Source organism: Acidiphilium iwatense (assembly GCF_021556475.1).
In the GTDB taxonomy this organism is placed as follows: domain Bacteria; phylum Pseudomonadota; class Alphaproteobacteria; order Acetobacterales; family Acetobacteraceae; genus Acidiphilium; species Acidiphilium iwatense.
On sequence record NZ_JAKGBZ010000011.1, the window covers coordinates 1 to 57671 of the forward strand.

The 57671-nt window shown below is 62.3% G+C and carries 54 protein-coding genes, 2 tRNA genes and 2 pseudogenes (1 of these 58 running past the window's edge); 32 read left to right on the forward strand and 26 right to left on the reverse strand.

Annotation, left to right across the window (positions count from 1 at the left end; genetic code table 11):
- Positions 1-249: 249 nt before the first annotated feature.
- Positions 250-373, forward strand: a pseudogene (locus tag L2A60_RS07395) (transposase); the annotation flags it as partial.
- A 302-nt stretch (positions 374-675) separates the two neighbouring features.
- Here the strand turns inward: L2A60_RS07395 and L2A60_RS07400 are convergent.
- Positions 676-1718 (reverse strand): annotated as a pseudogene (locus L2A60_RS07400) (IS110 family RNA-guided transposase).
- A 238-nt stretch (positions 1719-1956) separates the two neighbouring features.
- On the opposite strand from L2A60_RS07400, the gene L2A60_RS07405 reads away from it, so the two are divergent.
- From L2A60_RS07405 to kdpC, 6 genes are all read left to right on the forward strand, one after another.
- Entirely contained in the window at positions 1957-3381 is a 1425-nt protein-coding gene (locus L2A60_RS07405; protein WP_235703738.1) for an MFS transporter, read from the forward strand.
- Between the two features lie 93 nt (positions 3382-3474).
- Positions 3475-3639, forward strand: coding sequence for a hypothetical protein (locus tag L2A60_RS07410; RefSeq protein WP_235703739.1), 165 nt, complete (start codon positions 3475-3477; stop codon positions 3637-3639).
- Between the two features lie 4 nt (positions 3640-3643).
- Positions 3644-3730, forward strand: coding sequence for a K(+)-transporting ATPase subunit F (gene kdpF, locus L2A60_RS20865; RefSeq protein ID WP_407932529.1), 87 nt, complete (start codon positions 3644-3646; stop codon positions 3728-3730).
- 2 nt (positions 3731-3732) lie between these two features.
- Complete coding sequence (gene kdpA, locus L2A60_RS07415) at positions 3733-5430, forward strand: potassium-transporting ATPase subunit KdpA (RefSeq protein WP_235703740.1); 1698 nt, start codon at positions 3733-3735, stop codon at positions 5428-5430.
- Positions 5431-5441: 11 nt separating this feature from the next.
- Positions 5442-7478: a potassium-transporting ATPase subunit KdpB gene (gene kdpB / locus L2A60_RS07420; protein ID WP_235703741.1), complete on the forward strand. Its 2037-nt coding sequence runs from the start codon at positions 5442-5444 to the stop codon at positions 7476-7478.
- 12 nt (positions 7479-7490) lie between these two features.
- Positions 7491-8108, forward strand: a complete 618-nt coding sequence (gene kdpC, locus L2A60_RS07425) for a potassium-transporting ATPase subunit KdpC (protein WP_235703742.1) — start codon at positions 7491-7493, stop codon at positions 8106-8108.
- A 104-nt stretch (positions 8109-8212) separates the two neighbouring features.
- Here kdpC and L2A60_RS07430 read toward each other — a convergent pair whose 3' ends face one another.
- Positions 8213-8470, reverse strand: coding sequence for a hypothetical protein (locus L2A60_RS07430; protein WP_235703743.1), 258 nt, complete (start codon positions 8468-8470; stop codon positions 8213-8215).
- Between the two features lie 167 nt (positions 8471-8637).
- Here L2A60_RS07430 and L2A60_RS07435 point away from each other — a divergent pair, with 167 nt between their 5' ends.
- Together L2A60_RS07435 and L2A60_RS07440 are read left to right on the forward strand one after the other, a co-directional pair.
- The gene (locus tag L2A60_RS07435) at positions 8638-11241 is read left to right on the forward strand and encodes a sensor histidine kinase (protein ID WP_235703744.1); all 2604 of its coding nucleotides are present in this window, start codon (positions 8638-8640) and stop codon (positions 11239-11241) included.
- The gene (locus tag L2A60_RS07440; RefSeq protein WP_235703745.1) at positions 11238-11933 is read left to right on the forward strand and encodes a response regulator; all 696 of its coding nucleotides are present in this window, start codon (positions 11238-11240) and stop codon (positions 11931-11933) included. The genes L2A60_RS07435 and L2A60_RS07440 overlap by 4 nt, the downstream gene beginning before the upstream one ends.
- Here the strand turns inward: L2A60_RS07440 and metZ are convergent.
- Entirely contained in the window at positions 11930-13114 is a 1185-nt protein-coding gene (gene metZ / locus L2A60_RS07445) for an O-succinylhomoserine sulfhydrylase (RefSeq protein ID WP_235703746.1), read from the reverse strand. The genes L2A60_RS07440 and metZ overlap by 4 nt on opposite strands.
- A gap of 130 nt (positions 13115-13244) precedes the next feature.
- Between metZ and L2A60_RS07450 the strand changes: the two genes are divergently transcribed.
- Positions 13245-14255, forward strand: coding sequence for a glycosyltransferase family 4 protein (locus tag L2A60_RS07450; RefSeq protein WP_235703747.1), 1011 nt, complete (start codon positions 13245-13247; stop codon positions 14253-14255).
- 97 nt (positions 14256-14352) lie between these two features.
- Here the strand turns inward: L2A60_RS07450 and L2A60_RS07455 are convergent, their stop codons facing one another.
- Positions 14353-15009: an O-methyltransferase gene (locus tag L2A60_RS07455; RefSeq protein WP_235703748.1), complete on the reverse strand. Its 657-nt coding sequence runs from the start codon at positions 15007-15009 to the stop codon at positions 14353-14355.
- Positions 15010-15097: 88 nt separating this feature from the next.
- Positions 15098-16141 (reverse strand): class I SAM-dependent methyltransferase, encoded by a 1044-nt coding sequence (locus L2A60_RS07460; RefSeq protein WP_262312630.1) that lies wholly within the window; start codon positions 16139-16141, stop codon positions 15098-15100.
- 163 nt (positions 16142-16304) lie between these two features.
- Here L2A60_RS07460 and L2A60_RS07465 point away from each other — a divergent pair, with 163 nt between their 5' ends.
- The gene (locus L2A60_RS07465) at positions 16305-16613 is read left to right on the forward strand and encodes a carboxymuconolactone decarboxylase family protein (protein ID WP_235703749.1); all 309 of its coding nucleotides are present in this window, start codon (positions 16305-16307) and stop codon (positions 16611-16613) included.
- Between the two features lie 23 nt (positions 16614-16636).
- Here L2A60_RS07465 and L2A60_RS07470 read toward each other — a convergent pair whose 3' ends face one another.
- Positions 16637-17380: a flagellar hook assembly protein FlgD gene (locus L2A60_RS07470; protein WP_235703750.1), complete on the reverse strand. Its 744-nt coding sequence runs from the start codon at positions 17378-17380 to the stop codon at positions 16637-16639.
- 27 nt (positions 17381-17407) lie between these two features.
- On the reverse strand, positions 17408-18874 hold the full coding sequence (fliK, locus tag L2A60_RS07475) for a flagellar hook-length control protein FliK (protein ID WP_235703751.1): 1467 nt from the start codon (positions 18872-18874) through the stop codon (positions 17408-17410).
- 270 nt (positions 18875-19144) lie between these two features.
- On the opposite strand from fliK, the gene flgE reads away from it, so the two are divergent.
- From flgE to L2A60_RS07520, 9 genes are all read left to right on the forward strand, one after another.
- Positions 19145-20461 carry a flagellar hook protein FlgE gene (gene flgE, locus L2A60_RS07480; protein WP_235703752.1) on the forward strand — a complete coding sequence of 439 codons (1317 nt, stop codon included), beginning with the start codon at positions 19145-19147 and terminating at the stop codon, positions 20459-20461.
- A 24-nt stretch (positions 20462-20485) separates the two neighbouring features.
- A complete protein-coding gene (flgK, locus tag L2A60_RS07485) occupies positions 20486-21991 on the forward strand; it encodes a flagellar hook-associated protein FlgK (RefSeq protein WP_235703753.1) in 1506 nt (501 codons plus the stop codon).
- A gap of 245 nt (positions 21992-22236) precedes the next feature.
- A complete protein-coding gene (locus L2A60_RS07490; protein ID WP_235703754.1) occupies positions 22237-23073 on the forward strand; it encodes a hypothetical protein in 837 nt (278 codons plus the stop codon).
- A gap of 96 nt (positions 23074-23169) precedes the next feature.
- Entirely contained in the window at positions 23170-24033 is an 864-nt protein-coding gene (locus tag L2A60_RS07495) for a flagellin (RefSeq protein ID WP_235703755.1), read from the forward strand.
- A 67-nt stretch (positions 24034-24100) separates the two neighbouring features.
- The gene (locus tag L2A60_RS07500; RefSeq protein WP_235703756.1) at positions 24101-24499 is read left to right on the forward strand and encodes a flagellar biosynthesis repressor FlbT; all 399 of its coding nucleotides are present in this window, start codon (positions 24101-24103) and stop codon (positions 24497-24499) included.
- Positions 24468-24857, forward strand: a complete 390-nt coding sequence (locus L2A60_RS07505; RefSeq protein ID WP_235703757.1) for a flagellar biosynthesis regulator FlaF — start codon at positions 24468-24470, stop codon at positions 24855-24857. The genes L2A60_RS07500 and L2A60_RS07505 overlap by 32 nt, the downstream gene beginning before the upstream one ends.
- A 16-nt stretch (positions 24858-24873) precedes the next feature.
- Positions 24874-25776 (forward strand): DUF1217 domain-containing protein, encoded by a 903-nt coding sequence (locus L2A60_RS07510; protein ID WP_235703758.1) that lies wholly within the window; start codon positions 24874-24876, stop codon positions 25774-25776.
- Between the two features lie 28 nt (positions 25777-25804).
- Positions 25805-26557, forward strand: a complete 753-nt coding sequence (locus L2A60_RS07515; protein ID WP_235703759.1) for a tetratricopeptide repeat protein — start codon at positions 25805-25807, stop codon at positions 26555-26557.
- Positions 26538-28754, forward strand: coding sequence for a tetratricopeptide repeat protein (locus tag L2A60_RS07520; protein WP_235703760.1), 2217 nt, complete (start codon positions 26538-26540; stop codon positions 28752-28754). The genes L2A60_RS07515 and L2A60_RS07520 overlap by 20 nt, the downstream gene beginning before the upstream one ends.
- Before the next feature lie 13 nt (positions 28755-28767).
- Here the strand turns inward: L2A60_RS07520 and L2A60_RS07525 are convergent, their stop codons facing one another.
- Positions 28768-30351: a peptide chain release factor 3 gene (locus L2A60_RS07525; RefSeq protein WP_235703761.1), complete on the reverse strand. Its 1584-nt coding sequence runs from the start codon at positions 30349-30351 to the stop codon at positions 28768-28770.
- Positions 30352-30396: 45 nt separating this feature from the next.
- Here L2A60_RS07525 and L2A60_RS07530 point away from each other — a divergent pair, with 45 nt between their 5' ends.
- From L2A60_RS07530 to L2A60_RS07555, 6 genes are all read left to right on the forward strand, one after another.
- Positions 30397-31488, forward strand: coding sequence for an arginase family protein (locus tag L2A60_RS07530; RefSeq protein WP_235703762.1), 1092 nt, complete (start codon positions 30397-30399; stop codon positions 31486-31488).
- Positions 31489-31504: 16 nt separating this feature from the next.
- Entirely contained in the window at positions 31505-31990 is a 486-nt protein-coding gene (locus tag L2A60_RS07535; RefSeq protein ID WP_235703763.1) for a DUF192 domain-containing protein, read from the forward strand.
- 59 nt (positions 31991-32049) lie between these two features.
- A tRNA-Pro gene (locus L2A60_RS07540) sits at positions 32050-32123 on the forward strand.
- A 188-nt stretch (positions 32124-32311) separates the two neighbouring features.
- Entirely contained in the window at positions 32312-32623 is a 312-nt protein-coding gene (locus tag L2A60_RS07545) for an ETC complex I subunit (RefSeq protein WP_235703764.1), read from the forward strand.
- Positions 32624-32676: 53 nt separating this feature from the next.
- Positions 32677-32753: transfer RNA gene (locus tag L2A60_RS07550), tRNA-Arg, on the forward strand.
- 152 nt (positions 32754-32905) lie between these two features.
- Positions 32906-33436 (forward strand): DUF4142 domain-containing protein, encoded by a 531-nt coding sequence (locus tag L2A60_RS07555; protein WP_235703765.1) that lies wholly within the window; start codon positions 32906-32908, stop codon positions 33434-33436.
- A gap of 53 nt (positions 33437-33489) precedes the next feature.
- Here L2A60_RS07555 and L2A60_RS07560 read toward each other — a convergent pair whose 3' ends face one another.
- The 5 genes from L2A60_RS07560 to L2A60_RS07580 form a co-directional block, all read right to left on the reverse strand.
- Positions 33490-34455 carry a transporter gene (locus L2A60_RS07560; protein WP_235703766.1) on the reverse strand — a complete coding sequence of 322 codons (966 nt, stop codon included), beginning with the start codon at positions 34453-34455 and terminating at the stop codon, positions 33490-33492.
- Positions 34456-34623: 168 nt separating this feature from the next.
- Positions 34624-36096 carry an ATP-binding cassette domain-containing protein gene (locus tag L2A60_RS07565; protein ID WP_235703767.1) on the reverse strand — a complete coding sequence of 491 codons (1473 nt, stop codon included), beginning with the start codon at positions 36094-36096 and terminating at the stop codon, positions 34624-34626.
- Positions 36093-37010 (reverse strand): branched-chain amino acid ABC transporter permease, encoded by a 918-nt coding sequence (locus L2A60_RS07570; RefSeq protein WP_235703768.1) that lies wholly within the window; start codon positions 37008-37010, stop codon positions 36093-36095. Before L2A60_RS07570 ends, L2A60_RS07565 begins: the two co-directional genes overlap by 4 nt.
- Positions 37011-37886, reverse strand: a complete 876-nt coding sequence (locus tag L2A60_RS07575; RefSeq protein ID WP_235703769.1) for a branched-chain amino acid ABC transporter permease — start codon at positions 37884-37886, stop codon at positions 37011-37013.
- Between the two features lie 77 nt (positions 37887-37963).
- Positions 37964-39202 carry an ABC transporter substrate-binding protein gene (locus tag L2A60_RS07580; RefSeq protein WP_235703770.1) on the reverse strand — a complete coding sequence of 413 codons (1239 nt, stop codon included), beginning with the start codon at positions 39200-39202 and terminating at the stop codon, positions 37964-37966.
- 358 nt (positions 39203-39560) lie between these two features.
- Between L2A60_RS07580 and L2A60_RS07585 the strand changes: the two genes are divergently transcribed.
- From L2A60_RS07585 to paaK, 5 genes are all read left to right on the forward strand, one after another.
- Positions 39561-40991 carry a type II and III secretion system protein family protein gene (locus tag L2A60_RS07585; protein WP_235703771.1) on the forward strand — a complete coding sequence of 477 codons (1431 nt, stop codon included), beginning with the start codon at positions 39561-39563 and terminating at the stop codon, positions 40989-40991.
- A 125-nt stretch (positions 40992-41116) separates the two neighbouring features.
- Complete coding sequence (locus L2A60_RS07590) at positions 41117-41341, forward strand: hypothetical protein (protein WP_235703772.1); 225 nt, start codon at positions 41117-41119, stop codon at positions 41339-41341.
- 17 nt (positions 41342-41358) lie between these two features.
- Positions 41359-42132 carry a tetratricopeptide repeat protein gene (locus L2A60_RS07595; protein ID WP_235703773.1) on the forward strand — a complete coding sequence of 258 codons (774 nt, stop codon included), beginning with the start codon at positions 41359-41361 and terminating at the stop codon, positions 42130-42132.
- A 95-nt stretch (positions 42133-42227) separates the two neighbouring features.
- A complete protein-coding gene (paaI, locus tag L2A60_RS07600) occupies positions 42228-42692 on the forward strand; it encodes a hydroxyphenylacetyl-CoA thioesterase PaaI (protein ID WP_235703774.1) in 465 nt (154 codons plus the stop codon).
- Positions 42689-43984 (forward strand): phenylacetate--CoA ligase PaaK, encoded by a 1296-nt coding sequence (gene paaK / locus L2A60_RS07605; RefSeq protein ID WP_235703775.1) that lies wholly within the window; start codon positions 42689-42691, stop codon positions 43982-43984. Before paaI ends, paaK begins: the two co-directional genes overlap by 4 nt.
- Here paaK and L2A60_RS07610 read toward each other — a convergent pair.
- From L2A60_RS07610 to L2A60_RS07640, 7 genes are read right to left on the reverse strand one after another with little or no spacing between them, the layout of a single operon-like run.
- On the reverse strand, positions 43981-44940 hold the full coding sequence (locus L2A60_RS07610; protein ID WP_235703776.1) for a 2-hydroxyacid dehydrogenase: 960 nt from the start codon (positions 44938-44940) through the stop codon (positions 43981-43983). The two genes, paaK and L2A60_RS07610, sit on opposite strands and share 4 nt — an antisense overlap.
- On the reverse strand, positions 44937-46556 hold the full coding sequence (locus L2A60_RS07615; protein ID WP_235703777.1) for an NTP transferase domain-containing protein: 1620 nt from the start codon (positions 46554-46556) through the stop codon (positions 44937-44939). Before L2A60_RS07615 ends, L2A60_RS07610 begins: the two co-directional genes overlap by 4 nt.
- Positions 46553-47242 (reverse strand): XdhC family protein, encoded by a 690-nt coding sequence (locus L2A60_RS07620; protein ID WP_235703778.1) that lies wholly within the window; start codon positions 47240-47242, stop codon positions 46553-46555. Before L2A60_RS07620 ends, L2A60_RS07615 begins: the two co-directional genes overlap by 4 nt.
- Entirely contained in the window at positions 47239-47571 is a 333-nt protein-coding gene (locus L2A60_RS07625; RefSeq protein WP_235703779.1) for an XdhC family protein, read from the reverse strand. Before L2A60_RS07625 ends, L2A60_RS07620 begins: the two co-directional genes overlap by 4 nt.
- Positions 47568-48797, reverse strand: coding sequence for a vWA domain-containing protein (locus tag L2A60_RS07630; protein ID WP_235703780.1), 1230 nt, complete (start codon positions 48795-48797; stop codon positions 47568-47570). The genes L2A60_RS07625 and L2A60_RS07630 overlap by 4 nt, the downstream gene beginning before the upstream one ends.
- The gene (locus tag L2A60_RS07635; RefSeq protein WP_235703781.1) at positions 48794-49693 is read right to left on the reverse strand and encodes an AAA family ATPase; all 900 of its coding nucleotides are present in this window, start codon (positions 49691-49693) and stop codon (positions 48794-48796) included. The genes L2A60_RS07630 and L2A60_RS07635 overlap by 4 nt, the downstream gene beginning before the upstream one ends.
- The gene (locus tag L2A60_RS07640; RefSeq protein ID WP_235703782.1) at positions 49690-50322 is read right to left on the reverse strand and encodes an SRPBCC family protein; all 633 of its coding nucleotides are present in this window, start codon (positions 50320-50322) and stop codon (positions 49690-49692) included. Before L2A60_RS07640 ends, L2A60_RS07635 begins: the two co-directional genes overlap by 4 nt.
- Before the next feature lie 113 nt (positions 50323-50435).
- Between L2A60_RS07640 and L2A60_RS07645 the strand changes: the two genes are divergently transcribed.
- Positions 50436-51707: a sodium:proton antiporter gene (locus L2A60_RS07645; protein ID WP_235703783.1), complete on the forward strand. Its 1272-nt coding sequence runs from the start codon at positions 50436-50438 to the stop codon at positions 51705-51707.
- Between the two features lie 13 nt (positions 51708-51720).
- Here the strand turns inward: L2A60_RS07645 and L2A60_RS07650 are convergent, their stop codons facing one another.
- The 6 genes in view from L2A60_RS07650 to L2A60_RS07675 are tightly spaced (at most 59 nt apart) and all read right to left on the reverse strand, a layout consistent with a single transcriptional unit that may run on beyond the window.
- Positions 51721-52149 (reverse strand): DUF983 domain-containing protein, encoded by a 429-nt coding sequence (locus tag L2A60_RS07650; RefSeq protein ID WP_235703784.1) that lies wholly within the window; start codon positions 52147-52149, stop codon positions 51721-51723.
- A gap of 21 nt (positions 52150-52170) precedes the next feature.
- Positions 52171-53517 (reverse strand): sugar porter family MFS transporter, encoded by a 1347-nt coding sequence (locus L2A60_RS07655; protein WP_235703785.1) that lies wholly within the window; start codon positions 53515-53517, stop codon positions 52171-52173.
- 59 nt (positions 53518-53576) lie between these two features.
- Positions 53577-54227, reverse strand: a complete 651-nt coding sequence (gene eda, locus L2A60_RS07660) for a bifunctional 4-hydroxy-2-oxoglutarate aldolase/2-dehydro-3-deoxy-phosphogluconate aldolase (protein WP_235703786.1) — start codon at positions 54225-54227, stop codon at positions 53577-53579.
- A complete protein-coding gene (gene edd, locus L2A60_RS07665; protein WP_235703787.1) occupies positions 54224-56038 on the reverse strand; it encodes a phosphogluconate dehydratase in 1815 nt (604 codons plus the stop codon). Before edd ends, eda begins: the two co-directional genes overlap by 4 nt.
- Before the next feature lie 33 nt (positions 56039-56071).
- Positions 56072-57571: a glucose-6-phosphate dehydrogenase gene (gene zwf / locus L2A60_RS07670; RefSeq protein ID WP_235703788.1), complete on the reverse strand. Its 1500-nt coding sequence runs from the start codon at positions 57569-57571 to the stop codon at positions 56072-56074.
- A gap of 55 nt (positions 57572-57626) precedes the next feature.
- Positions 57627-57671 carry the 3' end of an L-iditol 2-dehydrogenase gene (locus tag L2A60_RS07675; protein WP_235703789.1) on the reverse strand. The gene runs 729 nt beyond the window's last position, so only the last 45 of its 774 coding nucleotides appear in the window; its start codon lies off the right edge, out of view; the stop codon is at positions 57627-57629.

Here is a 57671-nt window from a genome sequence, read left to right on the forward strand (position 1 = left end):
GAAGCATGATCCTTGCCATGCTCCAGCACCATCCGCACCGCGCGTTCGCGGACCTCAGGTGAATATCTGTTCGATGTCTTCCGCTTTTCCATTGCTCCATCCTACTCAAGAGTTGGAGCCTCCGGGATTCCCGGCGCGGTTCATAACGCCCCATCGATCAGCCTTTCGGAATGCTGATCTGCTATGAATCAGGAAAACGGTCGCGCCGGAATCCCCCCGGTCAAATGACGACACACCCTAGCTGATCAGGTCTGCCGGCGGTTGATGAGCACGCCAGGGGGTCGGCGCCCTCGTCGCGATCACCTACCGCTCCGCGGTTGACGAACCCGGTCGGTTCGCTAAATCGCGGACGGTCGGCGCGTATTTTGGGTTGACGTCGCCCGCGGGTCCGCTTCTCTATTCGGCTGGTTGAGGTCAAGCGCTTTCAGGCATCCACCGTTCCGATGTTTGACGTCGCCCGCGGGTCCGCTCTTCTCTTCGGGATCAGCCATTTGGCTCTCCCAGCATGGGATCAGTAGAATGGGGCGGAACAATCTGACTCGCGTCCTGATCACGCGTTGCGCGACCGGTACAAGAGCCACGGCGAACTCACCCCATCCGTCGTCCCGCGAGGGACATCTTCCACCAGGCGGTGGAACTCGATATTTCCGTGCCGTATGACAGTCGGAGAAGTGATTAAGCCGCCGAGGCGGCAACTGTCTCCTTTGTCCAGCGGAACTCCGTGCCATCGATCCACATGCGATGCATGATCACGGCCAGCCGGCGAGCGAGCGCGACGATGGCCTTTTGTTGACTCCGCCGTTTGGCGATGTTCATCGCCCAGGCTTTCAGCCACGACCATCTCTGTGCACGCGTCAGCATGACCTGGGCGGCTTCGTAGAGCAGGTGGCGCATCATGTCGTCCCCGCACAACGAGATCCGACCGACCCGGTGGTTCTCACCCGATTGATTGAGAACCACCGGGTCAGCCCCAAGGCTGGGCCGACAGCCTTTGAGTTCGTGAAGCGCGCCGGAATGTCGATCGTGCTCCTGAAGGCCAACGATACGACCGGGCCGACGCCAGGAATCGTCATCAGCCGTCGGCACACAGCGTCATCGCGAACGATCAACAGCAATTTGCGGTGCAGCGTCATGAACGCATGGCGCAGTTGTTCTCGGGATGCCAGGAGTGGCGCCATGATCTCGACGAGCTCGGGCATGCCGTCAACGAGCTCTCGGATCCGGTCGTCGAATTTGACCACGCCGACGGCGCCAACCTTGAGCCCGAAGTTGCGCAGCAAGCCGCGGATGTCGTTCTCGATGGCGATGGCTTTCTCCTGCAGCAGCTTGCGCGCCGTCAGCAGGGCGCGATGCTTCTGGCTCGTCAGCGTTTTTACATGCACGGGCCGGAACAAATTGACACGCATCATCTGTGCGATGCCACGAGCATCATTGCGATCGCTCTTGTTGACCTGCGCCTTGAGGAACGCCTTCGTATGACGGGTCTCGATGCAGATCACTGGCAATCCAGCCTCTGCCATCCCGCTGAACAGCCATTGTGACAATGGTCCAGCCTCAAGACCGACACGGGTAAGGGGCAAGCCAGGATCGTTGAGCAACCGCGCCAGGTCCTCAGGATGGCTCCCGACCTTCGCCTCGCGGCAGATCTTGCCCATTTCGTCGATGATGCACACCGACGTCTCTTTCACCGAGACGTCCAGACCGGCATAATACTTCATGCTGCGCTTCTCCATCTGATGCTTGTGGCCGTTTCAACCCGGACCACGTTTACCATCAGCCTGAAGCGCAGCACCTCACCCAAAAATCGAGGCTACGACGACCGGCCGAATACCCCATCTGATTCTGAAATTCCTAAAATCGCCGCCACAACCGAGTAGGAATTTCAGAATCGCCACGCTAGTCTCGCCCCGGCCGTCTTTCATCAGGCGGCGATAAAAATAATCGGGAGGGTTCAACGTGAACGATGACAAGGAGGCGGGCCGGCTGCTCGCGCGGCTCGACCGGATTCCGGTCTGGGCGCTGCCGAGCCTGTTCGCGGGCATAATCGGCATTGGCTTTCTGTTCACCTTTTACGATATTTTCGACATCAACGTCTCGTTCATCGAAACCTGCACGCAGCTTGTGCCGGGCTGCACGCCACCGAACTCGGCGCAGTACATCGGGCTGCCGGTGCTGCTGAACCTTGCCGGCTACGTGGCGGGAACCCTGATCCTGAGCCCGCTATCCGACCGGGCGGGGCGGCGCGACCTGCTACTGGTGACGATGGTGCTCACCGGGATCGGCTCGGCGCTGACCGCCGTGGTCAGCAGCTATACCTGGTTCGTGGTGGCGCGGGCGATCACCGGCATCGGCATCGGCGCCGATCTGGCGATCGTCAACACCTATATCGGCGAGATGGCACCGCGCGGCGGAAGGGCGCGCTATACCGCGATGATCTTCATATTTTCTGCTTTGGGTGCCGTGCTGGGCATCTGGCTCGGTCTCTGGCTCACCACGCCGCCGACGCCATTGCCGCTCGGCCTGCCCTTCGCGCTGGCCGGCAAGGGGTTCGGCTATGGCTGGCGCGTGATGTATCTGATCGGCGCGGCGCTCGCCCTGGTCGGCGTGTTGCTGCGGTTCCAGTTGCCGGAATCGCCGCGCTGGCTGGTGACGCGTGGCCGGCTGGATGAAGCGGCGAGCGTGATCGCGGATATGGAAGCGCGGGCCCATGTCATCTCACCGCTGCCGCCGGTGCCCGAACAGATCCCGCCGGCGCCGCCGGACACGCAGGCCCTGCCCTATTCGGCGATTTTCCGCAATGCGACCTATCGCAACCGCACCTTCCTGCTCGTCGCCATGTGGTTCTGCGCCTATATCACCGTCTATGCATTCGCGGCGGGGTTCACCACGCTGCTCGCGGCACTGCACTATCCGCCGCCGGAAGCCGGGCTGATCACCGCGATGGGCACCTTCGGCTTCGTGCTCTGCGCGGTCGTCGCCTATGCCTATGGCGAGCAGATGGAGCGCAAGACCTGGATGCCGATTGCCGCAGCGATCACCCTGGCCGGCGGCGTTCTGGTGGCACTCGGCGGCTCGGTGTTCTGGCTCGGCGTGCTGGGTTCGATGATCGTGTTTTTCGGCTTCAATGTCTGGGTGCCGATCGCCTATGCGTGGTCGGTCGAGAATTACCCGACGCGGGCGCGGACCACCGGCTTCGCGCTGGTCGATGGGATCGGCCATCTCGGCGGCGGGGTCGGCCTGATCGCGATCGCCCCGCTGATCCCGCATCTGGGCGTGCTGGCGGCGATGCTGATCATCATCGGGTTCCTGGTTCTTGCCGCGATCATCGCGCAGTTCGGCATCAGGACCCGCGATCTGACCCTGGAGGATATTTCGCCCTGACTGCGGCGTGATATAATTTTTATGCCGGTTTTATGCACGGCACGGAAAATCGCCATCTCGATTTTATGAGCGATCCGCGATGATGCGGGCTCGTTGACGCTTTCGCTCCGCTTCGGCCCTTTGGGCGGATCGGGTGAGCGCGCCATTCTGTCTGACACACATCGGAGGCCAATCGTGCCCGATATCGTCTCGCTGCTGATCGCCGCCGCGATCTTCACCCTGTTCTTCGTCTACGTTCCCGTCTGCGCAAAGGTCTGACCCGATGATCGATCTGGCATTGGGCGGCGCCGTTGCCCTGGGGCTGCTCGTCTATCTGGTCTGGGCGCTCGTGAGACCGGAGGATTTTTGAACATGACATTTCATGGGTTCGGCTACATCGCGCTCGTCCTCGTCCTGGTTCTGGGCGCGGCGTTCCCGCTCGGCGCCTATATGGCGCGGCTGTTCCGGGGCGAGGTGCATTGGCTGGCGCCGATCGAGCGCGGCATCTATCGGCTTTGCGGCATCGATCCGGCGCGGCAGATGGGCTGGGGCGCCTATGCGATCGCTCTGCTGATGTTCAGCGTTGCGCATTTCCTGCTGCTCTACGCGATCCTGCGGCTGCAATATTATCTGCCGTTCAATCCGCAGCACATCGCCGGCATGGCGCCGATGCTCGCCTTCAACACGGCGGCGAGTTTCACGACGAACACCAACTGGCAGGCCTATTCGCCGGAAAGTCAGATTTCCAACGGCGCGCAGATGTTCGGGCTCGCGGTTCATATGTTCCTCTCGGCCGCCGCCGGCATCGCGGTCGCCGCCGCGCTGATGCGCGCCTTCACCAGCGGCGGGCTGAAGACGCTGGGCAATGTCTATGCCGATATCACTCGGATCACGCTTTATCTGCTGCTGCCGATCGCGCTGATCGCCGCGGTTCTGCTGCTCGTCTCCGGCGTGCCAATGACCTTCGCGCCGTTCGCGCAGGTTCATACGCTGGCGGGCGGGGTGCAAACCATCGCGCGCGGACCGGTGGCGCTGCAGGAGGTCATTAAAAATCTCGGCACCAATGGCGGCGGATTTTTCAACGCGAATGCCGCGCATCCGTTCGAGAATCCGACGGGGCTCACCAATCTGCTGGAAATCTGGCTGCTGCTCGTGATCGGTTTCGCCTTGCCGATCGCGTTCGGCCACATGATCGGCCGCAAGCGCGAGGGGGTGGCCCTGTTCGCCGCGATGGCGATCATTCTCGGTTTCGCCATGGTCGGCACCTACGCGGCGGAGGCGGCAAACAACCCGATCCTGGTTCATGCCGGTATCGCCGCCCATCCGGGCAACATGGTGGGCAAGGAGATGCGGTTCGGCATCGCGCAGTCCACGACCTTCAACACCGCCGCGACCGGTACCTCGACCGGAGCCGTCAACTCCTTCACCGACAGCTATATGCCGCTCGGCGGGCTGGTCCCGATGTTTTTAATGCAGCTCGACGAAGTGGCACCCGGCGGCGTCGGTTCGGGTCTCTACGGCATGGTGCTGTTCGCGCTGCTCGCCGTGTTCGTCGCCGGGCTGATGGTGGGACGAACGCCGGAATATCTCGGCAAGAAGGTGCAGGCCAAGGAGATCAAGCTCGCGATGCTCGCGGTGCTGGTCCAGACCCTGTTCATTCTCGCGGGAGCGGGTTTCTCGCTGCTGACAAAGTCCGGCCTTGGCTCGCTCGCCAATGCCGGCCCGCACGGGCTGAGCGAGATGCTGTATGGCTGGACGTCGGCGACCGAGAATAACGGCAGCGCCTTCGCCGGGCTTTCGGCTAACACGCCGTTGCTGGATTACGGGCTTGGCGCCGCGATGCTGTTCGGCCGGTTCGCCGTGCTGATCCCGGTTCTGGCGATCGGCGGATCGCTCGCCGCCAAGCCGAAACTGCCGCATTCCGCCGGCACCTTCCCGACCGACGGGTCGCTGTTCGTCGGCCTGCTGATCGGCGTGATCATCATTCTGGGCGGGTTGCAGTTCATGCCGGCCGACACGCTGGGGCCGCTCGCCGAACATTATCTGCTGCTCGCCGGCAAGACCTTCTGAGGAATCCGATCATGTCCAATCAAGCCGATACGATCGGCCTGTTCGATCGCACCATCCTTGCCCGCGCGGCTGGCGATTCGGTGCTCAAGCTCAACCCGCGCACGCTGATGCGCAACCCGGTGATCTTCACCACCGAGATCATCGCCGCTCTAGTCACCGTAGTCGGCATCCGCGAATTGGTGACCGGCCAGCCCGCCGCCTTCTCGATCGTGATCGCGGTGTGGCTGTGGATCACCGTGCTGTTCGCGACCTTCGCCGAAGCCGTGGCCGAAGGGCGCGGCCGGGTGCGCGCCGACGCGCTGCGCCGGGCGCGTTCCGATACCATGGCGAAGCTCATCCTTGATCCGCGCGACCGGATGATATTCAAGCCGACGCCAGCACCTGAGCTGCACAAGGACGATCTGGTGCTGGTCGAGACGGGCGATCTCATCCCGTCCGACGGCGAGATCATCGAGGGTATCGCAAGCGTGAACGAAAGCGCGATCACCGGCGAATCCGCCCCGGTCATCCGCGAGGCGGGCGGCGATCGTTCGGCGGTGACCGGCGGAACCCAGGTGGTGTCCGATTGGCTGGTGGTGCGCATCACCGCCGAGCCGGGCTCGACCTTTCTCGACCGGATGATCGCGCTGGTCGAAGGGGCCGAGCGGCGCAAGACACCGAACGAGATCGCGCTCGACATCTTGTTGGCTGGTCTGACCATCGTGTTCGTCATCGCCGTGGCGACTCTACCGGGTTTTGCTTCGTATTCGCGGACACATCTGTCGATCGCGGTGCTCGCCGCCCTGTTCGTCTGCCTGATCCCCACCACGATCGGCGGGCTGCTCTCGGCCATCGGCATTGCGGGGATGGACCGGTTGATCCGCTTCAATGTCGTGGCGACCTCGGGCCGCGCGGTGGAGGCGGCCGGCGATGTCGATGCGCTGCTGCTCGACAAGACCGGCACGATCACCTTCGGCAACCGCATGGCTTCGGCGATCTATCCGGTTCCAGGCGTGGACGAGCGCGTTCTGGCCGAGGCAGTATGCTACGCCTCGCTCGGCGACGAGACGCCGGAAGGCCGCTCGATCGTCACGTTTATCCGAGAGCGGTTTCAGATTGCCGAACGCCTTCCCACCAACGCGACCCTGGTGCCGTTCAGCGCCAATACGAGAGTGTCGGGAATCGATAGCGGCGGTAAATCCTGGCGCAAGGGCGCGGTCGATTCCGTGCTGAGCCTGACGGGCAGCGCAACGCCGGCGGTCTTCACCGAGGCGGTGTCGCGCATCGCCCGCGCAGGATCGACGCCGCTTGCCGTTGCCGTGGACGGCAAACTGCTCGGCGCGATCGAATTGAAAGACATCGTCAAGCCGGACATCAAGGAGCGTTTCGCCGATCTGCGCCGGATGGGCATTCGCACCATCATGGTCACCGGCGACAACCGCGTCACCGCTGCTGCGATCGCCGCCGAGGCGGGAGTGGACGACGTGATCGCGGAAGCCACGCCGCAGGACAAGCTGGGCTACATCCGCAAAGCGCAGGAGGAGGGCCGACTGGTCGCGATGTGCGGCGACGGCACCAACGACGCGCCCGCACTGGCGCAGGCCGATGTCGGGGTGGCAATGCAGACCGGCACCCAGGCCGCGCGCGAGGCAGGCAACATGGTCGACCTCGACAGCGACCCCACCAAGCTGATCGAAATCGTCGAGATCGGTAAGCAGTTGCTGATTACCCGCGGTGCGTTGACCACGTTTTCGATCGCCAACGACATCTCGAAATATTTCGCGATCCTGCCGGCGATTTTCGTGGCGACCTACCCGCAATTGCAAGCGCTCAACGTCATGGGACTGAGTTCCCCGGAGAGTGCGATTCTCTCGGCGGTGATCTTCAACGCCCTGATCATCGTGGCGCTGGTGCCGCTGGCGTTGCGCGGGGTGAAATTCCGCGCGATCGGCGCCGCCGCGCTGCTGCGCCGCAACCTGCTGATCTACGGCCTCGGCGGGATTATCGCCCCGTTCATCGGCATCAAGGCGATCGACATGATCCTCACCGCTTTCCACATCTTCTCCTGATCGGACATTGTCATGATTCGCGAACTTCGCCCGGCTTTGTCGCTGGTTCTGCTGTTCACCTTGATCCTTGGCGTGGCCGCGCCGGTCGCGTTCACCGGCTTCGCCCAACTCGTCTTTCCATACCAGGCGAATGGCAGCCTGATCCGGGTGAAAAACCATGCCATCGGCTCGGCCCTGATCGGCCAGAATTTTCCGGGCAGGCAATGGTTTCAGCCGCGCCCCTCGGCGCTGACCGGAACCGACGCGAAGGGGCAGACCGTCGCCACGCCGTATGATGCCTCGGAATCGGGGGCGTCCAATCTCGGGCCGACCAGCAAGACGCTGATCGCCAATGTCACCGCCCGGATTGCCGCTTACCGCAAGGCCTATGGTCCCGGCCCGGTGCCGGACGATGCGGTTACGTCGTCGGGCTCCGGCCTCGATCCGGATATCTCGCTCGCCAATGCGCTGCGCCAGGCGCCCACCGTCGCCGTGGCCCGGCATCTGCCGGCAGGCCGGATGACGGCGCTGGTAAAGCGGTTTGCCATGCATCGGCTGCTCGGCGTCATCGGTACCGATCGGGTTAATGTCCTGAAGCTGAACCTGGCCCTGTCTCGGATGCAAGCCGCGACCACGATGGTGCAAAAATAAATCATTTGATGACTCGCCATGGACAACATAACCCTGAAATCCCATAGATACTGGAGCATCATATGGATAATGATCTTTATCCTGCTGATTTATTATGAGAAAAATTACTCGAAATCCGTCATTGCAGAAAATATTCTTGAATCATCCATTGTTTCATGGATTGCGGTATCCTTTTCGACTCTTCTACGACTTGCCAAAAGCAATAATGCCATGAATGGAAAATTTATATTGATACTGGTCAGGAAAATATCCCGCCCATTTTCGATTTTGCTGTTCATTGAACTGATGTTGTTTTTTCTAATGAAAGAACGCAAGGAATTCATGATCGTATTCATATGTTCGGTGGCGGCGACAACGACCATCTATCTTGCGCTTGCCAGTCTCTGGGAATTTTCCATCTGGCTCAATCGGCCAAGAAACAGAAGGTGATATATCAGACTTGAAACATCGGCAGATTGGCTTCATCGGCGCAAAGGTCGCAAAACCGAACCTTGCGCCGAGGCTGGCTGGTGCGCGATGATGGACGTTGATGGCCGCATCGGATTCCGAGCACAGACCTGACCCGGACGCTTTGCTTGCGCAGGCGGCGGGCGAGCATCGCGGCAAGCTGAAGATTTTTCTCGGCGCAGCACCAGGCGTCGGCAAGACCTGGGAAATGCTCGCCGCCGCCCGGCAGAAACACGCCGAAGGCGTCGATGTCCTGGCCGGGCTGATCGAAACCCATGGCCGAGCCGAAACCGCTTCCCAGCTCGACAACCTGCCGGTTCTACCGCGCCTGAAAGTGCCGTATCGTGGACGGGTGCTGGAGGAATTCGATCTCGACCAGGCGATTCTCCGCCGGCCCGGCCTGTTGCTGGTCGACGAACTTGCCCACACCAACGCACCGGGACTGCGCCATGCCAAGCGCTGGCAGGATGTGGCGGCGGTGCTGGAGGCCGGGATCGATGTCTGGACCACGCTCAATGTCCAACATCTCGAGAGCCTGAACGATCAGGTCGCGCGGATCACCGGGGTCAGGGTCGCCGAGACGCTGCCGGACACGGTGCTCGGCCTCGCCACCGAGATCGAACTGATCGATCTGCCGCCCGCCGAATTGCGCACGCGGCTGGAACAGGGGCGCATCTATCGGCCCGATGTCGCGCGCCAGGCGCTTGGGGGGTTTTTCCGCGAAGGCAATCTGGCCGCGTTGCGGGAGATGGCGCTCCGGCGGGTTGCCCAGCATGTCGACCGGAACATCGCGACCTATATGCGCAGCCGGGCGATCGCCGGGCCCTGGCCGGCGGCGGAGCGGGTCATGGCGGTGATCGAACCCGGCCAGGCGGCCGAACAGGTGGTGCGCCACGCCGCACGGCTGGCCGATGCACTGCAGGCGCCGCTGCTCGCCTTCCACGCCGAGGCCGAATCCGGCGGGAGCGCGGTGCAATCGGCGCTCGATCTGACGATTCAGCTCGGCGGCGCGATCGAAACCAGCACCAACGCCGATGCTCTCGCCGCGTTGCTCGACGTCGCGGCACGGCAGAATGTGGCCCATATCGTCATCGCGCGCGGGCCGGAGAAATTCTGGGCGCGCCGACCGCTCGCGGCAAAATTGGCGCGCCGCGCCCGTGCCTATTCGCTGCATGTCGTGCCCGATCCGGCAGCCAGGGCTGCCGCACCGAAATTGCCTCGACCGAAACGGAACCTCACTCCTTTCGCCATCGGCGTCGCCGTCATGGTGCTCGCGACCGTGCTGGGCTACGCCGTGCGCGGCATGGTGCCGCACGATGCGATGGGGTTCGTGTTCACCGCGATCGTGGTCGGCCTGGCGAGCCGCTATGGCCGCGCGGTCGGGGTGTTCGCAGCGGTGGCGAGTTTCCTGCTATGGAATTTCTTCTTCCTGCCGCCGATCTTCACCCTGTCGGTGGGCGATCCGCGCGACGTGGTGGCGCTGATCGTGTTCCTCGGCGTGGGCCTGCTCACCGGCACGCTGGCCGGACGGGTACGGATCGAGGCCGAAGCGGCGCGCGGGCGCATCGAGGCGCTGCGCCGCGTCGCTCTGTTCGGCCGTACCCTGGCCCAGGCGACCGACGAGGTTTCGCTGCGCGCCGCGATCGAAGCCGAAGCGGCGGCGCTGGGCGGCGAAGCGATCGCGCTGATCACAACCGGAGCCGACCTGCCCGCTTCCGCGGCTCTCGACGAGGCCGCGCAGGCCGCCGCCGAATTTGCTTACCGGAACCGGCTGGCGACCGGCGCCGGAACCATCACCCTGCCTTCGGTGCCGTGGCGCTTCATGCCGCTCGCGACCGAAGCCGGCGCGGTCGGCGTGCTCGGCGTGAAGCCGGCCGGGCCGATGACCGAGCCGCTGGTTCAGGCGCTCGGTGCTCTAGCCGATCAGGCGGCGATGGCGACCGAGCGGTTGCGCCTTGCCGCCCGTGCCGCCGACAGCCGCGCCCAGGCGAGGACGCAGCGGTTGCGCACGGCGCTGCTGTCGTCGCTGTCGCACGATCTGCGCACGCCGCTCACCGCGATCAGGGGTGCGGCGGAGACGCTCGCCGCCTCCGAGGCCACGCTGACCGAGGCGACGCGCGCCGATCTGCTCGCCAGCATCGTGCAGGATGTCGGGCGGATGACGCGTTTTCTGGCCAATATCACCGGCATGGCGCGGATCGAGACCGGCGAAATCGTCGCGCGCCGCGAGCGCGTCTCGCTCGGACCGCTCATCGAGGCGGCAATAGCGCGGGTGCCCGAGGCATTTCATGCAGCGGTCAATCTCGGCGAAAGTGCGGATGCCGTGGAGGCCGATCCCGCGCTGCTCGAACAGGTGATCGTCAATCTGCTGGAAAACGCGGTCAAATACGCACCCGACGGCTCCGCCATCGCGATCGCCACGCGAAACGAGGGCACGATGATCGTCATTTCGGTCGCCGATGAAGGCATCGGCATCGCCGCCGAAGACCTGCCGCATGTGTTCGACAGTTTCTTCCGCGCCGCACGCGGCGACCGGGTCGCCCCCGGCACCGGACTTGGACTCGCCATCGCGCGCGCCTTCGTCGAGGCGATGGGCGGAACGATCGAGGCGGCGAGCCCGCGTCCCGATTTGCCGCGCGACGGGCTGCCGGGAACAATCGTCGCCATCCGGTTACCAGCGGCGTGAATACCGGGGCCATTCTTGTGGTGGATGACGAGACGCAGATCCACCGGTTCCTCAAGCCCGCGCTCGAAGCCGCGGGCTACGCGACGCTGCGGGCGGAGACCGGTGCCGAGGCGCTCCGACTGGCGGCATCGGCGTCACCCGATCTCGTGCTGCTCGACCTCGGTCTGCCGGACATGGACGGGCATGAGGTGCTCACGAAACTGCGAGAATTTTCCGCGATACCCGTGATCGTGCTTTCAGCGCGGGACCGCGAAGCCGAAAAAATCGCCGCCCTCGACGCGGGCGCGCATGACTATGTGGAAAAACCCTTCGCGCTCGGCGAATTGCTCGCCCGTATGCGCTCGGCATTGCGAATGCACGCGCAACAGGCCGATGCCGCGCCGCACCTCGGTATCGGGCCGCTCGCGCTCGACCCCGAGCGGCGCGCCGCAAGTCTTCATCAGAAAGATGGGACTCATGCCGATCTTGGGCTGACCCGCATCCAGTACACGCTTCTGGCCTTGCTCGTGCGCAACCAGGGGCGGGTGCTGACCCATCGCCAGATCCTCACCGCCGTCTGGGGCCCGGCGCACACCGAGGACATCGCCTATCTGCGCATCTATGTCAGCCAGTTGCGCCGCAAGCTCGCGGGGTCGGGCATCAGCCTCGCGACCGAGCCAGGTGTAGGCTATCGGCTGATCGAGACGGATTAGCCAAGTACGGCCAGCGCGTTGTCGAGATCGTCGATCAGATCGGCGACATCCTCAAGCCCGACCGAGAACCGGATCGTGCCGTCGGTGATGCCGAGGCGTGCGCGTTCCTCGGCACCGATGCGCATGTGCGTGGTTGTCGCCGGGTGGGTGACCATCGACTTGGAATCGCCGAGATTGTTGGAAATCACGATGAGGTCGAGCGCATTCATGAAGCGGAACGCAGAGTCCTTGCCTCCCTCCAGCTCGAACGTCACCAGCGTTCCGCCTGCCAACATCTGGGCGCGCGCGAGGGCGGATTGCGGATGGTCGGCACGGAACGGATAGAGCGCACGGGCGATGTGGCGCTTCCCAGCCAGATGGTCGGCGATCGTGGCTGCCGACCGGCACGCATGATCGACCCGCAGCGCCATCGTTTCCAGCCCCTTCAGGACGATCCAGGCGTTGAACGGCGAAATCGACGGGCCGGTATTGCGAATGAAGGGTTGCAGGGTGTTGTCGATCCAGTCCTTGCGGCCGAGCACGGCACCACCGAGCACCCTGCCCTGCCCGTCCATGTGCTTGGTCGCGGAATAGACCACCACATCCGCGCCGAACTCGATCGGGCGCTGGAGCAGCGGGGTGGCGAATACATTATCGACCACCGCGATCGCGCCGGCTTGGTGGGCGAGATCGGCGACGGCGCGCAGGTCGATGATGTCGAGCATCGGGTTGGACGGCGTTTCGATCAGCACGAGATCGGTCCTGCGCGACAGAGCCGCGCGCCAGGCATCAAGATCGCCGCCATCGACGAACACGGTCTCGATCCCGAAGCGCGGCAGCAGGGTCGAGACGATCCAGTGGCAGGAGCCGAACAGCGCGCGTGAGGCGACGACGCGGTCGCCGGTTTTGAGATGCGACAGCATCGCGGCGTGGACGGCGGCCATGCCGGTCGCGGTGGCGCGGCAGGCTTCCGCGCCCTCGATCGCGGCGAGCCGCCCTTCGAGCATCGAGACAGTCGGATTGCCGAAGCGCGAATACTGGTAATGTGCGATTTCGCCCTTGAAGGTCGCCTCAGCCTGTTCGGCATCGTCATAGACGAAGCCGGAGGTGAGAAACAGCGCCTCGGCGTTTTCGGCGAAGTCGGAACGGATCTGGCCGGCATGGACGAGTTGCGTGGCCGGACGATGGGTGCGCTTGCTCATACGGTTCGGTATATCGCGGTTCGGCGCGGAGGCAAGCTTTCGTCTCGCACATCACATTCGGGCAGGCGGGATGCCTTGGCGACAGCCCCGGATTAACCCGATCTTCGCACATCGCTGGTAGCGTGGCGCGATGGAACGTGCACCCCGCCTTGCCATTATGCTGCTTCCCGGCCTCGATCACTTCACCGCCGATCTGCTGGTGCGATTGCCGGCCGCTTTCGGGTGGGAGGTCCGGCCGTTCATGGTGACCGGCGCGCCGGCGCTGGCGGCGGCCCTGGCCTGGACCGACGGCGCGGCCGGCGACGCGATCTGGTTCGAATTCTGCTGGCCGCCCTTTCCGGCAGTGATCGGCGCCACCGATTTCGGCGGACGGCGGGTGATCGTGCGGGTTCATCGCATCGAGGCGGCCGAAACCGGCCATGTCGCCGATATGTCCTGGGCGAAGGTCGACGACGTGATCGTGGTCAGTCCAGACATGGCCGAGCGCGTGCGCGCGGCCGCGCCGGAAATCGCCGTCACCAGCCGGCTGCATCTGGTGTGCAACGGCGTGGATACCGAGCGGTTCGCGCCCCCCGCCGATTGGAACCCGTTTCGCATCGGCTGGTGCGGACTGATGACGTTGCGCAAGAACCCTTCCCTCGCCCTGCAGATACTGGCGCAGTTGCGGGCCGAGGATTCCCGCTATCATCTGAGCCTGTGCGGCATGGGCGGCGAGACTTTGGCGCACGAGACATTCCTTCACCTCGCGCGCCGGCTCGACCTCCTTGCCGCGATACGCTGGGAGGGGCGAATCGCTCAGGCGGACATGCCGTCATGGCACGCGGCGAACGGCGTGCTTCTGCATACCAGCCTGCATGAAGGATTGAGCTATGCAGTTCTGGAAGCAGCTTCCGCTGGGTGCGATCTCGCAGTGTTCGACCATCCGGGTGCTGCCGCGTGCTGGCCGGCCCCGATCCTGTTCGGCACGGTCGACGAGGCGGCGGCGCTGATCCGCGCGGCGCGACCGCATCGCTGGCGCGATCATGTCTGCGCAAATTTCTCGCTGGAGCGGCAGATCGATGCGATCGGCGCGATGCTGAACGGCCATGCGGCCGCGAGGACGGAATGTGCGACAGGCCAGCATTCCGTCGTCACGGCCTGATATGCAACCATCAAGACAAACCCAATAAAAATATAAATCGATTTATGCTGTATGCTTGAAAGCGGCGAAAGAAAAACTTCAAGCAATAATCGATTATTTACGTCACGGTTGCGGGGTCGTGGCGCGCTGCCAGCGCGGAATCCTTGACCCTGACATAGGTAAGCCACGTATAGCCGCTGCGGGGCTGCGCCGTCGTATCGAGGCAAGCGAGTTCGGGATCGCGCGGGATATTCAATCCGGGGACAAAGATTTCGTTGCTCCTGCCCGCCTGGGTATCCCATAGTGGCGGGAATATCTCGAAACGATCGACGACCTGTTCCATCCATTCCTTGATCGCGGGATCGCGAAGATAGCGGAAAAACGTCAGATGAGTCGCCTCGCCCGGCAGATTATCGTCGAAAACGATGTGCTGAAAGCCTTTTTGGATTGCCTGCTGCAGGCGATGGATCTTGTGCTGATGATCGTCGAACAGCACGAGAGAAGGTTCCGGCTTGACCATGAATTCGAACCCGCAGCAGGAAAAATCCATCCCCGCGCGTTCCAGATCGGCCGGCCAGTAGCCAGGGCCGATTTTCGCGGAATCGAGGCAGTGGCCCAGGGCAAAAATCGGATCGAGACTGACGATTTTTGCCTCCGGCGCCGCCTGACGCATCACCCAGGTGCTGAAACCACGCCAGGTACCCGACTCGACAATGAATTTCGGCGATAATTCACGCACCCAGTAATAGAGGCAGAACGCCGTATCGGGTGCCATACCATTCGTGTTGACAAAGGGTTTGTCACGAAACTTTCCAACCCATTCATGAGCACATGCAGCAATGTTGTCCGCTTCGTTTGTCCAATCACGGGTTTGCACGTTCGGCTCCGTTGCTTGCGGCTGCAGGTTTGGTGAACACGGCGACAGTGGTGTGCCCGATGGCGGGGCAATCGGTGCGCCGGGTCAAGCCGGCGAGAAGCGTGCACGCGAGCGGCGCCGCCAGGGCGTCGACCCGCTCCCGCAAAGGCGATTCATCGACCACCGGATCGAGTTCGAATCCGAGTTGTCGCGCGATCCCCTCGCTCGCGACCAGTTGCGCCCAGGCGCCGAGCATCTCGTCGATCGGGGTATGATGAAGGTGAAGATCGACAAGGCCGAACGTTCCGGCAATCCAACGCCAGGTTCGATCTTCCCACCAGGTAAGGTGATGCGGCGGAACGTTCAGCAAATCCCGCGAACGGCTGACATAGGATTCGGCGTTGGGTGTCGCGAGAATGATCAGGCCGCCGGGCCTCGTCAGCGCAATCATTGCTTCGATCATCGCACGCGGGGCCGAGACGTGTTCGAGGACTTGAAAAGCGCAGGTGACATCGAAGCTTTCGGGCCGCTCGCGCATGATATCGCAAACGTCCCGCTGAATGACACGAATGTTCAGCACGGCTGCCGCCGCCACAGCATCCGCATTGAATTCCAAACCAAGATAGTCAACATCGCGGAGATGCCCGACGAAATGCCCAATGCCGGCACCGACCTCAAGCACCCGTGCGCCGGATGGGATATAGTCGGCGGCAATTCTAAATTCTGCTTTATCGGGTCTGTGATAGCCGTGACGTCGTGCGATCGCAGCATAGAAAGCGGCATCGCCGGCGACCGGCGGATCAAAAAAGGACAAGCCGGTTACCTCGTCACGCATGAGGTGTACCCGATGAATGGCGGCGAACAGTGCAGAAACGTCGATGCCATGACGCCGCCGATATCCATCGATCAGGTGCGGAACGTCGATGGAACGGACGGCCACGACTCCATCGCTTGTCCCGGTAAGCGGGCTGGCCGGCATGATTATCGTTGATCCAGGTGAACCGATGTTCATGAAGATCCCTTGTCCGGCGTGTCGTTGCCCCGATGGCATCGCGACGCGATCAGGACACTATCGCAATGATCTTAAGAAACAGTGAATATCCGCTTCGTGGATCGGGGTTGACGACGCTTTGTCCCGGAAAGGCCGTAGCTTGACGGCTTCCAGCATCATCGCTTCATTATGCACGTCAACCATCAAAAACAGGAGAGACGCCATGTATGATCGGAAAAATCTCAAGCACCTCAAGACAATCGGCAAACACGCCCCGAAAGCGATGGAGGCTTTTGCCGCGTTCGATGCCGCCGCCATGGCTGACGGCGCCGTTCCAGTGAAATACAAGGAGTTGATCGCTCTCGGCGTCGCTCACACAACCCAATGTCCCTATTGCATCGATATCCATGCCGGCAAAGCGCGCGCTGCCGGCGCGACCGACGCCGAGATCGCCGAAGCCATCATGGTCGCCGCGGCGCTGCGCGCGGGGGCGGCGGCGACTCATGGCACCCATTGTTTTCTGAACGAGTAGCCTTGCCGCACCGCCATTGGCGGTCAATTCGCCTTGCTGACGCTCACCACCGAGCTGAAAGGTACCGACAAGGCGCCAAGATTGAGTGAGACGCTATTGGTGCCGCTGGATACCCCAGTCGCGGTTCCTGTCACGGTGAAGGGCAGCGCGCTGGTCGAGCCATTGCCGTTCGCGCCGATCACCGCGACCTTATAGGCGCCGTCCGGCATGACGGTTCCGGCATTGTTGGTACCGTCCCAGTTCCAGGTATTGCTGCCTTGCGTCGCGGTGAGCGCTGCGTCGCGGATCTGCTGGCCTGCGCTGTTGTAGATCGCGATTGCCACCGGCCCGGCGACGGGCGATGTGAAGCTCAGGCTTGCCTTGCCGTTCTGCAGCGGAATTTCGTTCGATTGGGCGGTGATTTTGCTGCCGAGCATCGCGCTCGCCTGCGTGAGATCGCCTGCCTGGGTAAGCTGGATCAACTGACCGAGGCTTGAATTTGTGTTGATCTGCTGTTCGACCTGCGAAAACTGCACAAGCTCGGAGGTGAACTGATTGGCATCCATCGGACTGGACGGATCTTGATTCCGCAACTGGGTCATCAGCAGGTTGAGAAAACTGGAAAAATTCGATGACAGCACGCCGAGCCCGCCACCTCCGGCGGCGGAAGTGCCGCCACTCGCCGAGGGCACGGCCGAGCCGCCGCCGGTAATGCCAGAGGCCCTGGCATTTGCTGCGGCGATCAACTGACTCTGCTGATAGGCGACGGAAGCGATGCTTGCGGTCATATCGGGCAATCCTTTGCTCGTGTCGTATCAGGCCATCACGTTCAAGCCGAAGCGTCGCATCCGTATCGGGCGTTGCGGCAAGGCGTTATCGGCGGCGGCGGGACGCTCGCCGGAAGCGTCGCCCGACGGACAGGCAAACGCCGTGCCATGCGACGGCTCGCTACGCGACCTTCGGCCATCCTGGCCGCTGCTCATGCCGAGCTGGCCAGCGTTGCCTTGACCACCATTGTTTTGGCCGGTGGTGTCTTGACCTGATGAAGGGTTGGTGTCGGCTCGGGCAGCGTCGAGATGAAATGCGATGCTGCGATGTTCCATCGGGATGCCCGCCTGGGTCAGCGCTCGTTCGAGTGCCATATGATCGTTCTGCAAGGCGATGAGTGTCGCTGGATGCGTTGCCGTCACCGCGATGACGGCTTTTCCATCGGCATGACGGTCGATCTGAACCGTGACCATGCCGATCGCGGGCGGCGCCATCGCGATGGTGAGACGGATTCCAGAAGCGCTCAGCGCCTGGTTTGCGGCGATCGGGATTGCGTCGGCACCGACCATCACGGCGGCGATTTGCACGGCAGCACCCTGGCCGGCTGGCGCGGCAACAGGAGTCGGTAGCGTGGTGACTGGCAGAGGTACCGCCTCGGACAATGCGACTGGCCCGGCCGTTGCGGCACCCGCCAAGGCCGATGAGTCGGGACTCGGCATCGGCGACTCCAGGGAGCGTTTCTGTCCATCTGCCACACTTTGCCCGGTCATGTGCGGCAGAAATGAAGTTGTCGCCGAACTGGCATCCCCCGTGGACGCGCCTTGCGCTGTAGCGGAATTCCCCTGTGCCGCGATTACGGTTTGATATCCAGTCTCCAGGTCATGCTGCTTCATCATGCCCGATCGTCTCAACACCGCTTGACCGTCGCTCGGCGGCACACCAACGATTGTCCTCTGCCCCACTGGCATGAATTGCTGCGTTACAGGAAGCGGGATCGGAAATGGCAAATCGATCCGGGCTGCCGGTGCTGGTGCCACATCAGGCGTTATCTTGGTGCGATCATTCGCAGCCGTCCCATCGCCCTTACTTACTTTTATCGTTATGGTTTTTGCCACGTTGTCTGAGATGGCTGAAGGCGACGATAGATTCGGCACGGCCACTGCTAGAGATGGGTCAATGCCGCCCGGCTCGGTCGGAAGAGACCAATCCTTCGCCATGCTGTGACTTATCCGGTCGGGTGCTTCCTTCGACGGAAGTTGCGCCGCCGGCATGGCATCCGACAGCGTGTGCTTAAAGGAAATCAGTATTTTGGGTGGGAGATCGGCTGGTTTTGCAATTGGCAGTGTTATCGAAGCCGTAGAGGTTAATGTCGCGTTAGTAAATGTCGTTTTGAGTGCGGCTCCGCCGATCGGGATTGCGGTGGCCGACGATTTCGCCTCAGAATTGCCCTGCATGGTTGATATCGAAGCGGAATTGATGGATGGAGTGAAACTGAACGGCATATAAAACAGCAATGCAAATCTCCTGCCAGGCAAACCCGGCGTATTGGCAAGAAAAGCAGGCCAACCATGGGACAAGCGGCAGAAATTGCCGGGCCAAATCTGTCTGGTCGGCGCATTTTGCCGAGGGTAGCGGCACCATTTTCACCAATTCTTGCTGATTCCTCGTCAACCTGCATTGGCACGGTTCATGCTTAGCTCTTCATTGCATGGCTCTTCGTCGCATGGCCGATGCCGCCGCGCGATCGATTCCAGCGAGTGGTTCTTTTGGGAAATGAGGACAAGATGTCGATTTTCGGTGCCTTGGATACGGCAGTGAGCGGGTTGCAGTCGCAATCCAGCGCCTTCACCAATATCAGCGACAATATCGCGAATAGCCAGTCGGTCGGCTATAAAGGCGTCGATACCAATTTCATCAACTATCTGACCCAAAGCACCGCAACGGCCAATGGCTCGGACTCGGTCGCGGCTCACCCGGATTATACCAATACGGTACAAGGTGCGGTCACCCAGAGTAGCGATCCGCTGGCGCTCGCGATCAGCGGCCAGGGGTTCTTCGCGGTCAGCGAACCCGCCGCGACTACTGCAACCGGCGGTACGATGGCGCAGAGCTTTCAGGAACAGCAATATTACACGCGGGCGGGAGACTTCACGCTCAACAAGGATGGCTACTTGGTGAATGGGGCCGGCGCCTATCTCGATGGCTGGTCGGTCAATCCCTCCACCGGCATCATCAATACCGCAGTGCTCGCACCGATCCGGATTGCCCAGGGCACAACCCCGCCGGTACCAACCAGCAGCGTGACGTTATCGGCTGCTTTGCCCGCGACGCCGACGCCCGGTCAGCCGGTGAGCACGCAGGTCGATGTCTATGACAGTCTCGGCACGCTGCATCAGCTTAACCTGAGCTGGGTTCAAAATGCGAGCAACGATTGGACGGTGACATTGTCCTCACCCGATGCCACCCCCTCGACGATCGGAACCGCCGAAATGAAATTCGGCGCGACTAGTGGCAATGCGGTTCCTGCCGGCACGCTTGGCAGCCTATCCAATCCGACCGGCAGCGTTACCGCGACAAGCTATGCAGCGAACGGCCCGGCGACGCTCGATTTTTCGGCCAATTTCGGTAATGGTGCGCAACCGATTTCGCTCGATTTGGGCAATTTCGGCGACACCTCTGGGCTCACTCAATATTCGGGCACCAGTTTCAACCTGCAAGGCGCCTCGCAGAACGGGATGCCCCAAGGCAATTTCAGTAATGTAGCCATCGACAATCGAGGCAATGTCACGGTCAATTACAGCAACGGCTTTTCGGCAACCATGGCCCAGGTTCCGCTCGCGACCTTCCGCGCGCCGGACGCGCTGCAAAACCAAAGTGGTCAGTTGTTCACCGCAAGCCAGGGTTCCGGCACGGCAACGGTCAATGCGGCCGGAACCAATGGCGGCGGGTCTCTGGTGACCGGGTCGACGGAAAGTTCCAATGTCGATATCGCGACCGAATTTACCAAGCTGATCGCCGCTCAGGCCGCGTATTCGGCCAATGCCAAGGTCATTACCACGGCCAATCAGTTGACCCAGACCACAATCAACATGCTGCCATGATAATATCGACCTGGAATTAGGATCATGAGTATCGGAGCGGGCCTTGCCATTGCCAGCAGCGGGCTAACCGCGATCGAACGGCAGCTCGCCGTGGTGTCGCAGAACGTCGCCAACGCCAATACACCGGGATATTCGGCTGAAACCGAAACCCTCTCGAGCACCACGGCAGGAGGCATCGGCACCGGCGTGATAAGCGGTGTGGCAACGCGCCAATTGAACACCGACATGCAATCGCAACTCAACGCATCGATCAGCAACCAGTCGTATCAGAGTGCAATGGCGGCGGCATTATCCGGCATCGACCAGGTGATGGGTGCGCCAGGCGAGGGCAATGACTTGCCGAGCCTGGTTGGTGCCGTTCAATCCTCCTTCGCGACCTTGCTGTCAGATCCATCCAATCCCGCGCAACAATCCGCCCTCGTCACGGCAGCGCAGACGTTGACCAGCCAAATCAACAGCATTGCCGGCGCCATTGGCACCGCACGCCAAGCGGCGCAAACCACAATGGTTGCCGACATCAAGAACCTGAACCGGTCGCTGACGCAAGTGGGCACGCTCAACACCCAAATCGTCGCCCTCAAGCAGCAGGGCCTGAGTACCGCCGATCTCGAGAATCAGCGCAACGTATTGGTGCAGACGATCGCCTCGCTCACCGGCGCCAAGTCGGTTCCGCAGCCGAATGGCACGATTGCGCTTTACACCACAACAGGTCTGCAACTGCCAACCGACGCAAATCATCCCTTATCCACACCGTCCGCGACACTTGGGGCCAATGCCTATTACCCCGGCGGTGGCGTCCCGGCCATTACGCTGAATGGCCAGGACGTAACACCACTCCTCACCGACGGCACCATTGGCGCATCGCTGCAATTGCGCGATGCCACATTGCCCAAACTGCAGGCCGGCCTCGATTCATTTTCGCAAGGGATTGCAAGCCGATTTTCCGCGCAGGGGTTAACGCTGTTTTCAGACTCTTCGGGCAACGTTCCAAACGCAACCGGCAGTGTTGGCTTCTCTAACGCGGTAACCGTCAATCCGGCAGTCGTCAAAAATCCGGCTTTGGTGCGTGACGGAACCCAGGCAATCGCGGGAAACGCTACAGGTGCGTCATCCTTCACGCCAAACCCGCCGGGCGGTCCGGCTGGTTTCTCGACCATGATCCAACGCGTGCTGAAATTCGCGTTTGGAAAAGACGTTCAGGCCGGCGTCAGTCAGCCGGTAACCGCGTCCAGTGGACTTGGCCCTTCCGGCACGATTGCGCTCAACTACACCGGTGCCGGCACGATCTCAACCGTCGCCACAAATTTCGCAAGTGATGAAGCCGCAATCAGCAGCGATGCGCAAGCAGCGAAAGCCTCATCTAGCTCGCTCACTAACGCCTTGACCACCCAGTTTTCCGCAACAAATGGCGTCAGTGTCGATCAACAGATGGGTGTGCTCGTCGCGCTCCAGAATGCCTACGCCGCGAACGCCAAAATTGTCGGAATCGCACAACAAATGTGGCAAACGATGGAGGCCATGATTTCATGAGCGGATCAATTTCTGGATTCACGGGCGGCAATTTCGGATTAATACAGGAATTGGTTGCCGGAGCCACCGCAACCAAGGCGCGGCTCGATCAACTTATCATACAATCCTCGACCGGCTACGTAGCATCGACCTATGCCAGGCTCGATACCGCGACTCCTGGCACGGCGGCAACCACCCTCACCCTTGCTCCGCAAATCGCCGGCATCACCACCACGATTGCCAATCTCGATGTCGCTACCGGACGAATGGGCGTGCAACAGACCGCGCTTTCCTCGATCAGCAAGATCGGTTCGAACTTCATGGGGCAACTGCTATCCATCGGTGCGCTGACGCCGCAGGCGATGGATACGCTCGCCGCTTCCGCGAAGCAGGCGTTGGTACAAGTCGCCAACCTGCTCAACACCAAAGACGGTTCGATTTACATATTCGGTGGTCAGAATAGCGATTCGCCTCCGGTTCCAAATCCGAATGGCATCGCAAGTTCCAGATTTTTCACCAGTATTCAAAACGCGGTCGCAAGTCTCGCAAGCAACGGTGCTACCGCGACCGAAGCCGCAACGCTTGTGGTTGCCAGTTCGAATTCACCAGGGATAACGCCGTTTGCTGTCGGGCTCGGCGCCAATCCTGCATTATCACAAGTCGCTGCCGGCGACGACGCCATGGTTGCGGTCGGAATCGCAGCCAATGCCAACGGATTCGTCACCTCTGCGGGAGCGGATACGACCGGCTCCTATATGCGCGATATCATGCGCGGTCTTGCGACCATCGGGAGTTTGACGTCCGGTCAAGTGGGCAATGCGAATTTCCAGGGTTTCGCCCAGGCGACCGCAACCTCGATGGGAAACGCCGTCACCGCGCTTTCGGAGGATGCCGGCGTTCTCGGCAACACGCAAGCGGCATTGGCGACTCAGGCGGTCAATTTGCAACAAACGGCGACGGCACTCACAAACCAGCTTGCCGGTGCCGATCAGGTCAATATGACCAGCACCCTTGCCGATTTGTCGTCCACGCAAACCCAGTTGCAGGCGTCGTATCAGCTTATCGCCGCTATGAAGACAATGTCCCTCGCGCAATACATTTAATGGGTCTGCTTCATCCGGCATTAACTAATTCGGTGCAAAATACGCCGATTTCGCAAAACGCGAAGCTTTCGATGCTATGTTTCAAAGGATAACCCAATGTCTGGTGCTATCAACTCCATCATCACCAACTCGGCCGCGATGGTCGCGGTCAACTCTCTTGACACAATCAATTCTCAACTCCAGTCGGTGCAGTCCGCCGTCTCGACGGGATATTCAGTCAACAGCGCGGTCGATAACGGTGCCGCTTTTGCCGTTGCTCAGTCCGTACGAACCGATGTCACCGGTCTCACCGCAGCCAATCAGCAGCTCGGCGATACTCAGGGACTGCTCTCGACCACCAACACGGCGCTGACCAACATCTCGAACATGATGCAGAACATGAAAGGGACGCTGGTTGATCTGGCCAACTCCAGCGTCACCGGCAATCAGCGCGCGCAGTATATTCAGCAATATCAGTCTCAGCTCACCAACATCAAAACCTATATTCAGGACGCAAACTACAACGGCCGCTCTCTACTTGGTAATATCGCGGGCTCGAACGGCACGTTCACGACTACTGCCTTGTCGGTCGTCAGTAACGGCTCCGGCGGAACTTTTTCGATCGCTTCGAGCGGCATGTCCGCAATCTATCACTCCCTGGCGTTCACCAGCACGCAGCTGAATTCGGCAACGACGGTCGCAAGCTTCATTACCGCAACCGGCACGTTCAGCAGCAAGGTGGGTTCGGTCGGGTCGACAATGAACACCTATGGCAACCTGACCAATCAGATCAACAATCAGATCACGTTCAACCAGGATAAAATCAACTCACTGAATACCGGTCTCGGCGCCCTGGTGGATGCCAACATGGCGCAGGAATCGGCCAAGCTTCAGTCTTTGCAGATTCAGCAGCAATTAGCGACGTCGGCGCTCTCCATTGCCGATCAATCGCCTGGTCTGCTGACAAAATTGTTTCCGTAAATTTGTCCCGCGATCCGGCTTGCCAATGGCAGGCCGGATTCGACTGATTTTGTCCGAGGATTGCCTGATGTCGATTCTGGTTCTCGAACTCCGCCAAGGTGACGTCATGGTTTTGAACGGCGCCCCGATTCGATTTCGGACCAAGTCGCGGATCGAGTTGACTGCCAAGGCCCGCTTCATGTTCGGCAAACAGATCTTGCGTGCAGAAGATGCCGATACGCCGGCACGGCGAATCTATTTTGCGTTCCAGACGGCCTATATCGGTACTGATGAAGAACGCAATACCGCGCTGACCCGGGTTCGCGGGTTGATCGAGGAGTTCAAAACAGCGACGACATCAGCATTGGCGCGGGAGATTCTCGACAAAGCGCTCGCCTTTGCCGAAACGGATAATTGTTACGAGGCCTTGAAACTTACGCGTAGAATCATGCGGCATGAAACCGCCGTCATGCACGCCAGTCTATGATCAAAAAGGACCGCTTATGTCTAACCATTTTCAGGTTTTGAAAGCTTACGGCTCAGCCGCAACTCTGCGCAATCAGCGCGATCAGGATGCGGAAATCATTCGCAGGGTAAGTAGCGCTTTGTGCCGCGCATCGGATGAGATTTCCCGCACCCGCGCACTCGCCGACGTCAAAATGCTCTGGCAAACCATTCTTGCGGCAAACCATGATCCACGCAATCCGCTACCGATTCCACTGCGCGCGCAAATCGTTTCCGTCGCGCAATCCGTATTGCGTGCGGCAATCCAGGAGACACCTGACTTCGATTTCCTGGCCGAGATCAACGATCATTTTGCTAACGGCCTGAACGGTCGCGTGTAATTCCAGGATATTTGTTATGTCAGTCAGCCTGTCGGGAGTATTTAGCACCTATGCCTCGCTTTTCACGGCATTATCGTTGTCAGGAAACTTCAATATCTCGGAAAACATCACCTCCATTCTGAGCGCAGCTTATGCGGGCGCGACTGCCGGAAATGTTGGGACAAGTTCGGAAAATCCAATTACGGCGCTTCAGATTGCCCAACGTAATCAAGCGCAGGACGTTGCAGCCGAGGCAAAACAGCCTCAGGTGCTTCGGGATGTGGCTGCCTTCACCAAGGCCGTCCAGACCGCGACCTCGGCGAAGCAACTTCTGGCGAACCCGGCGGTCATGAAGGTTCTGCTGACCGCCAACGGGCTTGGGCCACAGATCGGCTATCCGGCACTGGCTCAACAGGCGCTGCTGTCCGATCCAAACGACCCGACATCGCTCGCCAATCAATTGGCCACAACCAATACGCAATGGCTTGCAACCGCACAAACCTATGATTTTGCGAACAAAGGGCTCAGCATTATCCAGAATCCAAAAATCGTCAGCACTCTGGCCAACGGCTATGCCGAGGTTCTCTGGCGGCAATCGCTCGATCAGCAGACGGCCGGTCTATCGAACGCCTTAGATTTCGTTCAAAATGCCAAGAATTTTACCTCGACCGTGCAAATTCTCGGAGATCCGGTGATCCGTGACGTAGTCACCACCGCTTTGGGTATCCCACAGCAGATTGCCTATCAGCCTTTGGCAGCACAAGAGCAGGCCATCACAAGCCAGTTCAACGTTGCCAGTTTGCAAGACCCCAAATTCGTGCAGTCCTTTGCCGATCGCTATCTGACCGTCCTGCAAGCAGCAGCCCAGAGCAACGCCAGCACCAGTACAATAGCAAATATGACCTCCCTTGCCGTTCAAGCGCAAGGCCTGGTCGCGTGAGATCCAATGCAAGAATGGGACATAAAACATGACCAGCCTGAATTCGATCGAACCAACTCAAGGCGATGCCGACTTTGGAGCAACGCTTGCCTCACGCATGCGTGCTTTGATCGCCCGTGGTCAGATCGGCGCCGCGGAGCTTCTTCTGCCGACTCTCGAAAAACTGGTCGATATGCAGGAAAGCGCTATCGCGATTAAGGCGGAGATTGCGCTTGCTGGTGGTTTTTCAAAGCAAGCGACGGAAATGCTCGACCGCGGTCTGGAACGCTTCCCGGCTAATTTCGCCATGCTCATCCTGCGTGCCGAAATCGGTCTCTCTGAACGCGACTTCGCCACGGCTACCACTGCTGCAGCCGAAGCGGTGATTGCAAGACCTGACAACGCTGGCGCAAAGTCATTGCTCGGTCGGGCCCTGTTGGAACTCGGGCGAGTCGAACAAGCCACGATCTGTCTGCGTGAAGCTTGCGCCGCAATACCCGCCCATGCACCCACTCGCCTCGCCTTGGCGCGGGCCGTGCCCGAAGAAGCCGATTCAATCCTGCGTACCGGGATCGCATTGGCCCCAACGGAGATCGCTTTCCGCAACGCATTGATCCGCGCACTTCTTGCCCAGGATCAGCTTGAATCAGCACAAATCGAGATAAAGTCCACGGTCGATTCCGGGACCTGCGATATCGAAACGCGATTGCTCGCGATCGAAGCCGCCACCCACTCCGCCGATTGGGCGGAAGCCGCGCGGCTATGTGACGACCCCCAGTTCGTTGAAATCGCTCATGCATGACGGTTGCGTCGCACCTTGGCAGGACAATCGAGCCGACACCGATCCGGTTGCCCTTCTCAACAAGGCGATCCGGCTCGACGGCGAGGGCGTGCACGACATTGCTCAGGCGGCAATGCGTCAGGTTGTAACGCTGATACCGGGTTGGGATGAACCCTGGCTGCGCCTCGGTCAAAGCCTGCGCGCTAGGAATTGTCACGATGCGGCCATGGCTGCCTATGACGCGGCTCTGGAGTGCAATCCAAGGCGAGTCGAGGCGCTGCTCGCACGGGGCGTTCTCGCCTTGCAGCATGAACCGCCCCAGACAGGCTTGCATTTTCTGACCCGCGCAACCGATCTTGCGCAGGACAATCATCAGGCTTGGCATGCCCTGGGTCATGCATATGCCGCGGCAAAACTCGATATTCGCGCTGCCGGCGCATTCCGGCACGCCGCTACACTGGCGCCGGATCGGCTTATTTATGCGTTTGATGCGGTCGATTCCGAAACATGGCTCGATGGTCCGATTTCCGATCCTGCGCCCCCTTGGAGCGATGGAATCAGGCTCGCTCTCGCCGGTCGTTCGGCACTGCAACGCGGCGCGCTCGACGAGGCTGAAGCCGCCCTGGAAGCCGCCTATGCCTTGATGCCTGACGAGCCGTGGATTCCAACGGCTCTCGGATCGGTGCATATGATGGCAATGCGGCCCTATCGTGCCGAACCGGCACTCCGTGCGGCGCACAGGCTCGCGCCGAACGACCCGGTGATCGCCCATGATCTTGCCGTCGCGTTGGCACGACTCTATCGCTATGCTGAGGCGGAAACGATTCTCGGCATGGTCGCGACACAAGGATCGGCGCATCCAAGGATTTTTTGCACCAGGGCCAATCAACGCGCATCGATGGGTGACATCCAGGGGGCAATGGACGATCTCGCCACCGCACGAATGAACGGCGCGGATGAGATTGAGGCGCTGCGCGCCGAGTGTAGCCTGATGCCATATCGCCGCGACGCATCGGCAATCATGGTGCGGCACGCGATGGAGACATTAGGTGCCATGTTGCCGCGCGCAGGCACGCCGATGATGCGCCCGCGGTCAGCGATATCGGACGATCCTGAACGGCCTTTGCGCATCGGCCTACTTTCCAATACTTTACGCACCCATCCGGTCGGCTGGCTGACGCTTGCCGGATTCGAGGCACTCGATCGTGACAGCTTTCCGATCCATTGTTTCGGCCGGTTCGCGCCGGAGGACAGATTGGCTCGACGTTTCGCCGCCCGCGCCGATGCCTGGCATGCGATCGACGCGCTCGACGATTACGCAGTCGCCGCGTTGATTGCCGAACAGAATATCGACATTCTCATCGATCTTGGTGGCTATGGCGACGCCGGCCGCATGTCGGTGACTGCCTATCGGGCTGCGCCGGTGCAGATCAAATGGGTCGGCATGCAATGCACGACCAGCGGCATCCGCGAAATCGACTGGTTCCTTACCGATCGCTGGGAAACACCAGACGGTTTCGAGCGGTTCTATACCGAACGCTTGCTTAGATTGACTGATGGTTACGTCTGTTATTTACCGCCGGACAATCCACCGGGCTTCACGCCCCCGCCCGCCCTCGCGCGTAGTCATGTCACCTTCGGTTGCTTCAACAATGTTACCAAAATTACCGACGAAACCTTAACCGCCTGGGCTGATCTGCTATTCCATGTGCCGGATGCGCGACTCGCGCTTCGGTGCCCGCAATTTTCGGAATCCGTCACGGTCATGCGCCTGCAGGAGCGGGCGCGGAATGCGGGGATCAACGTTGCACGGCTCGATTTTCTGGGGCGGGCCTCGCATCGGGAATTTCTGGCCGGTTATAACAAGATCGACATTGCTCTCGACCCTTTTCCTTATTCCGGCGGCCTGACAACCTGCGAATCTTTGTTCATGGGTGTGCCGGTTGTCACTCTTGCCGGCGAACATTTCGCCGCACGCCATTCGGTCAGCCATCTCTCCAATGTCGGGCTCTTAGATTGCGTCACCACATCGACGGATGCCTATATCGATCGCGCAATGGAACTGGCCAAGGATCTGCACACACTCACGGAATTGCGCGCGGGATTACGCCGGCAGGTTGTGGCAAGCCCGTTATGCGATACCGCGCGCTTCGGCAAAAGCCTTGGCGCTGGTTTGCGCCACGCGTGGCACGACTATTGTGCCGCCGCACGGGCCTAACCGATCGCAGCGACTATGTCACAGCCTGTTCGTGGGTGGCGGAAAAGCGAATCTCGGGCCAGCGCTCGGTGGCGAAGCGGAGCGACCAGGAATCGCGTGCGAGAAACACCGGCGAATCGTCCCGATCGAGTCCCATCGACGCCTGATTGGCATCGACGAATTCTTTCAGCCGCCGCGCATCGTCACAATTGACCCAGCGCGCCGTGGCATAGGGTGCGGTTTCGAAGCGAATCGGGATCTTGTATTCAGCGTCGATCCTTGCCGCCAGAACGTCGAGCTGAAGCGCGCCGACCACACCGACGATCCAGTCCGCCCCGAGCATCGGACGAAAAATCTGCGCAACCCCTTCTTCGGCGAGATCCTCCAGCGCCCGGCGCAACTGTTTGGCTCGCATCGGATCGGCCAAGACGATCCGCCGCAGAATTTCAGGAGCGAAGCTGGGAATCCCGGTGAAGCGCAACATTTCGCCTTCGGTGAGCGTGTCGCCAACGCGCAACGAACCGTGATTCGGGATGCCGATGATGTCGCCGGGATAGGCTTCCTCCGCGAGAGAACGATCGCGCGCGAAAAAGAAAATCGGCGCCTGAACCGCCATGGTCTTGCCGGCGCGGACGTGGAACAATTTCATCCCGCGCTGAAACCGGCCCGAGCAGATTCGGGTAAAGGCGATGCGGTCCCGGTGATTCGGGTCCATATTGGCCTGCACCTTGAACACGAAACCGGTCACCGCCGGATCATCGGCTGCGACCGGATGTGGCTCGGCGCGCTGCACGCTCGGCGCCGGCGCGCAATCGGCGAGCATGGCGAGCAACTCCGCCACGCCGTAATCCTTGAGGGCGCTGCCAAACAGGACCGGCGTGAGATGGCCGGCGCGGAACGCGGTTTCGTCGAATGAGGGATAACCGGCCCCTGCCAGTTCGATCGCCTCGCGCAATTCCGTCAGTTGCTCGGGCGGGATGTCCACCGGTTGCGCCGGGCCGCCATCCGGTGCCTGCTGGCCGATCGGCCGATTCCCTGCAATATCCCAGCAACCGCGAAACAGGCCGCCCATCCCCACCGGCCAGAGCAGCGGGGTGACATCCAGGGCCAGGGTGCCGGCGATCTCGTCGAGCAAAGCGAACGGATCGAGACCTTCGCGATCGATCTTGTTGATGAAAGTGACGATCGGGATGTCGCGCAGGCGGCAGACCTCGAACAGCTTGAGCGTCTGCGCCTCGATGCCGCGCGCGGCGTCGATCACCATCACCGCCGCATCCACCGCTGTCAGGGTGCGATAGGTATCCTCGCTGAAATCCTGGTGCCCCGGCGTATCGAGCAGGTTGAACACCACGTCCCGCCAGGTGAAGGTCATCACCGAAGACGTCACCGAAATACCGCGCTGGCGCTCGATCGCCATCCAGTCCGAGCGGGTATTGCGGCGCTCGCGTCGCGCCTTGACCATGCCGGCTTCGTGGATCGCGCCGCCGAACAGCAGCAGTTTTTCGGTCAGCGTCGTCTTGCCGGCGTCGGGGTGGGAAATGATCGCAAAGGTCCGGCGCGGCAGCGGCGAAACGACTGTCTCCGCCGGTGCGGCGATCAGGGCCAAATCATCCATCATGTGCGGCCTATAGCAACAAGGCTCCTGCTTGTGTAGGCAAGGCAGGTGAGCCATGCTGGACCGCCGGTTTTCATCGGCGCCGACATTTATCGGCAGCCCATCGCCACGCCGCCGCACCCGCTTGCGGTGATCCGCGCGCCGCTGGCCGAGGATCTGGCACGCGCGATGGGCTGGCTCGATACCGGAAACTATCGCATCTCGCCGGTCGCCGACCGGGCAGCGCTCGAACGGTTTCACGACCCGGCCTATCTCGACGCGCTGGAGCAGGCCGAAGCCATGCTCGACCTGCCGGAAGCCCTGCGCACGCGCTATCGGATCGGGGCAGACGCGAATCCGATCCATCCGGCGGTCTATCGCCGGCCGGCAACCTCGGCGGGCGGCGCGATCCTGGCGGCGCGGCTCACCGCCCATGGCGGCATCGTCCAAGTGCCGGGGGCCGGCAATCACCATGCCTGGCCCGATCGCACGCGCGGCTTCTGCGCCCTGAACGATGCCGCGCTCAGCATTCTTGAGTGGCTCGATCATGGCCTGTCCCGCATCGTCTATCTCGATCTCGACGCCCATCACGGCGATGGGGTGGAAGCCGCCTTCGCGACCGATCCGCGCGTGCTGACCATCAGCGTCCATGAAGCCGGGCGCTGGCCGCGCACAGGACCGGTTTCCCGGCCGGATATGGGCGTCATCAATTATCCGGTCCCGCCCGGCTTCAACGACACGGAACTCGATTTCCTGATGGATCGCGCGATCCTGCCGCGCATCGCGGCGCACCTTCCCGAGGCGATCATGCTGCTGCCCGGCGCCGATGCCCTGGCCGACGACAGGATGGCCAAGCTCGACCTGTCCAATCTTGCCCTCTGGTCCGCCGTCGGTGCGATCAAGACTCTGGCGCCGCGCCTGATCGTGCTCGGCGGCGGCTACAACCCCTATGCGCTGGCGCGGGCCTGGGCTGGCATCTGGGCGCGGCTTAACGATTTCGTGATCCCGGACCGCCTGCCGCGGGCCGCCTTGGACGTTCTCGCCGGGATCGGCTATTTCCGCGCGCCAGGGCAGCCGCGCCCGGCGCGCTGGCTGACCGGCATCGCCGATCCGCCGAACGCCGGAACGGTGCGGGATGCCGTCCGGGCAATGGCCGTGTGAGATAAGGAGCAGGATGATGGGTATCTGGACGAGGCGATTCTATGCCGGGACGGCAAGCGCGTTGCTCGCCATTGGAGCCGCCTCGGCGGCGATCACCCAGGCGCAGCCCAAGCTGCCCACCGAGCAGATCACCATCGTCAACCAGCACGGCAAACGGTTCACCTTCACCGTCGAGCAGGCGACGACTCCGCACCAGCAGGAGGTCGGGCTGATGTTCCGCAAGAACGTCCCGGCGGATACCGGCATGATCTTTCCCTGGACTCCGCCGCAGATCTCCGAAATGTGGATGAAGAATACGCTGGTACCGCTCGACATGGTGTTCATCGGACCGCACGGCACGATTCGCCACATTGCCAATGAAACCGTGCCGCAGAGCCTGCGGGTAATCTCCAGCCACGTGCCGGTTGCCGCGACGCTGGAACTCCAGGGAGGGATCACGGCGAAGGACGATATCGACGTGGGCAACAAGGTGATCGGCTCGCAATTCAATGATGCCGGATAGGCTTGCTTGCCTAGTCGGGGGTAACAGCATTAGGAAGCGCGGTTGATATGCGGCATTGTCGGGGCGTGGCGCAGCCTGGTAGCGCGCTTGTTTTGGGTACAAGAGGCCGCCGGTTCGAGTCCGGCCGCCCCGATATCGCGGCGAGCATGACCTAGTGTGGCGATTCTGAAATTCCTACCCGATTGCGGCAGCAATTTTAGGAATTCCAGAATCACCACACTAGAAGACCTTGATTTTCCTAGTGTTCTATCGCTTCGGAAATTCGTAGAACGCTATCGGGCAATGTAGGCGAATTTCCGAAACGGAACACGAGGAGCTGGCATGACCAGGGCGCGTATTTTTCTGCCGCCGAAGAGCGCGATGCAGTCCGGCTGGGCCAAGACCCGCCGATGGGTGTTGCAATTCGAGCCGAAAATGGCCAAGCGGCTCGACCCCCTGATGGGCTGGACCGGCAGCGGCGACACGCTGGCGACCCAGGTGCGGCTTTTCTTCGAGACGCGCGACGAGGCGGTCGCCTATGCCGAGCGCCATGGCATTAAGTTCGACCTCGAAATCCCGACCGAGCATCGTTGCCGGCCCAAGGCCTATGCTGATAATTTCCGCTTCGACCGGCGCAGCAACTGGACCCATTAAGCGGATACAACATTGAAATCGCGGTGGTTTTATCCGATGATGCCGATTATATCGGCCCCGTAGCTCAACTGGATAGAGCACCCGCCTTCTAAGCGGGTTGTTGCGTGTTCGAGTCACGCCGGGGTCGCCATTTCTTCATCATCGGTGCGATGGTGAAATTTACGCTTCCCGGATCGGCATCGATTTGCGACTATGCGGACGGAAGCCTTGCCGATGGGGTGACGGCGGGCTGGGGTTTCGCGCTGAAACCCGTAAGGATCACGCCCTGAGGGAGACGGTTCAATGAAATTATCCGCACGTTATGGGGTGTTCGCCGCGTTTCTTGCTCTTGCGGGCTGCTCGACGACGGCGCAGGCGCCGCAATCGAGCAATGTCTCGTCCCAGGATCTCAATTTCATAACCACCGCTTACCAGCTCGTGCATTTCGATCTCGATGCCTGCGCCTTCGTTCAGAAGAACACGCTGGAGCCGCAGGTCGTGCCCGTGGTGAACAAGATTTGCGCCGACGCCGCGGAATACGCGCCGAAAATCCGTGCCCAGGCCGCGGCGAATGGCGTAACCCTACCGAACACGCTCCCCATGGAGCTGAAGGCGCAACTGGTTACGCTGAATTATCGCCCGCAGCCAAACCTGTCGGTCGCCTTCCTGCGTGCCGAAATCGCCAGCCACGAGACCGCCCTTGCGGTATTTCAGGACGAGGCGCGGAACGGCCTGAACCCGACCTTCAAACAGGTGGCGATGCAGACGGCGCCGCTGGTCGAGCAAAATCTGGACATGTTGCGGAAGGCTCTGCCGGCGGGAACCGCCGAGTAGCCAAAAGCCTGGAGAAACCGGCGCTTCTGTGGCAGGAGCGCCGGTTCGGTTTGTCAGAAAATCTTGCCAACCTGAATCTGGAAGATCACATTCCTCCGCGCGCCGCCACGCACCCGCACATCGGTGCCCAGCGAAGCCTGGGCGAAAACCGTGGGAGCCAGGAAGCTGCCAGCGTTGATGCCGATCGTGGTGACGTTGTTGCGGTTCCCGGTATCGAAGCTGCCGATCGGCGAGGTCAGATACTGCTTGCCGCCGAAGGTCTGTTCGAAGCTGAGGCCGACATAGGCATCGGTCTGCGGGTGAAAGAAATAAGGCAGATAGACGATGACCTGCCCGGTCGGCTGGGTATGCACATGCGAACCGAACGGCCCGACCGCCGGCCCATCATTGTTAACTCCATAGAAATAGGCATCGAGCCAGATCTGAAAGTCCAGGCGCTTACCTTTTGGTTTGCCGAACACGATGTGGCCGTAGCCGATCTCGGGATTGTTCACCCAGTTATGGGTGCCGGCGTTGATCGAACTGTTGGCATTGTAGGCACCGACTGGCGGACTGAGAAAGTAGGCCAGTGTGAGATACTGGTCTTCCGCCGGATCGTCGAGCGGATAGATGAAGGCTGACAGGAGCGGTTCCGCGAAACCCCCGTTGGTCGACAAACTGGCGCCGCCAATCTTGGTATTGCCCAGAAAATTGACGTCCGGCGCAATAACCTGAACGCCCCATTGCATGCCATCGATCGGGCTGAAGGTATGGACGTAGCGCAGAATCGGCACATCGGTCGCGATATGGGTATTGCCGACCTTGGTGCCGTTCGCGGTATAGAAACTGCCCGCCGTGGAAAACTGGTTGTAGATGATGCCCACATTGACATTCGGCGGCGGCGTCGGCAGATCATAAGGTAGCGGTGCAGCAGCCTCGGCTGACGTGCTCGCGATGCTCGTGGCGACGACCGCACCCAGGACGCCAACACCGCACCAATAGGCGATTCTGCCGATATTGAGCCTGACTTTCGGTCTCATGACGACTTCTCTCCCAAGGTTTATGGTTTTCGATTATATATTGCTGCACTTTGCGGCGATAGGTCGCGCCGAATCAACGTTTTGCCCTATAGCGCCGGAAACAACCTCCAAGTTTTCGCTCGTATGTGCTGTTTTGGCAACATTCCTCGGCCCGGAATATTGCACAGTTCACAGATATCCGGTCCCGGCCTCAGCGGCGAAGCGCGCCGGGCCTCCTTGCCAGACGATCCTTGCGTGTTCGAGCATATAAACCCGATCGGCGTGGGGTAGCGCGAAGGTCACATTCTGCTCGCCCAGCAGAACGGTGATATCGGTCGTTGCACGCAGGACCCCGAGCGCCTCGGACAACTGGCCGAGAATCACCGGCGCAAGCCCGAGGGTCGGCTCGTCGAGAATGAGCAGGCGCGGCTTCATCATCAGCGATCGCGCGATCGCCAGCATCTGCTGTTCACCGCCGGACAGAGTGCGCGCCTCCTGCCCGCCGCGCGCCTTGAGAATCGGAAACAGGCCGAACAACCACTCCCGCCGCTCCGCGACTTCGCGCGGATCGAGATGCTGCGCCGCAAGATCGAGATTGTCGGCAACACTCATCGCGCCGAACAATTCCCGCGTCTCCGGGCATTGAACGATGCCGGATCGGGCAATCACGGCGGCGCTTTCGCGGCCGCGTACCACGCCATCCCATGCGATCGTGCCGCGATAGGGCACGAGGCCGGAAATCGCGTTGAACAACGAGGTTTTACCCGCGCCGTTGAGCCCGACGATCGAGACGAACTCGCCCGCGTGAACCGTCAGAGAAACATCGTCCAATGCCTGCGCTTTGCCGTAGAACAGGCTGAGATTGTCCACCTTCAGCAGCGCCTTGCGGGCCGCGATCTCGGCTTCCGGGCGCTCATGCGTTTCGATGCCGCCGCCGATATAGACGCGGCGGACCGTCTCGTTGCGCATCACCGCCTCCGGGCTCCCTTCGGCGATCTTCTCGCCGAGATAAAGCGCCAACACCCGGTCGGCGAGCGAGGCGATGCTTTTCACATTGTGATCGACCAGCATGACCGCACGGCCCTGATCGCGAAACCGGCTGATCAATGCGGAGAAATCTTGAACCTCCGCGCGCGTCAGACCGGCAAACGGCTCGTCGATCAGCACCACGCGCGGATCGCGCGCGATCGCCTTGGCAAGTTCCATGCGGCGCAGATCCGCGAAGGGCAGCGTCGCCGGCAGGCGATCGAGCACCGCCCCGAGTCCGCATTCCTCCGCGATGATCCGGGCCCGATCGACTGCTCCCGGCGGCGGACGCAACCCGTCGATCCGGTCGGGCAGAAGCCCCAGCAGGATGTTCTCGATCACGGTTTGCAGGCGCAGCGGCCGCGAATGCTGAAACACGATGCCGACGCCGGCGCGCGCGATCTCGAAAACCGGCCTGCCCGCGATATCGGCGCCATCGAGCACGATGCGCCCCGCAGTCGGCCGGACCACTCCCATGATCATCTGCATCACGGTGGATTTACCCGACCCGTTCGGGCCGATCAGTCCGAGAATCTCGCCGGGATATAACGCGAAATCGAGCGACTTCACCGCGACAAGACCGCCGAAACGCTTGTGCAGCGCGGACACCGCGAGACGCGGCGAAGCGTCGTTCACGATCCTCTCCGCGCCGGCAGAAGACCGAGCAATCCGTCGGGAAACAGCACGATGACCGTCAGCGCGATCAATGCGACCACGAAGGTCGAGAGCTGGCCGATCGGACGCAACAATTCTCCCGCCACGATCAGGAAGATCGCGCCGATCGCACCGCCGATGATGGTGCGCCGCCCACCCAGCACGGCGGCGATGATCACCCGCACCCCGATCGCGATATCGACGACGGCGCTGACCGAGGCAGTGCCGAGATAGAACACCAGGAATGCGCCGGCGAGGCCGGAAAACAGCGCCGAGACGGCGAAGGCCATGATCTTGTGTTTGGTGACGTTGAACCCCAGCGCCGCCGCCGCGATCCGATCCTGTCCCGCCGCCTGCAGGATCATGCCCAAGGAGGATCGCGCGATCACCGTCAGCACGAGCCCGCTCGCCGCCATGAAGGCGAGCGCATATTCATAGTTCGGCCCGCTGTCGATCGAGAGCACGTCGGGCACCGAAAGTCCGATCTCGCCGCCGGTCACGCCAGCGAAAATCACGATCGCCTGCTGCAGCAGCAACACCGCGACCAGGGTTATCAGCCCGAGATAGGGACCGCTCAACCGCAACGCGGGGATGGCAAGCGCCACGCCGCCGGCGACCGCGGCGGCCGCGCCGATCAGGATCGCGAGCGGCACCGGGGCGTGCAGCAGCGCATTTGCCATGCCCGCGCCATAGGCGCCAAGTCCGATCAGAAAAGTGGGGCCGAAATTAACTTCTCCCGCATAGCCAAACAGAAGATCCCACGACATCGCGAACACCGCGAAATAAAAGGCGGTTGTCAGTACGCCGAGTATATAGCCATTGGCACCAAGCGGGAGCAGGGCAAGCAGTACCAGAATACCGGCCAGCATCAGCGTGCGGCGAAGATTGCGGTGCACCTAACGCCGCCCCAGCAGCCCCTGGGGCCGCACATAGAGCACCACGACCAACAGGATCAATGCGGGAACATCGCGCAGCGAGGGCGAGATCAGGTACGCCGTCACCGTTTCGATGTAGCCGACGATATAGGCGGCGATCAGTGTGCCCGACACCGAACCAAGCCCGCCGAGCACAACGATGGTGAAGGCGCTGCCGGTCAGTCCCGGAATGTAGCCCGAGCCCGAGCCCAGAAAACTGCCGAGCAGCACGCCCGCGATGCCGGCGAGCGCGCCATAGACCAGCCAGACGATCAGATAGATCGTGCCGAGCTCGAAGCCAAGCAATGTCAGCCCGCGCGGGTTGATCGAGGCGGCGAGCAGCCGCTTGCCGATCCTGGTGCGATTGACCAGGAGCCATAAGCCGCCCATCGCCAGCCAGGCGATCGCCGCGATCAGCAATTCGTTGATCGGCGTGCTCACGCCGAACAGGTCGATCGTGCCGCCGATCAGCGGCTTCACCGTTACCGGACTGTTGGTGAAAGCGTAGGATAGGGCTTCCTCGATCATGACGCCCCAGAGCAGCGTCGCGGTCAGCACGAATAATTCCCGCTCCCGCGCCGGAATCGCGCGCGACCGCTCGATCGGCCGCACCACGCCGAGATAGGTGAGCAAAGCGGCGGCAACACACGCGGCGAGCCCCGCGAGAGCCCCCCAATCCGCGCCGTAACCCAGCGAGGTTCCGACGTACCAGGCGATCATCGCCGCGATCACCAGCAATCCGCCATGCGCGAGATTGAGCACGCCGGAGACCCCGAAAATCAGCGTGAACCCCAGCGCGCCCAGCGCAAAGAGCGTGCTGATCGCGAAGCCGTCGATCAGAATTTGCAAGGCGAGCACGCCGGCTCCCTTCGGTTCATCGTTTCAGATGGAAAGCGGCCGGATGCGCACAGGCATCCGACCACCATGGCCCACGGTCACGATTTTGCAGGCAGCTTCACGAAGCTCGGAAATACCGGCTTTGCATTGGCGAGGTTGAGCGGCCAAATGCATTTCTGCACGCCCTTCTGCCACTGGAACGCCACCCCCGTCACGTATTTCGGGCCGTATTTCAGCGCGTGGGTGAACTTGCTCTTGGGGCCCTGAAACACGAGCCGCCCCTGCGTGCCGATCATATTCGTCTTGTCGAGGGCATCGACGATCGCAAGGGGTTTGGTCGATTTCGCCCGGCCGATCGCATCCGCAAGCGCATAGATCGCGTCATAGGTCGAATAGCCGGTATAGGCTGGCGAAATGCCGAATTTCTTCTGATAGGCATCGGTAAACGGCAGGGTTTTCGGCGTGATCGCGACACCTGGCGCCGAGGTGCTGCCGGTAATCACGCCTTCGGTCGCGCCGTTGGTCGCTTTCCAGAATACCGAAGATCCGGCTTGCGCATTGATCCCCGCCAGCGCGATCGGCACTTTCTGTTCCGCCCATTGCACCGTCGGCTGCACACCGACATGAGCCCATCCGGCAATGATCACATTAGGGTGAAGGCTTTCGATCTTCTGGTAGATCGGCGTGAAATCGGAGGTGTTCGGCGCGAAACGAATATTGTCGAGCACTTTCAAGCCGACTTTCGGCAGGCATTTGTCGTAGCCGGCGTCGAGCGGCTTGGTCCACGCCGCATCCTCGCTCATCACCACCGCGGTTTTCATGTGGAATTGATCGACCAGCGTCTGTTTTGAGGCATCGCACACCGCCTGCGCGAGATAGGCCGCCGGCAGATAGGCGTGAAAAATATATTGCCGCTGTTTGTAGTCGGCGTGGACGTATTCCGAAAGTTCGTTGGCCGCCGCTCCGGTAATCAAATAAGGTTCGTGCAGCCGCGCGGCCCAGGGTTCGAGCGCGAGCGCCACTTCGCTCACGAATGTGCCGACCACGGCGACTGCGTGGTCCTGCTTGACCATGCGCTGAAACGAGCGGATCGCATCGGTGGTCGAAAGGTGGTCGTCTTCGATGATCAGCTTGATCTTCCGCCCGTTGACCCCACCCTTGGCGTTGATCTGGTCGGCGGCGAGAATGGCGCCATTGGCGATTGCCTTGCCCGGAATGGTGCCGAGTTCGGCGGTTATGCCGATCTTGATCGGCTTCGCGGCGTGCGCGAATGCCATCGGCAGGACACCGAGGGCGATGCCCCCCGCGATCACCGCAAGTCTCCCTTTTTTGGACATTTCGGTCTCCCTTTTGTTGTTCTGAGGCTGATGTGGTTTTTGGTTCTTAAATTCCTAAAATCGCTACCGCGAGCACTCGGGAATTTCAGAACCACCACACAAGACGATGCCTCACATGCGATCATGCCATAGGTAGCGCAAACGACAAGGGGGATACGCATGGCGAAAACGCCTCCCGTTCCCGCGATCCGGCAAAATGATCCGAGAACACAATAAATTATTAACTTTCCTCCGCTAGAACCCTGACCACGGCCCGGCGAACCGATGTCCGCACGATAGTTCTTCGCCGATCGTTTCTGAAAAGGTTTTAGAGGCAAAATGCGGTGGCGTTCATGACGATCCCCGACGGTATAGTCCGATGACGCCGGATTACGGACGATCCAGCCGCATTCTCGGGGCCTTCTGTGCGATTCCCCTCGCTGTCGGATCGTTCAGCGCCCATGCTCAACCGCACCCATTGCCGGGCATCGATGCACCCTCGCCAGCGCCGCGGGTCGCTGGCCGGCTCGCGATCGAACAAGGCAATGGCAAGCTGATCGCGCTGACCGGCGACGCCAGCAACGTCTTCGTCGCGGACCCGAAAATTATCGCCGTTCGGCCAGCCAGCGCGCGACGGCTCTTCGTGTTCGGCAAAGCGCCCGGCTTCACCACCCTGACCGCGACCAATGCGAAGGGTCATCGGATCGCGGTGTTTCGGGTTGCGGTATCGCCTGCGCGCTATCCGGCAATACGGGTGCAGACCGAAGCCAAGCGCATCGCTCCAGGTTCGGTGATCTCGGTTGCCAGCGAGGCTCACGGTATCGTGTTGCGCGGCACGGTGCCGACACCGGCGCAAGATTACCTGATCGTCAAGCAAGCCAAGCTCGACGCCGGGGCGAAGCAGAAAATCGTGAACGAAACCGAGGTCGAGCAGCCGCAGCAAGTAGCGCTCAGGGTGCGGATCGCGCAGATGTCGCGCACCGTCACCCAACAGCTCGGCATCAACTGGCAGAGCGTCGGAAGCGGTGTTCCGATCGGCAAATTCCTATTCGGGTTTTCGACCCTCGGCAATCTGATCGGCTCGTCGGGTGGCACGGCGCCCGCGGGAGGTACGTTCAATCTACAATTCCCCCAGCAGACCGTCCCGATCGACGGGATTCTCGACGCGCTGAATACCGATAATCTCGCCCATATCCTCGCCGAACCGACCTTGACCGCATTATCCGGGCAAAGTGCCAGCTTCATCGATGGCGGGTCGTTCCCGGTGCCGGTTCCCGGCCAGAACGGCCAAGTGACGGTCGAGTACCAGAATTACGGCGTTCAGTTGAAGTTCAAGCCGGTCGTCCTGAACGACGGCAGCATCGTGCTGCATGTCAAACCGACGGTCAGTTCACCCACCACGCAGAACGCGTTTCAGGTCCAGGTCGCGGGCGAATCGATCGTGGTGCCATCGCTATCCACCCAATCCGCCTCCACGACCGTCGTGATCGGCAGCGGCCAGACCCTCGCGATCGCGGGCCTGCTCGATAACAGCAGTAATCAGACCGATCATGCGGTTCCGGCCCTGGGGCAGATTCCGGTTCTCGGCGCCGCGTTCCGCAACGACGATTTCAACCGGCAGGAGGAAGAACTCGTCATTCTGGTCACCCCCTATCTGGTGCAACCCGTCGATCATTCGAAATACCTGGAATCGCCGGACGGAGGCTGGACCCCGCCAAACCAGTTGCAGCGTATCTTCCTGTTCCAGAACAACGGCACGGTGGCACGGCGGACGATTTTGCCTGGCCGGGCCGGTTTCATGCTTAGGTGATCCCGATGCGAGTACCCTGTTTTCTAACTCTCGTCCTGTGCATCGGCTCGACTCTGTTTTTGACGGCCTGTGCCGATTTCGAACCGTTCCAGCGAGCCGGCACCTGGCGCGAAACCGGAGCCGCGATGCGCAATGTCGCGGCTGAACTGGTCAACCCCGAAGACCTTGTCGATGGCACCAGTCGGCCGGTTCTGACCGGAGCGATCGCCGAAAGCGCGGTCGGTTCAGGAATGAAAGCCATCAAATCGACCCGTATCGGAATTGGAAATTCGACATCAGGCAATTCGATGACGGACAATTTGAGCGGGGCGGTGTCTGGGGGAATCGGCGTCGGAAGCGGTGTGCAATGAACCGGCTGGACAAATTTATGACCAGTCTTGCGGCGATTTCATCCAAACATTTGGCCATCGTGATGTTCGCCGCGCTGTCGCTCGCGGCCTGTTCCGCCCAGCCGCAACCAACACCGCACCTCGGCAGCAAGACCCTGAACGTCGCAAGGACCGCACTCGCCGGCGGCAATCCGCAAATGGCCCTCACGATTACCGGAGCCGTACTGAAATCCGATCCCGGCAATTCCGAAGCACTGATCGACCGGGGCGACGCCTATTATCTCATGAATGACTGCGCGCAGGCCGAAGCTGCTTATCAGCACGCGCTGCGCACGGCCCCGCACGCCGCAGGAGCCGAACTCGGACTTGGCCGCTGCACCCTGGCGCGCGATCCGCGCGCCGCCGCGGCCGATTTCTCACGCGCAATAGACGATGATCCGTCGAACGCCGCCACCGTCAACGATCTCGGCGTAGCGGATGCCGAAGCAAGCCGATTCGCGGCGGCGAATGCCGAATTCAAAAAAGCCTTGGCGCTCGATCCAGTGCTGGGCGCGGCTTCGGTCAATCTGGGCATGTCCCTCGCTCTCGGCGGCAATCCGGGCAAGGCCGAGACGATCCTGGGGCCGCTCGCGCGCGGACCGAGAGCGACCGCCAAAATCCGCGCGGATTATGCAACGGCACTTGCCCTCGCCGACCACTCCGCTTCCGCCCGCCGTATACTCCTCACGGATATGCCTGAAGACGAAGCACAAAGCATGGTCGCGCAACTGGCGAAACTCGGTGCCAGAATCGCCCTGCCGCCGCCAAGCTGATCCGCCGGCGAATTTACAGACCACGCAGTCTTCGCACATATTGATATCAATCATGGCCCGCGCAGGCGGGGTCGATAATCGCAGGAGGTGACGGTATGAACGAGGCTGCCGGCGAAGCTCGTGACCAAGCACCCAAGGACATCGCGCGCGCCGCTTCAGCGGCGATGTGGGCGAGCGATTCGGCAAGCCAGCGGCTTGGAATGACGATCGACGAGATCGATGCCGGTCATGCCGTGCTCAGAATGACCATCACCGAGAGCATGACCAACGGCCACGGCACCGCCCATGGCGGGTTCATTTTCGCATTGGCCGATTCCGCCTTCGCGTTCGCCTGCAACAGCCATGGCGCGCGGGCGGTCGCGTCCCATTGCGCGATCACCTATCTCCGCCCAGGCTATCTCGGCGATAAACTCGTCGCTCGGGCCCGTGAGGTTTCGCGCAGCGGCCGCAACGGCATCTATGATGTTTCGGTCAGTGTGGGCGAGCATGTGATCGCCGAGTTTCGTGGCCATTCGCGCACCATTGGCGGCTCCTGGATCGAAACGGGAAACGCTTCATGACCACCGCATTCGACCCTGACGAATTGGCCTCGCGCGATGAAATCATCGCCCTCCAGACCGAGCGCCTCGCGGCGGCATTGCGTCACGCCTATGAGCATGTTCCGCATTATCGCGCTTCATTCGACGCGCTCGGAGTTAATCCCTCGGATTTCCGGCGGCTGGACGATCTTGCGCGCTTTCCCTTCACGGTGAAGGACGATCTCCGGCGCAATTATCCGTTCGGCCTGTTCGCGGTGCCGCGCAACCGCGTCCTTCGCCTTCACGCGTCCTCGGGTACCACCGGCAAACCGATCGTCGTCGGCTACACCAGAGCCGATCTCGATATCTGGGCCGACCTGATGGCGCGCTCGATCCGCGCCGCCGGCGGGCGACCGGGAATGATGGTCCATGTCGCCTATGGCTACGGCCTTTTCACCGGCGGGCTCGGCGCCCATGCCGGCGTGGAGCGACTCGGTTGCACGGCGGTGCCGGTTTCGGGCGGGATGACCGAACGGCAGGTGCAGCTCATCCTCGATTTTGCCCCCGACATCATCATGGTCACGCCAAGCTACATGCTCGCAATCCTCGATGAATTCGTCCGCCAGGGGTGCGATCCCCGCAAAACCGCGCTTAAATTCGGCATTTTCGGCGCCGAACCCTGGACCAATGCGATGCGCGGCGAAATCGAAACCGCTTTCGGTATCCAGGCGACCGATATTTACGGGTTGTCCGAACTGATGGGGCCGGGGGTTGCGCAGGAATGCGTGGAAACCAAGGACGGGCTCCATATCTGGGAAGATCATTTCTATCCCGAGATCATCGACCCGACGACCGGCGCCGTGCTTCCCGACGGCGAGACGGGCGAGTTGGTGCTGACCTCCCTTACGAAGGAGGCGCTGCCGATCATCCGCTACCGCACCCGCGATCTCACCCGGCTGCTGCCCGGCAGCGCGCGGCCCGGCATGAGGCGGATGGAGAAAATCACCGGCCGCGCCGACGACATGATCATCCTCCGCGGCGTCAACCTGTTCCCGACCCAGATCGAGGAGCTGATCCTGGCCAGCGACTGGGGTGCCGGGCATTTCACAATCGAGCTGACCCGTCCGGCCCGGCTCGACGAGATGACCGTGCATGCCGAAGCACGACCCGATTACTGGGACGGTGCCGGTCTCACGGACGAGGCTGCGCGTCTTGCCCTCCGGGTGAAGGACGTGATCGGCGTGACCGCGCGCGTGGTGATCGAACCGCCGGGGACGATCGAACGCTCGGTGGGCAAGGCGCGGCGGGTGCGCGACCTGCGCCCTCGAAACTAAACCAACCGGCTCGAAACCTCGCGTCCCGCGAGCACCGCGTCGATCCCGTCGAGCGCGAGCATCCCCATCGCCGTTCGGGTCTCCTGCGTGGCGCTGCCAAGATGCGGGAGCAGAACGACGTTCTCCAGATCGAGATACCCCGCCGGAACGGCGGGCTCGGCCGGAAACACGTCGAGTCCCGCCGCCGCGATATGCCCCGATTTCAGCGCGGCGATCAGCGCATCGTCGTCGATCGTCGTGCCGCGCCCGGTATTCACCACGATCGCGCCGGGCTTCAGCCGGGCGATGCGTTCGGCGTTCAGCCAATGCCGCGTCGCCACCCCGCCGGGTAAATGGATCGACAGCACGTCGCACGCGGCAAGGAACCTGTCCTCGCCTGCGTGAAAAAGTGCGCCCTGCTCCTGATCCGGGTGCAGCCTGTTGCGGTTGTGGTAGAGCACCTGCATTGACAATCCGCGCGCCATGCCCGCCAGCGTCCGGCCGATCCGCCCCATGCCCAGGATGCCGAGCGCCTTGCCCTCAAGGGTGGTGCCGAGCATGAAATTGGGTTTCCATCCCGGCCAGGCGCGGGCGCGGACCACGCGCTCGCCCTCGCCGGCCCGGCGCGCGGCCATCAGCATCAGGGTCAGCGCGATTTCGGCGGTGGCGAAGGACAGCACATCCGGCGTGTTCACCACCGCGAAGCCGCGCGCCCGAGCGGCTTCGAGATCGATATGATCGGTGCCGACCGAAAACGTGCCGATCACCCTCACGCTCGCCGGCAGGCGCGCGATCAAGCCCGCGTCGATCCGATCCGCCGGCGTGACCAAAGCCGCCGCAGCGCCGTCGAGCGCCGCGAGGAAAATCTCGGGCTCGAACGCCGCCTCGAAATCGAGAAACCGCGTGTCGTGATCGGCGGCGGCGCGTGCGGCGACCGGCTCGGGCAACATACGCGTGACGACGAGACGATGGGTCATGGAATCCCTTTCAGCGACGTTAGAGCATCCTTGGTGTCGAAATCGCGCAGCACCGCATCATCGTCCATCTCGACCTCGACGATCTCGTCCATGTGCCGCGCGAGAATTTGCCGCGCGCCGGCATCGCCGCCGAGTGCTACGATTTCAGCGAAAAACCGCCGGTCCCATAGAACCGGGTTGCCGCGCCGACCGCGATGGGTGGGAATGACGATGGCGCGCCCTTCGTCCGGGTCGTAGGCGGCAATCAGCCGATCGAGTGTCGCCGCATCGACCAGCGGCATATCGCCGAGACAGATCAGCGCCGCGGCGACCTGTTCTGGCAGCGCCGCGATTCCTGCCTTCAGGCTTTCGGCCATGCCCTCGGCGAAGCGGAGTGCGTGGACGAAGCGCATCTTGCGCCCGGCAAGCGCGGCGCGGATCAAATCCGCCTGATGCCCGGTCACCACGATCACCGGATCGGCGCGCGAGGCGAGCACGTGATCGGCGGCCGCGGCAACCAGAGCGCGCCCGTCCGGCAGCGCGGTCAGCAGCTTGTTGGCAGGCGCCGCGCGAGAGGAGCGCCCGGCGGCCAGAACGATCGCGGCAATGAATGGTGCTGCTTTCGGTGCGGTTCGGGGAATCCGCGGCGCCGGACGGGGCGTAAAATCCTTGAGCAACCCGCCGATGCCCATACTTGCGATGGTTGCATTGTCGATCGCCTCACCGGCGAATATCCGATCGAGCACGAAATCGATGCCGTTCTGCTTCGGGCTGCGCGCGCAGCCGGGCAATACGATGGCAGGCACACCGCCGATCCTGCCGAAACACAATAGATTGCCCGGATCGACGGGCATGCCGAATCGCTCGATCGTCCCACCCGAAGCGACGATGGCGGCGGGCGCGACATCGGCACGGTCGGTCACCGCCGACGCGCCGGCGATCAGCAGCAATTCGGCACCGGAGGCGCGCAATCGGGCGATCGCGCCGGCGATCGGTGCGGTTTCGTGCGACGTCTCGATCGGGTCGAGCATCGTTCCGCCGCGCGCAGTCACCCGCCGGCGTGTCGCCTCGATGGTGTTGCGGATCGCCGCGTCCTTGAGATGCGGCAGGCGGGACAGCACCAGCCCGACCACCATGGACCGGAACGGCGCTACCGCGAGCAAGGTTTCGCCCGCAAGCAACGCCTCGGCACGGTCCATCACGGCGCCAGGCACCGCGAAGGGAATGATTTTCAGCGTTGCCAGCATGTCGCCCGGCGCAACCGGCATCGAATCGGCCAAGGTGCCGAGGGTGATCGCTTCGTCGAGCGTGTTCAACGCCGTGATCCCAGCCGGATCGAGGTGCAACAGTCCCGAAGACCGGGCGAATACATTGACCCGCCCATGCACCGGAGCGGCGACTCGCAGGCCGGGACCGGAAAGATACGCGCCAAGGCGCCGCGCCGCCTCCGCCTCCGGCACATCGCCCGGTTCCAGCCGCGCCACGGTGATGTCGCTATGCCCGGCGGCGCGCAAAGCGGCGATCGAGGCGGCATCGAGCATAGCGCCTTTCGGGATCAGCCGGTCGGTGGTTTTCAGGCTATGTGCGAGAATGGCGCCCGCCAGATCATCGCCCAATCGCGCGGGGCCGAAGATCACGCAGTTGCCCCAAGCCTGCCACGCCGTGCCGCGACCATCTGGGCGATAATCGACAGTGCGATTTCCGGGGCGGTAACCGCCCCGATATCGAGCCCGACCGGAGCCCGGATGCGCGCCAGTGCCATCTCGGCGAAACCGGCGTCACGCAGACGGCCAAGCCGTTTCGCATGGGTCTGCCGCGAACCGAGCGCCCCGATGTAGAACGCGTCCGAAGCAAGCGCGCGAATCAGCGCCGGATCGTCGAGCTTCGGGTCGTGGGTCAGGGTGACGATCGCGGTGCGGCGGTCGGGCACCAGGACGTCGAGCGCTTCATCCGGCCAGTCGGTGCGCGTCGCAACCCCCGGAAACCGGTCGGCGGAGGCGAAGGAGCGGCGGGGATCGATCACCGTGACAGCGAATCCCATCGATACCGCCAAGGGGGCGAGGCTCTGCGCGATATGCACCGCGCCGACGATGATCGCGCGCGGCGCCGGATTGCGCGATTCGATGAACCAGGCTTCGCCGCCGATCTGCACGGTTCCGGTGCGATCCTCCGCCAGCATCGACGCGGCCTCGGCCGCGAGGCCGGCGGGCGCTGCTGGATCGGGCAGAATATAAGCCGCGCCATCGGGCAGGCGCGTGGCAAAAGCGACCGGACGGCGTGCTTCCGTCGCTTCGCGCAACGCGGCGAGCTGTGCGGCATTCATGAAAGTTTTTCGACGAATACGGAAACCTTGCCGCCGCAAGCCAACCCGACCTCCCATGCGCGCTCATCGGTGACGCCGAAATCGAGCAGTTGCGGCATCCCCGTCTCGATGCTGCGCTGCGCGGCCTCGGCCACGGCGCCCTCGATACAGCCGCCGGAGACCGAACCGGCCATGCGTCCCGATCGTGTCACCGCCATCCGGCTGCCGGCGGGACGCGGCGAACTGCCCCAGGTGCCGGTTACGGTCGCGATTGCGACATCCTCGCCCGCTTCGAGCCAATTCGCGGCGACACGCAGGATATCCTCGGCATCGGCACCATGATCGTTCATCGGTTTTCTCCCATTCCAAGCCGCCCCCATCGCGCCGCGGCCTGGCCGCGCGGCGGAACAGCGCCCGACAATGCCCCGATCAGCGCGCGCAGGCTGGCCAGATTATGCACCGGGCGAAACTCGTCCACATGCGGCAGCATCGCCTTCACCCCCTGGGATTTCGGTTCGAAGCCCGAATAGCGCAAGAGCGGATTGAGCCAGATCAGGCGGCGCGCGGAGCGGTGCAGCCGCGCCATGTTGTCGGCAAGCCCCATGGCGCCGTCGCGATCCAGCCCGTCGGTTACCAGAAGCACCACGGCCCCCTGCGCCAGAATCCGCCGCGCCCAGAGCCGGTTGAAATCTGCCAAGGCCTCGCCGATTCGCGTTCCGCCCGACCAGTCGGGCACAATGCCGGCAACCTGCGTGAACGCCTCCTCCGGATCGCGCCGGGCGAGCTGACGGGTGATATTGGTCAGCCTTGTGCCGAACAGGAACACCGTGACCCGGCCGCGATCATTGACGACCGCATGAAGGAAATGCAGCAATATCCGGGTATAACGCGCCATTGAGCCGGAAATGTCGCATAGCACCACCAGAGGCGGCGGGCGGGTGAGCGGCACGCGGCGCGCGATGTCGAATATCTCGCCGGCGCTGCGCAGGGAATCGCGCATCGTGCGCTTGAGATCGATTCTGCTGCCGCGCGCGGCGGCGCGAGTGCGGCGGGTGCGGCGTTCGTCGAGCGGCAAGGTCAGCCGGGCGATCTCCACCTTGGCTTCAGCAATTTCATCCGCACTCATCGCCTCGAAATCGAGCGTCTCCAACCGTTCCTGGCCCGACGCGGTGAGCACGGCGTCGATCTCCTGCCGGTCGTCCGGCATGGGCGGCCGCTCGCGCGATTTTGCCGCCGCCATTGCCTCGGCCAGCCGTCGCGCCCCCGGCGGCACGCGCTCCTCGCCCGGCGCGCGTCCCTCCATCGCAGCAAGGATTTCGGCGAATTTCGCGGCATCGGGATTGCGCCAGAATACCGAAAACGCCTGATCGAACAGGATTTCGTGCTCGTGGCGCCGCAGCATCACCGTGCGCAGGGCGGCGCGAAACACCACCCGGTCGGTGATGTCCACATGAGTCAGCGCCTCGGTCGCGGCGACCACCTCGCCCGGCCCTACCGGCAGGCCGGCCCGGCGCAACAGCCGTGCGAAATGCATCACATTCGCTGCGAGCGCTCCGGTTTCACGGGTCGCGGTCATGCCGCGCGGATCGCCTCCTCGGTCAGTTTCGCCGCCGCTTCGCCGCGGAGTTTCGCGATGTCGTCCTGATATTTCAGCAGCACGCCCAGCGTGTCGTCCACGGCGCGGGGGTTGAGTTCGGATTCGTCCAGCGCCGCGAGTGCTGCGGCCCAGTCGATCGTTTCGGCCACGCCCGGCAGCTTGAAAATGTCCATGGTGCGGATGCGCTGGACGAAGGTGACGACCTGTGCGGAGAGTTTTTCCGGCACGCCGCGCGCGCGGACAGCGAGAATCGCGCGTTCCCGTGCGGCGTCCGGGTAATCGACCCAATGATACAGGCAGCGCCGGCGGATCGCATCGTGAACCTCGCGCGTGCGGTTGGACGTAATCACCACCACTGGCCTGGTCGCCGCGCGCACCGTGCCGAGTTCGGGAATGGTGATCTGAAAATCACCCAGAAGTTCCAGCAGAAATGCCTCGAACGGCTCGTCGGCGCGGTCAAGCTCGTCGATCAGCAAGACGGCGGAGGGCAGATCGGGGTCGATTGCCGACAGCAGCGGCCGGGCGAGCAGGAATTCGCGCGCATAGAGGTTCTGGCGCAGCGTCGCGCGCGATCCGCCGGTCTCGGCAAGGCGGATTTCGAGAAGCTGACGTGCATGGTCCCATTCGTAGGCGGCGGCGGCGAGATCGAGTCCGTCATAGCATTGCAGGCGGACCAAGCGCCGATCGAGCTGCTTGGCCAGAACCTTGGCGATCTCGGTTTTGCCGGTGCCCGGTTCGCCTTCGAGAAACAAGGGGCGTTCCATCGCGAGGGCGAGATGGACGCTGGTGGCCAATGCCCGGTCGGCGATGTAGTCTCCTCCGGCGAGCAGCGCGGCCGTTTCTGCGACCGAAGCGGGCAAGGGCCGTGGCGTCATCCGATGAACTTCGCGATCACGATCGCGACGACGACAATGGAGATGACCAGCGGAATCCAGATGCCGATGGGCAGGCCGGCGATCACCGGGTTGCTCCGGTCGGCCTCGTGCGCGCCATGGGCATGGACCGGCGCCGGGGCGTGGCCATGATCGGCCGCCGGCACGGGCTCGGGCACGTTCTGCGCAACGGTCGGCGCGACCTGCTCGACGAAGCGGGTGAAAAACGTCTCGGCATAGGATTTTGCCACCGAATCGATCAGTCTTGCGCCGAGCTGCGCCATCTTGCCGCCGATCTGCGCGTTGACCTGATAGTGCAGCCTGGTGGCGCCCTGCTCGTCGTCGAGCTTGACCTGCGCGCCACCCTTGGCGAAACCGGCAACGCCGCCCTGCCCTTCCCCGGAAATCGTGTATGAATTCGGCGGGTCCAGATCGCCGAGCGTCACCCGCCCGTTGAACCGGGAGGAGATCGGGCCGATCTTAGCGTTCACCACGGCTTTCATCTCGGTATCGGACAGTTTTTCAATGCTCTCGCATCCCGGAATACAGGCTTGGAGGATCTCGGGGTCGTTCAATGCGACCCAGACCGTCTCGCGCGGCGCCGCGATCAGCCGTTCTCCCGACATATCCATCTGGCATAGTCTCCTTCACGTCTCGATTTTGTTGCGGATGACCTTAGTTTGAGGCTGCCCCGCGCGCAAATTGCCCTCCCACGCGAAAAACCAAATCGCGCGGCGGTCCCGGCATGACAAGCCTTGTCGCGGACGCGCCTGCCATGCTGCCCTTTTTCGGGACACTTCTCAGTTTCGCGCTCCTGCCCGGTGCCGCGCCGCGCTTCTGGCACCGGAACATGGCGCGGATCACTTTGTCCTGGGTGGTGCTCGGCGCGGTTCTCGGCAGCTTCCGTCAGGGTCCGGCAGCCGCACTCGCGGAGGTTTGGCAAGCGGGGATCGTCGATTTTCTGCCGTTCATCGCGGTGCTGATGGCGCTCTACACGCTGGGCGGCGGCGTCCTGATCGCCGGCGGACCATGGGGACGACCGGCGGGCAACGCGCTGCTGCTTGGCGGCGGCACGATTCTGGCCGGGCTGATGGGCACGATCGGGGCTGGGCTTTTACTGATCCACCCGCTGCTGGCCGCGAACGGCGCGCGGGCCGAACGGCGGCATCTGGTGTTCGCCTTCATCATTCTGGTCGCGAATGCCGGCGGTGCGCTAAGCCCGCTGGGCGACCCGCCGCTGCTGATCGGCTTTCTGCGCGGTGTGCCGTTTTTCTGGCCGACCCTGCATCTTGCCTTGCCGATGCTGGTCGTCGCGATTCCGGTGCTGGCTGCGACCTACGCGCTGGACCGGCGGCTCGCTTCACGCGAACCGGAGCCGAAGCCGCAGCCCTTGCGAATCCGCGGCGGCCTGAACATCGTGATGCTGGTGGTCTTCGCCGCGGCGATCACCGCATCCGGCCTGATGCAGGGCCCCGACATCGCGATCGGACCGGCCCACCTGCCGGCAGCGCAAGCGGCGCTGACCATGCTTGCCGCCCTCATCATTGCGATTTCGGAAATCCGTACGCCGCCCGCGATCAGGGCCCGCAACCGCTTCGCCTGGGCGCCGATGCGCGAAATCGCCATCCTGTTCTTCGCGATTTTCGTGACGATCGGGCCGGTGCTGCATCTTCTGACGACGATACCGCTCACGCGGTCGCCGCCCTTGTGGTTCTGGCTGTCCGGCCTGTGCTCCGCGTTTCTCGACAGCGCGCCCACCTATCTGATGTTCTTCCAGGCGGCGGGCGGCGATGCCGCGCATCTGATCACCCCACCGGCGCGGCTGCTCACCGCGATCTCGTCCGGATCGGTGCTGTTCGGCGCGATCACCTATCTCGGCAACGCGCCCAACCTGATGATCCGAGCGATCACCGCCCACAGGGGCGTGCGGATGCCGGGTTTCCTCACCTATATGCTGGCGGCGGGCGCGGTGCTGCTGCCGATTTTCGTACTCGAAACCTTTCTGTTCTTCAGCTGACGGAGCGGCGCGATTATGGCTTTTCCACCGGACGGCGAATCATGTCGTTCTTCATCATCAGCGCCAGCACCACCCCTTTGACCGGGCGCTGGAGCAGAAGCTGCAGCACGATCGCCAGCGGAATGAACACGATCAACGATGTGGCATAGCTCAGCGCGCCGTTCCGGTCCGCGATCATCAGCCCGCCGCCGATAATGCCAAGACCGATCACGATCGTGAGATAGGGCGGCAGCGTGTCGCACGGAACCTGCCCCAAGGGCGCATCGCAGCGCGGGCAACGGGCGCGAATCGTGAACCATCCCGCAAATGCCGAAGCCTGCCCACAGGACGGACAGCGCATGGCAAGCCCCCGTGCCAGCGCGGCACTCCAGCCCGGCATGGCAAAAACGCGACTTTGTTGCGTTGTCCGTCTGGTCCAGCGATGCGGTGGCTGTTCGGGCATTCCGGTCTCCTGATAGCGCTCCTACGCCGCGAGTTTTTCCTCCCCCTCGAGTGCCGCCTCGATTTCCTCCAGGCTGCGACCCTTGGTTTCCGGCACCAGGAACCAGGTGAAAACGATCGTCGCCAGGGTCATCGCAGCATAGATCAGGAAGGTCGGACCGCGCCCGAACCCATGAACCAGATCAAGAAAGGTGATCGAGACCAGCATGTTGAAGGTCCAGTTCGAGATGGTCGCGAGCGACATGCCGCGCCCGCGCACTGCGAGCGGAAAAATCTCGGCGATCAGCAGCCAGAATACCGGGCCCAGCCCGATCGCGAAGAACGCCACATAGGCGGCGACCGACAGCACCGTGACGAGCGCCAGGCTCCCGTGCAGCCCGATCATGAAACTGACCGAGAGGATAACCAGCGTCACCAGCATCCCGGCAAGTCCCCAGAGCAGGAGCTTGCGGCGCCCGGCCACGTCGAGCAGGCGCATTGCTACCAAGGTCATTACCACATTGACCACGCCAACGCCGGCGGTCGCTAAAATCGAGACGGAGGCCGACGGCAGACCAGCCTTCAGAAAAATGGTCGGCGCGAAATAGATCACCGTATTGATGCCGGTGACCTGCTGGAAGATCGCGAGCCCGATGCCGACGATCAGCGGCCGGCGCGCGCGCTTTTCAAACAGAACCGACCATGGTGCCGTCGCTCGATCCTCGCGTGCGATATCCTGGCGCAGCGCGCTCAACTCATCCGTCACGTCTTCGCGGCCGCGCAGAAAAATTAGCGCCCGGCGCGCGGCGTCCTCGCGTCTCTTGCCGGCAAGCCAGCGCGGACTTTCAGGCAAAGTGAGCATGCCCGCAAACAGCACGACGCCTGGCACCGCACCAAGGCCGAGCATCCAGCGCCAGCCATTGCCGCCATGCGAGAGCAGGAAGCCGACGCCATAGGACACCACGATGCCGAGGGTGATATAGAACTGGTTGATGGTGACGATGGCGCCGCGCTTCTCGGGCGGCGAAATCTCCGACAGATACATCGGCGTGAGCATCGAGGCGACGCCGATCGCGGCACCCACCAGCACCCGCCCGAGGAGCAGGATCGCAACACTCCAGGCCACCGCCGAAACCAGCGCGCCGACAATGAAAATCAGTGCCGTGATCAATAAAATGATGCGCCGCCCAAACGAATCGGACAGGCTGCCGGCAAATGCCGCGCCCACCGCCGCCGCCGCCAGGGCAATCGCGACGACGACGCCCTGCATGGTCGGACCGAGATGGAAAACATGACGGATGAACAACAAGGCGCCGGAAATCACGCCGGTATCGTAGCCGAACAGCAAGCCGCCGAGTCCGGCGATGACCGCGATCAACGTGAACTGCATCGCATCCTCCGATCCGTCCGTCGGCGGACGGGGTTAGCCGGAGAGATGGACAGTGCCGGTTAGCGTTTCAATGCGGCGGCTTCGGCGGCGAGCACGGCAATCCGGCGCCAATCGCCCGCGCGCAACGATTCCGCCGGCGTGAGCCAGGAACCGCCAACACAGATCACATTGGCAAGAGCCAGATAATCGGCCGCATTGGCGAGGCCGATTCCGCCGGTCGGGCAGAACCGAACCTCGGGGATCGGTGCCGCGATCGCGCGTAGCATGGGAATCCCGCCGGCCGGTTCGGCTGGAAAGAATTTCTGCCAGCGATAGCCGTGTTCCAGCAAAGCCAGTACCTCGGACGGAGTCGCCGCACCCGGCAGGAACGGCACGGAACTCGCCGCGGCCGCGTCGAGCACCGAAGGACTCGATCCTGGCGACACCACGAACCGCGCACCTGCTTCGGCAACCCGACGATATTGCACTGCGGTCAGCACGGTGCCTGCACCCACGACCATGCCGGGCACCGAGGCCGCCATGGCTGCGATGGCTTGCAATGCGACTTCTGTGCGGAGCGTGACCTCGACCACGCCGATGCCGCCTTCAAGCAGGGCGTGTGCCAGCGGCACGGCGTGAGATACAACCTCGATCGTCAGCACCGGAATGACCGGCGAAATGGCCAGAAGTTCGGCAAGCCCCCCCTGATTGGCTTGGACCCAAGTGCTCATGCGAATACACTCGCGCCGACATCCGCACCGCCGACCGCGGATCGGAACGCGCCGAACAACTCCCGCCCGACACCGTGATGATTCGCCGAAAGATCGACCTCAGGCAGCTTGCGTTGCGCGAATTCCGCCGCGTCGACCAGCGCCCTCAAAGTACCTGCATTGCAATCGAGCCGGATCATGTCGCCGTCGCGCAGTTTCGCGAGCGATCCACCTTGCGCGCATTCCGGCGTGACATGGATCGCCGCCGGAACCTTGCCGGACGCACCGGACATCCGCCCATCGGTGACCAGCGCCACCTTGAAGCCGAGATCCTGCAATACGCCGAGTGCGGGAGTGAGCTTATGAAGCTCCGGCATACCATTTGCCATCGGTCCCTGATGCGTCACCACCGCAACGAAATCGTGATGCAGTTCGCCCGATTTGAATGCCGCAAGCAATTCGTCCTGGCTGCGGAAAATCCGTGCCGGCGCCTCGACAATCCGATGCTCCGGCTTCACCGCGGAAAGCTTCACCACCGCCTGGCCGAGATTGCCGTGCAGGATCTTGAGCCCGCCATCGGCGCTGAACGGGTCTGATCCGTCGCGCAGGATAGTTGTATCCGCACTTTCGCGCGGTGCGGGAACCCAGTTGAGCGCGCCATCCTTGAGCACAGGCTGGTCGCGATAGGATGCAAGACCGTCTCCACTCCAGACCGTGCGCACATCGCCATGCAGCAAGCCATGATCGAGCAGCGAACCGATCAGCACCGGCATGCCGCCCGAAGCCTGAAACTGGTTTACGTCGGCAGCACCGTTCGGATAGATGCGCGCGAGCAGCGGCACATGATCGGACAGATCGGAAAAATCCTGCCAGGTGATGTGGATTCCCGCGGCACGCGCCATCGCGACCAGATGGATCGTATGGTTGGTCGAACCGCCGGTCGCTAACAGACCGACCATGCCATTGACCACGGCGCGCTCGTCGATCATTTCCCCAGTCGGCGTGAAATCATTGCCGCGTGCGGTAATTTCCAGAATCCGCCGCGACGCCGCCTCGGTCAGCGCGTCGCGCAATGGCGTGTTCGGGTTGACGAAAGATGCGCCCGGCAGATGCAGACCCATGATCTCCATCAGCATCTGGTTGGAATTCGCAGTGCCGTAGAACGTGCAGGTGCCGGGGCTGTGATAGGCTGCGGATTCCGCCTCCAGCAATTCGGCACGGCCCACCTTTCCTTCCGCATGCAACTGGCGGATGCGCGATTTTTCACCATTGGAAATACCCGACGGCATCGGGCCGGCGGGGATGAAAATCGACGGCAAATGGCCGAACGACAATGCCGCAATGACAAGACCCGGCACGATTTTATCGCACACACCAAGTAGCAATGCGCCGTCGAACACATCGTGCGACAGGGCGATCGCGGTCGCCATCGCGATCACGTCGCGCGAAAACAGCGACAATTCCATCCCTTCCCGACCCTGCGTCACGCCGTCGCACATCGCCGGCACGCCCCCCGCGACCTGCGCCACGCCGCCGGCCGCACGCACCGCGCGCTTGATGATGTCGGGGAAGCGCTCGAGTGGCTGATGCGCTGATAACATATCGTTATAAGAGGTCACGATGCCGATATTCGGCTTCGCGTCCTGCTTCAGATCGTCCTGTTCGGCAGGTACGCAACCCGCCACGGCATGGGCGAGATTGGCGCAGCCGATCGCCGCGCGATGCACGCCGCGCCGCGCCGCCGCATCGATGCGTGCCCGATACGCGCCGCGGCTTATGTGGCTGCGCTCGCGGATCCGGTCGGTCACGCGGGCAATCTGGTCGTTCAGCATTTTCATTCCTCGCGATCCGCCGGATCGCACCTGTTAGGTGCCGGGAACATCTCCGGCCTGTTCGTCGAACCATGTCCGGCCGTCACGCACTATCAACGCAACCGCCTCGGACGGCCCCCAGGTTCCCGCCGTGTAAAGCTTGGGTCTCTCGCCGGAATTCTTCCAGGCATCAAGAATGGATTCGGTCCATTGCCACGCGGCCTCGACCTCGTCGCGCCGCATGAACAATGTCGCGTTGCCACGCACCACGTCCATCAGCAGTCTTTCATAAGCATCCGGCAGGTGATTCTTGAAGGTCTCGGCGAAACTCAAATTCAGCGGCGCGGTGCGCAGGCGAAGTCCGCCCGGTCCCGGCTCCTTAGTCCAGAGATGCAGGCGGATATGCTCGTTCGGCTGCACCCTGATCACCAATCGGTTCGGCATGGCCTCGTCCGATCCGGTCGGAAAAATCCAGTAAGGTACAGGGCGGAACTGAATGACGATCTCGGACACTTTTTCCGGCAGGCGCTTGCCGCTGCGCAGATAGAACGGCACGCCGGCCCAGCGCCAGTTGCGTACCTCGACCTTCAACGCCGCGAACGTCTCGGTAATCGAACCATGTGCGATGTCCTTTTCCTCGGCATAGGCTTTGACCGGACCGCCCTTGATCGCCCCGGCGCGGTACTGGCCGCGCACAGTCTTGGTCGAAATCTCGTCTTGCGTGATCGGCGCGAGCGATTTCAGCACCTTGATTTTTTCGTCGCGCACCGCTTCGCGGTCGAGCGTCGCCGGTGGCTCCATCGCCACCAGACATAATAATTGCATCAGATGATTCTGAATCATGTCGCGCAGCGCGCCGGTATGGTCGTAATACCCGCCGCGTTCCTCCACGCCGACAGTCTCCGACACCGTGATCTGCACGTGGTCGATGGCGTTATGCTGCCAGACCGGCTCGAACAGCGAGTTGGCGAAACGCAGCACCAGCAGGTTTTGCACCGTCTCCTTGCCGAGATAGTGATCGATGCGGAAGATGTTGCGCTCTTCGAACACCGCACCCACCCGGTCGTTGATGTCCTGTGCCGAGGCGAGATCGTGACCGATCGGCTTTTCCAGAACGATCCGGGTTTCTGGCGTCTGCAGCTTGTGGGCGTGAATGTTGTCGGCGATCGCGCCGTAAAGTTCGGGCGAGGTCGCGAGATAGAATACCCTGATCTTGCGCGGTTCCTGGTGGAGCAGCTTGCCGAGATCGGCCCAGCCGCGCGCGGCGGTGGCATCGCACGAAATGAAATGCAGCCGGTCGAGAAACCGCTTTACCGCCTGTTGGTTCAGCGCTTCTTTTTCGACGAATTCTTCGAGACTTTTATGCACCAGGGTTTGAAACGCCTTGCGCGTCATTTCCCCCCGCGCGGAACCGATGATGCGGGATGTTTCCGGCAACTGCCCGTCGAGATCGCGGCGATAGAGCGCCGGCAGCAACTTGCGGCGGGCAAGATCGCCGGTGCCCCCGAAAACCACATAGTCGAACGGCTCGATGATCGGCTGGGAAAAATTCATGGGTCAAACCTATTCGCACTGCACAACGCCGATATATGCCGCCCTGCCCGCCAACTCAACTCATCCAATTGCCGCCATCGACATTCAGGGTCTGTGCCAC

Excerpts from the sequence above, each read along its gene's own strand:
- L2A60_RS07455 (WP_235703748.1), bottom strand. The coding sequence starts at position 15,009 with ATGGCACCCGATACGGCGTTCTGCCTCTATTACTGGGTGCGTGAATTA.
- L2A60_RS07525 (WP_235703761.1), bottom strand. The coding sequence starts at position 30,351 with ATGATGGATGATTTGGCCCTGATCGCCGCACCGGCGGAGACAGTCGTT.
- L2A60_RS07630 (WP_235703780.1), bottom strand. The coding sequence starts at position 48,797 with ATGACCGCGACCCGTGAAACCGGAGCGCTCGCAGCGAATGTGATGCAT.
- kdpC (WP_235703742.1), top strand. The coding sequence starts at position 7,491 with ATGATTCGCGAACTTCGCCCGGCTTTGTCGCTGGTTCTGCTGTTCACC.
- L2A60_RS07560 (WP_235703766.1), bottom strand. The coding sequence starts at position 34,455 with ATGAGACCGAAAGTCAGGCTCAATATCGGCAGAATCGCCTATTGGTGC.
- L2A60_RS07620 (WP_235703778.1), bottom strand. The coding sequence starts at position 47,242 with ATGAATGCCGCACAGCTCGCCGCGTTGCGCGAAGCGACGGAAGCACGC.
- paaK (WP_235703775.1), top strand. The coding sequence starts at position 42,689 with ATGACCACCGCATTCGACCCTGACGAATTGGCCTCGCGCGATGAAATC.
- kdpB (WP_235703741.1), top strand. The coding sequence starts at position 5,442 with ATGTCCAATCAAGCCGATACGATCGGCCTGTTCGATCGCACCATCCTT.
- L2A60_RS07585 (WP_235703771.1), top strand. The coding sequence starts at position 39,561 with ATGACGCCGGATTACGGACGATCCAGCCGCATTCTCGGGGCCTTCTGT.
- L2A60_RS07635 (WP_235703781.1), bottom strand. The coding sequence starts at position 49,693 with ATGACGCCACGGCCCTTGCCCGCTTCGGTCGCAGAAACGGCCGCGCTG.
- L2A60_RS07580 (WP_235703770.1), bottom strand. The coding sequence starts at position 39,202 with ATGTCCAAAAAAGGGAGACTTGCGGTGATCGCGGGGGGCATCGCCCTC.
- L2A60_RS07590 (WP_235703772.1), top strand. The coding sequence starts at position 41,117 with ATGCGCAATGTCGCGGCTGAACTGGTCAACCCCGAAGACCTTGTCGAT.
- L2A60_RS07450 (WP_235703747.1), top strand. The coding sequence starts at position 13,245 with ATGGAACGTGCACCCCGCCTTGCCATTATGCTGCTTCCCGGCCTCGAT.
- zwf (WP_235703788.1), bottom strand. The coding sequence starts at position 57,571 with ATGAATTTTTCCCAGCCGATCATCGAGCCGTTCGACTATGTGGTTTTC.
- L2A60_RS07545 (WP_235703764.1), top strand. The coding sequence starts at position 32,312 with ATGACCAGGGCGCGTATTTTTCTGCCGCCGAAGAGCGCGATGCAGTCC.
- metZ (WP_235703746.1), bottom strand. The coding sequence starts at position 13,114 with ATGAGCAAGCGCACCCATCGTCCGGCCACGCAACTCGTCCATGCCGGC.
- L2A60_RS07515 (WP_235703759.1), top strand. The coding sequence starts at position 25,805 with ATGACCAGCCTGAATTCGATCGAACCAACTCAAGGCGATGCCGACTTT.
- L2A60_RS07470 (WP_235703750.1), bottom strand. The coding sequence starts at position 17,380 with ATGACCGCAAGCATCGCTTCCGTCGCCTATCAGCAGAGTCAGTTGATC.
- L2A60_RS07430 (WP_235703743.1), bottom strand. The coding sequence starts at position 8,470 with ATGGTCGTTGTCGCCGCCACCGAACATATGAATACGATCATGAATTCC.
- edd (WP_235703787.1), bottom strand. The coding sequence starts at position 56,038 with ATGCTGAACGACCAGATTGCCCGCGTGACCGACCGGATCCGCGAGCGC.
- L2A60_RS07595 (WP_235703773.1), top strand. The coding sequence starts at position 41,359 with ATGACCAGTCTTGCGGCGATTTCATCCAAACATTTGGCCATCGTGATG.
- L2A60_RS07650 (WP_235703784.1), bottom strand. The coding sequence starts at position 52,149 with ATGCCCGAACAGCCACCGCATCGCTGGACCAGACGGACAACGCAACAA.
- L2A60_RS07625 (WP_235703779.1), bottom strand. The coding sequence starts at position 47,571 with ATGAACGATCATGGTGCCGATGCCGAGGATATCCTGCGTGTCGCCGCG.
- L2A60_RS07535 (WP_235703763.1), top strand. The coding sequence starts at position 31,505 with ATGGGTATCTGGACGAGGCGATTCTATGCCGGGACGGCAAGCGCGTTG.
- kdpF (WP_407932529.1), top strand. The coding sequence starts at position 3,644 with ATGATCGATCTGGCATTGGGCGGCGCCGTTGCCCTGGGGCTGCTCGTC.
- L2A60_RS07555 (WP_235703765.1), top strand. The coding sequence starts at position 32,906 with ATGAAATTATCCGCACGTTATGGGGTGTTCGCCGCGTTTCTTGCTCTT.
- L2A60_RS07505 (WP_235703757.1), top strand. The coding sequence starts at position 24,468 with ATGAAACCGCCGTCATGCACGCCAGTCTATGATCAAAAAGGACCGCTT.
- L2A60_RS07495 (WP_235703755.1), top strand. The coding sequence starts at position 23,170 with ATGTCTGGTGCTATCAACTCCATCATCACCAACTCGGCCGCGATGGTC.
- L2A60_RS07460 (WP_262312630.1), bottom strand. The coding sequence starts at position 16,141 with ATGCCATCGGGGCAACGACACGCCGGACAAGGGATCTTCATGAACATC.
- L2A60_RS07500 (WP_235703756.1), top strand. The coding sequence starts at position 24,101 with ATGTCGATTCTGGTTCTCGAACTCCGCCAAGGTGACGTCATGGTTTTG.
- L2A60_RS07510 (WP_235703758.1), top strand. The coding sequence starts at position 24,874 with ATGTCAGTCAGCCTGTCGGGAGTATTTAGCACCTATGCCTCGCTTTTC.
- flgK (WP_235703753.1), top strand. The coding sequence starts at position 20,486 with ATGAGTATCGGAGCGGGCCTTGCCATTGCCAGCAGCGGGCTAACCGCG.
- eda (WP_235703786.1), bottom strand. The coding sequence starts at position 54,227 with ATGAGCACTTGGGTCCAAGCCAATCAGGGGGGGCTTGCCGAACTTCTG.
- L2A60_RS07435 (WP_235703744.1), top strand. The coding sequence starts at position 8,638 with ATGGCCGCATCGGATTCCGAGCACAGACCTGACCCGGACGCTTTGCTT.
- L2A60_RS07610 (WP_235703776.1), bottom strand. The coding sequence starts at position 44,940 with ATGACCCATCGTCTCGTCGTCACGCGTATGTTGCCCGAGCCGGTCGCC.
- paaI (WP_235703774.1), top strand. The coding sequence starts at position 42,228 with ATGAACGAGGCTGCCGGCGAAGCTCGTGACCAAGCACCCAAGGACATC.
- L2A60_RS07645 (WP_235703783.1), top strand. The coding sequence starts at position 50,436 with ATGACAAGCCTTGTCGCGGACGCGCCTGCCATGCTGCCCTTTTTCGGG.
- kdpA (WP_235703740.1), top strand. The coding sequence starts at position 3,733 with ATGACATTTCATGGGTTCGGCTACATCGCGCTCGTCCTCGTCCTGGTT.
- L2A60_RS07655 (WP_235703785.1), bottom strand. The coding sequence starts at position 53,517 with ATGCAGTTCACGTTGATCGCGGTCATCGCCGGACTCGGCGGCTTGCTG.
- L2A60_RS07465 (WP_235703749.1), top strand. The coding sequence starts at position 16,305 with ATGTATGATCGGAAAAATCTCAAGCACCTCAAGACAATCGGCAAACAC.
- L2A60_RS07490 (WP_235703754.1), top strand. The coding sequence starts at position 22,237 with ATGGGCGTGCAACAGACCGCGCTTTCCTCGATCAGCAAGATCGGTTCG.
- L2A60_RS07640 (WP_235703782.1), bottom strand. The coding sequence starts at position 50,322 with ATGGATATGTCGGGAGAACGGCTGATCGCGGCGCCGCGCGAGACGGTC.
- flgE (WP_235703752.1), top strand. The coding sequence starts at position 19,145 with ATGTCGATTTTCGGTGCCTTGGATACGGCAGTGAGCGGGTTGCAGTCG.